At 64.8% G+C, this 56,811-nt stretch carries 47 protein-coding genes, 1 other RNA gene and 1 pseudogene (1 of these 49 only partly in view); 31 read left to right on the top strand and 18 right to left on the bottom strand.

Annotated elements, in window-relative coordinates; translation table 11 throughout:
* From ccoP to ccoN, 3 genes are all read right to left on the bottom strand, one after another.
* A protein-coding gene (ccoP, locus tag DN824_RS11840) for a cytochrome-c oxidase, cbb3-type subunit III (RefSeq protein ID WP_138408606.1) crosses the window boundary here: on the bottom strand, nt 1–645 show its 5' portion. 291 nt of this gene lie to the left of the window's left edge; 645 of the gene's 936 nt are visible here — the first part of the coding sequence; its start codon is at nt 643–645; its stop codon lies beyond the left edge, outside the window.
* A 90-nt stretch (nt 646–735) separates the two neighbouring features.
* Nucleotides 736–1,347 carry a cytochrome-c oxidase, cbb3-type subunit II gene (gene ccoO / locus DN824_RS11835; protein ID WP_138408605.1) on the bottom strand — a complete coding sequence of 204 codons (612 nt, stop codon included), beginning with the start codon at nt 1,345–1,347 and terminating at the stop codon, nt 736–738.
* Between the two features lie 10 nt (nt 1,348–1,357).
* Complete coding sequence (gene ccoN / locus DN824_RS11830) at nt 1,358–2,782, bottom strand: cytochrome-c oxidase, cbb3-type subunit I (RefSeq protein WP_138408604.1); 1,425 nt, start codon at nt 2,780–2,782, stop codon at nt 1,358–1,360.
* Between the two features lie 63 nt (nt 2,783–2,845).
* Here ccoN and DN824_RS11825 point away from each other — a divergent pair, with 63 nt between their 5' ends.
* Entirely contained in the window at nt 2,846–3,520 is a 675-nt protein-coding gene (locus DN824_RS11825; RefSeq protein WP_138408603.1) for an alpha/beta family hydrolase, read from the top strand.
* A 30-nt stretch (nt 3,521–3,550) separates the two neighbouring features.
* Here DN824_RS11825 and DN824_RS11820 read toward each other — a convergent pair whose 3' ends face one another.
* On the bottom strand, nt 3,551–5,119 hold the full coding sequence (locus tag DN824_RS11820; protein ID WP_138408602.1) for a methyl-accepting chemotaxis protein: 1,569 nt from the start codon (nt 5,117–5,119) through the stop codon (nt 3,551–3,553).
* A 107-nt stretch (nt 5,120–5,226) separates the two neighbouring features.
* Here DN824_RS11820 and DN824_RS11815 point away from each other — a divergent pair, with 107 nt between their 5' ends.
* From DN824_RS11815 to DN824_RS11805, 3 genes are all read left to right on the top strand, one after another.
* Nucleotides 5,227–5,427 carry a hypothetical protein gene (locus DN824_RS11815; protein ID WP_138408601.1) on the top strand — a complete coding sequence of 67 codons (201 nt, stop codon included), beginning with the start codon at nt 5,227–5,229 and terminating at the stop codon, nt 5,425–5,427.
* Between the two features lie 121 nt (nt 5,428–5,548).
* Nucleotides 5,549–6,046, top strand: coding sequence for a Rossmann-fold NAD(P)-binding domain-containing protein (locus DN824_RS11810; RefSeq protein ID WP_158295382.1), 498 nt, complete (start codon nt 5,549–5,551; stop codon nt 6,044–6,046).
* A 169-nt stretch (nt 6,047–6,215) separates the two neighbouring features.
* Entirely contained in the window at nt 6,216–7,667 is a 1,452-nt protein-coding gene (locus DN824_RS11805; RefSeq protein WP_138408599.1) for a mannose-1-phosphate guanylyltransferase/mannose-6-phosphate isomerase, read from the top strand.
* Nucleotides 7,668–7,779: 112 nt separating this feature from the next.
* Here the strand turns inward: DN824_RS11805 and acnA are convergent, their stop codons facing one another.
* Nucleotides 7,780–10,455: an aconitate hydratase AcnA gene (acnA, locus tag DN824_RS11800; RefSeq protein WP_138408598.1), complete on the bottom strand. Its 2,676-nt coding sequence runs from the start codon at nt 10,453–10,455 to the stop codon at nt 7,780–7,782.
* Between the two features lie 203 nt (nt 10,456–10,658).
* Here acnA and rlmM point away from each other — a divergent pair, with 203 nt between their 5' ends.
* Together rlmM and tusA are read left to right on the top strand one after the other, a co-directional pair.
* Nucleotides 10,659–11,708, top strand: coding sequence for a 23S rRNA (cytidine(2498)-2'-O)-methyltransferase RlmM (gene rlmM / locus DN824_RS11795; protein WP_138408597.1), 1,050 nt, complete (start codon nt 10,659–10,661; stop codon nt 11,706–11,708).
* Between the two features lie 59 nt (nt 11,709–11,767).
* Nucleotides 11,768–12,019, top strand: coding sequence for a sulfurtransferase TusA (gene tusA, locus DN824_RS11790; RefSeq protein WP_138408596.1), 252 nt, complete (start codon nt 11,768–11,770; stop codon nt 12,017–12,019).
* Nucleotides 12,020–12,152: 133 nt separating this feature from the next.
* On the opposite strand, the gene DN824_RS11785 is transcribed toward tusA, so the two are convergent.
* Complete coding sequence (locus DN824_RS11785; RefSeq protein ID WP_138408595.1) at nt 12,153–13,502, bottom strand: class II 3-deoxy-7-phosphoheptulonate synthase; 1,350 nt, start codon at nt 13,500–13,502, stop codon at nt 12,153–12,155.
* Nucleotides 13,503–13,623: 121 nt separating this feature from the next.
* Here DN824_RS11785 and DN824_RS11780 point away from each other — a divergent pair.
* The 8 genes and pseudogenes from DN824_RS11780 (at nt 13,624) to efp (ending at nt 22,477) form a co-directional block, all read left to right on the top strand.
* Nucleotides 13,624–14,373, top strand: a pseudogene (locus DN824_RS11780) (spermidine synthase).
* A gap of 317 nt (nt 14,374–14,690) precedes the next feature.
* On the top strand, nt 14,691–16,352 hold the full coding sequence (locus tag DN824_RS11775) for a DEAD/DEAH box helicase (RefSeq protein WP_138408594.1): 1,662 nt from the start codon (nt 14,691–14,693) through the stop codon (nt 16,350–16,352).
* Nucleotides 16,353–16,608: 256 nt separating this feature from the next.
* Nucleotides 16,609–16,893 (top strand): integration host factor subunit beta, encoded by a 285-nt coding sequence (gene ihfB, locus DN824_RS11770; protein ID WP_138408593.1) that lies wholly within the window; start codon nt 16,609–16,611, stop codon nt 16,891–16,893.
* A 305-nt stretch (nt 16,894–17,198) separates the two neighbouring features.
* Entirely contained in the window at nt 17,199–18,233 is a 1,035-nt protein-coding gene (locus DN824_RS11765; RefSeq protein ID WP_138408592.1) for an MraY family glycosyltransferase, read from the top strand.
* 84 nt (nt 18,234–18,317) lie between these two features.
* Nucleotides 18,318–20,330 carry a polysaccharide biosynthesis protein gene (locus DN824_RS11760; RefSeq protein WP_138408591.1) on the top strand — a complete coding sequence of 671 codons (2,013 nt, stop codon included), beginning with the start codon at nt 18,318–18,320 and terminating at the stop codon, nt 20,328–20,330.
* Nucleotides 20,331–20,465: 135 nt separating this feature from the next.
* Nucleotides 20,466–20,562: signal recognition particle sRNA small type (ffs, locus tag DN824_RS11755), an RNA gene on the top strand.
* A 166-nt stretch (nt 20,563–20,728) separates the two neighbouring features.
* A complete protein-coding gene (gene earP / locus DN824_RS11750) occupies nt 20,729–21,868 on the top strand; it encodes an elongation factor P maturation arginine rhamnosyltransferase EarP (protein WP_138408590.1) in 1,140 nt (379 codons plus the stop codon).
* A gap of 42 nt (nt 21,869–21,910) precedes the next feature.
* Nucleotides 21,911–22,477 carry an elongation factor P gene (efp, locus tag DN824_RS11745; RefSeq protein ID WP_138408589.1) on the top strand — a complete coding sequence of 189 codons (567 nt, stop codon included), beginning with the start codon at nt 21,911–21,913 and terminating at the stop codon, nt 22,475–22,477.
* A 144-nt stretch (nt 22,478–22,621) separates the two neighbouring features.
* Here the strand turns inward: efp and DN824_RS11740 are convergent, their stop codons facing one another.
* The 5 genes from DN824_RS11740 to coxB form a co-directional block, all read right to left on the bottom strand.
* A complete protein-coding gene (locus DN824_RS11740; RefSeq protein WP_138408588.1) occupies nt 22,622–24,070 on the bottom strand; it encodes an SLC13 family permease in 1,449 nt (482 codons plus the stop codon).
* Nucleotides 24,071–24,235: 165 nt separating this feature from the next.
* A complete protein-coding gene (locus tag DN824_RS11735; protein WP_138408587.1) occupies nt 24,236–25,057 on the bottom strand; it encodes a cytochrome c oxidase assembly protein in 822 nt (273 codons plus the stop codon).
* A complete protein-coding gene (locus DN824_RS11730; RefSeq protein WP_138408586.1) occupies nt 25,054–25,416 on the bottom strand; it encodes a hypothetical protein in 363 nt (120 codons plus the stop codon). Before DN824_RS11730 ends, DN824_RS11735 begins: the two co-directional genes overlap by 4 nt.
* Nucleotides 25,416–27,929, bottom strand: coding sequence for a cytochrome c oxidase subunit I (gene ctaD, locus DN824_RS11725; protein ID WP_138408585.1), 2,514 nt, complete (start codon nt 27,927–27,929; stop codon nt 25,416–25,418). The genes DN824_RS11730 and ctaD overlap by 1 nt, the downstream gene beginning before the upstream one ends.
* A complete protein-coding gene (gene coxB / locus DN824_RS11720) occupies nt 27,926–28,819 on the bottom strand; it encodes a cytochrome c oxidase subunit II (protein WP_138408649.1) in 894 nt (297 codons plus the stop codon). Before coxB ends, ctaD begins: the two co-directional genes overlap by 4 nt.
* Before the next feature lie 147 nt (nt 28,820–28,966).
* Between coxB and DN824_RS11715 the strand changes: the two genes are divergently transcribed.
* On the top strand, nt 28,967–29,431 hold the full coding sequence (locus DN824_RS11715) for a DUF2231 domain-containing protein (RefSeq protein ID WP_138408584.1): 465 nt from the start codon (nt 28,967–28,969) through the stop codon (nt 29,429–29,431).
* 51 nt (nt 29,432–29,482) lie between these two features.
* On the opposite strand, the gene DN824_RS11710 is transcribed toward DN824_RS11715, so the two are convergent.
* Together DN824_RS11710 and DN824_RS11705 are read right to left on the bottom strand one after the other, a co-directional pair.
* The gene (locus DN824_RS11710; protein ID WP_138408583.1) at nt 29,483–29,896 is read right to left on the bottom strand and encodes a CopD family protein; all 414 of its coding nucleotides are present in this window, start codon (nt 29,894–29,896) and stop codon (nt 29,483–29,485) included.
* Between the two features lie 149 nt (nt 29,897–30,045).
* Nucleotides 30,046–30,900, bottom strand: a complete 855-nt coding sequence (locus DN824_RS11705; protein ID WP_138408582.1) for an ion transporter — start codon at nt 30,898–30,900, stop codon at nt 30,046–30,048.
* A gap of 231 nt (nt 30,901–31,131) precedes the next feature.
* On the opposite strand from DN824_RS11705, the gene moaA reads away from it, so the two are divergent.
* The 8 genes from moaA to fliS all read left to right on the top strand — a co-directional run bounded on the left by moaA (nt 31,132) and on the right by fliS (nt 43,707).
* The gene (gene moaA / locus DN824_RS11700; RefSeq protein WP_138408581.1) at nt 31,132–32,127 is read left to right on the top strand and encodes a GTP 3',8-cyclase MoaA; all 996 of its coding nucleotides are present in this window, start codon (nt 31,132–31,134) and stop codon (nt 32,125–32,127) included.
* Between the two features lie 521 nt (nt 32,128–32,648).
* Entirely contained in the window at nt 32,649–36,137 is a 3,489-nt protein-coding gene (gene smc / locus DN824_RS11695; RefSeq protein ID WP_138408580.1) for a chromosome segregation protein SMC, read from the top strand.
* Nucleotides 36,138–36,343: 206 nt separating this feature from the next.
* Nucleotides 36,344–37,156: a cell division protein ZipA gene (gene zipA / locus DN824_RS11690; RefSeq protein WP_138408579.1), complete on the top strand. Its 813-nt coding sequence runs from the start codon at nt 36,344–36,346 to the stop codon at nt 37,154–37,156.
* 166 nt (nt 37,157–37,322) lie between these two features.
* On the top strand, nt 37,323–39,689 hold the full coding sequence (gene ligA, locus DN824_RS11685) for an NAD-dependent DNA ligase LigA (RefSeq protein WP_138408578.1): 2,367 nt from the start codon (nt 37,323–37,325) through the stop codon (nt 39,687–39,689).
* A 406-nt stretch (nt 39,690–40,095) separates the two neighbouring features.
* Nucleotides 40,096–41,289 carry a flagellin gene (locus DN824_RS11680; RefSeq protein WP_138408577.1) on the top strand — a complete coding sequence of 398 codons (1,194 nt, stop codon included), beginning with the start codon at nt 40,096–40,098 and terminating at the stop codon, nt 41,287–41,289.
* Nucleotides 41,290–41,351: 62 nt separating this feature from the next.
* Nucleotides 41,352–41,705 (top strand): flagellar protein FlaG, encoded by a 354-nt coding sequence (locus tag DN824_RS11675; RefSeq protein WP_138408648.1) that lies wholly within the window; start codon nt 41,352–41,354, stop codon nt 41,703–41,705.
* Nucleotides 41,706–41,770: 65 nt separating this feature from the next.
* Nucleotides 41,771–43,195, top strand: coding sequence for a flagellar filament capping protein FliD (fliD, locus tag DN824_RS11670; RefSeq protein WP_138408647.1), 1,425 nt, complete (start codon nt 41,771–41,773; stop codon nt 43,193–43,195).
* A gap of 122 nt (nt 43,196–43,317) precedes the next feature.
* A complete protein-coding gene (gene fliS, locus DN824_RS11665; RefSeq protein ID WP_138408576.1) occupies nt 43,318–43,707 on the top strand; it encodes a flagellar export chaperone FliS in 390 nt (129 codons plus the stop codon).
* A 44-nt stretch (nt 43,708–43,751) separates the two neighbouring features.
* Here fliS and ppnP read toward each other — a convergent pair whose 3' ends face one another.
* Nucleotides 43,752–44,033 (bottom strand): pyrimidine/purine nucleoside phosphorylase, encoded by a 282-nt coding sequence (gene ppnP, locus DN824_RS11660; RefSeq protein ID WP_138408575.1) that lies wholly within the window; start codon nt 44,031–44,033, stop codon nt 43,752–43,754.
* A 70-nt stretch (nt 44,034–44,103) separates the two neighbouring features.
* Nucleotides 44,104–44,712, bottom strand: a complete 609-nt coding sequence (locus DN824_RS11655; protein WP_138408574.1) for a 3'-5' exonuclease — start codon at nt 44,710–44,712, stop codon at nt 44,104–44,106.
* 309 nt (nt 44,713–45,021) lie between these two features.
* On the opposite strand from DN824_RS11655, the gene DN824_RS11650 reads away from it, so the two are divergent.
* Nucleotides 45,022–45,273: a YkgJ family cysteine cluster protein gene (locus DN824_RS11650; RefSeq protein WP_138408573.1), complete on the top strand. Its 252-nt coding sequence runs from the start codon at nt 45,022–45,024 to the stop codon at nt 45,271–45,273.
* A 294-nt stretch (nt 45,274–45,567) separates the two neighbouring features.
* Here the strand turns inward: DN824_RS11650 and DN824_RS11645 are convergent, their stop codons facing one another.
* Entirely contained in the window at nt 45,568–46,566 is a 999-nt protein-coding gene (locus DN824_RS11645) for an alpha/beta fold hydrolase (protein ID WP_138408572.1), read from the bottom strand.
* 268 nt (nt 46,567–46,834) lie between these two features.
* Here DN824_RS11645 and DN824_RS11640 point away from each other — a divergent pair, with 268 nt between their 5' ends.
* The 4 genes from DN824_RS11640 (at nt 46,835) to DN824_RS11625 (ending at nt 52,633) form a co-directional block, all read left to right on the top strand.
* Complete coding sequence (locus DN824_RS11640; RefSeq protein WP_138408571.1) at nt 46,835–49,093, top strand: ATP-binding protein; 2,259 nt, start codon at nt 46,835–46,837, stop codon at nt 49,091–49,093.
* A gap of 13 nt (nt 49,094–49,106) precedes the next feature.
* The gene (locus tag DN824_RS11635) at nt 49,107–49,580 is read left to right on the top strand and encodes a response regulator (RefSeq protein ID WP_138408570.1); all 474 of its coding nucleotides are present in this window, start codon (nt 49,107–49,109) and stop codon (nt 49,578–49,580) included.
* An 85-nt stretch (nt 49,581–49,665) separates the two neighbouring features.
* Nucleotides 49,666–52,086: a response regulator gene (locus DN824_RS11630; RefSeq protein WP_138408569.1), complete on the top strand. Its 2,421-nt coding sequence runs from the start codon at nt 49,666–49,668 to the stop codon at nt 52,084–52,086.
* On the top strand, nt 52,070–52,633 hold the full coding sequence (locus DN824_RS11625; protein ID WP_138408568.1) for a biliverdin-producing heme oxygenase: 564 nt from the start codon (nt 52,070–52,072) through the stop codon (nt 52,631–52,633). The genes DN824_RS11630 and DN824_RS11625 overlap by 17 nt, the downstream gene beginning before the upstream one ends.
* Here the strand turns inward: DN824_RS11625 and DN824_RS11620 are convergent.
* A complete protein-coding gene (locus DN824_RS11620; RefSeq protein ID WP_282096983.1) occupies nt 52,611–53,519 on the bottom strand; it encodes a DUF6685 family protein in 909 nt (302 codons plus the stop codon). The two genes, DN824_RS11625 and DN824_RS11620, sit on opposite strands and share 23 nt — an antisense overlap.
* A gap of 182 nt (nt 53,520–53,701) precedes the next feature.
* Here DN824_RS11620 and DN824_RS11615 point away from each other — a divergent pair, with 182 nt between their 5' ends.
* Together DN824_RS11615 and DN824_RS11610 are read left to right on the top strand one after the other, a co-directional pair.
* Nucleotides 53,702–53,923 carry a DUF2835 domain-containing protein gene (locus tag DN824_RS11615; protein WP_138408566.1) on the top strand — a complete coding sequence of 74 codons (222 nt, stop codon included), beginning with the start codon at nt 53,702–53,704 and terminating at the stop codon, nt 53,921–53,923.
* A 69-nt stretch (nt 53,924–53,992) separates the two neighbouring features.
* Nucleotides 53,993–55,024, top strand: a complete 1,032-nt coding sequence (locus DN824_RS11610) for a quinone-dependent dihydroorotate dehydrogenase (RefSeq protein ID WP_138408565.1) — start codon at nt 53,993–53,995, stop codon at nt 55,022–55,024.
* 85 nt (nt 55,025–55,109) lie between these two features.
* On the opposite strand, the gene rmf is transcribed toward DN824_RS11610, so the two are convergent.
* Nucleotides 55,110–55,325 (bottom strand): ribosome modulation factor, encoded by a 216-nt coding sequence (rmf, locus tag DN824_RS11605; RefSeq protein ID WP_138408564.1) that lies wholly within the window; start codon nt 55,323–55,325, stop codon nt 55,110–55,112.
* 365 nt (nt 55,326–55,690) lie between these two features.
* Here rmf and rlmKL point away from each other — a divergent pair.
* The coding region (gene rlmKL, locus DN824_RS11600; RefSeq protein WP_138408563.1) for a bifunctional 23S rRNA (guanine(2069)-N(7))-methyltransferase RlmK/23S rRNA (guanine(2445)-N(2))-methyltransferase RlmL at nt 55,691–56,811 on the top strand (1,121 nt) is incomplete at its 3' end.

Raw genomic sequence — 56,811 nt, 5'->3', positions numbered from 1 at the left:
GGGCAATGCCAGGCCGCCCAGGTCCTGCCGCACGTAGGCCGCTACGTTCTTCACGCCGTCTTCGCCGATCACCGACAACCACGCCGGCATGGCGGCGGTGCGTCCGTGAAGGATCGAGGCCTTGATCGTCTCGGCATCGCCACCCCAGCGCCAGTGGCCGTCGGTCAGGTCCGGGAAGCCGACCGCGCCGCGGGCGTCCGACCCATGGCAGACCGCGCAGTGGTTGGCGAACAGGCGGCCACCCATCTTCAGGGCCTGGTCGTCATGCGCGACCTCGGCGACCGACATGGCGGCGTAGCGGGCGAAGATCGGGCCGTACAGGCCGTCGGCCTTGGCCACTTCGCGCTGCCACTGGGCTTCCTGCGTCCAGCCGTTCTCGTAGCCGGGGAAGATCCCTTTCCAGTTGCCCAGCCCCGGATAAAGGATCAGGTAGCCCACGCCGAACACCAAGGTCCCGAGGAACAGCATGAACCACCACTTGGGCAGCGGGTTGTCGTATTCCTCGATGCCGTCGAAGGCGTGGCCCATGGTCTGATCGGTGGTGCCCTGGGACTCGCCCCGGCGCGTCGCGAAGATCAGCCAGAACAGGGCCACGAGTGTGCCCAGCGTCAGCAGGGTGACGTAAACACTCCAGAAAGCGCTCATGTAGTACTCCTGGCGGTCTGTCTCCAGCCCGCCCGCGATTGATTTTGCTGACGGCGCCATGGCGCCGGTCGGTGGAACGGTGCGAGCCGATCAGCGCTTGTTGGTCAGCGCGGTGCCGAGCACCTGCAGGTAAGCGACGAGGGCGTCCATTTCGGTCTTGCCCCTCACGGCGTCCCGTGCGCCTGCGATGTCGTCATCGCTGTAGGGCACGCCAAGGGTGCGCAGGGCCTGCATCTTCCTGGCGGTGTCTTTCCCGTCGAGGGTGTGCTCGACCAGCCAGGGATAGGACGGCATCTTCGACTCGGGCACCACGTTGCGCGGGTTGTAGAGGTGCGCGCGGTGCCAGTCGTCGGAGTAGCGTCCGCCGACGCGGGCCAGGTCCGGACCGGTGCGCTTGGAGCCCCACAGGAACGGATGGTCGTAGACGCTCTCGCCGGCGACCGAGTAGTGGCCGTAGCGCTCGGTCTCGGCGCGGAACGGGCGAATCATCTGCGAGTGGCAGCCGACGCAGCCTTCGCGGATATAGATGTCACGCCCTTCGAGCTGCATGGCGGTGTAGGGCAGCATGCCCTCGACCGGCTCGTTGACCGCGTCCTGGAAGAACAGCGGGACGATCTGGGTGAGACCGCCGATGCTGACCGCCAGGATCATGAACAGGGTCAGCAGGCCGACGTTCTTTTCGAGTTTCTCGTGCTGTTTCATCTCTGCGTCCTCAGGCGATCTGCGCCGCGGCGTCGTATTCGGCCGGCTTGGCAGCCCGCACGGTGCGCCAGGTGTTGTAGGCCATCACCAGCATCCCGCTGAAGAAGATCGCGCCGCCGACCATGCGCACCACGAAGCCCGCGTGGCTGGCTTCCAGCGCCTCGACGAAGGAGTAGGTCAGGGTGCCGTCGTCGTTGACCGCGCGCCACATCAGGCCCTGGGTGATGCCGTTGACCCACATCGAGGCGATGTAGAGCACGGTGCCCACGGTGGAAAGCCAGAAATGGGTGTTGATCAGGCCGATGCTGTACATCCGCTCGCAGCCGAACACCTTGGGAATCAGGTGGTAGAGCGAACCGATGGAAATCATCGCGACCCAGCCGAGGGCGCCGGCGTGTACGTGGCCGATGGTCCAGTCGGTGTAGTGGGACAGGGCGTTGACGGTCTTGATGGCCATCATCGGGCCTTCGAAGGTGGACATGCCGTAGAACGCCAGCGACACCACCAGAAAGCGCAGGATCGGGTCGGTCCGCAACTTATGCCAGGCGCCCGAGAGCGTCATCATGCCGTTGATCATGCCGCCCCAGCTCGGTGCCAGGAGGATGATCGACATCACCATGCCCAGGCTCTGCGCCCAGTCGGGCAGGGCGGTGTAGTGCAGGTGGTGCGGACCGGCCCAGATGTAGACGGCGATCAGCGCCCAGAAGTGGACGATCGACAGGCGATAGGAATAGACCGGACGCTCGGCCTGTTTCGGCACGAAGTAGTACATCATCCCGAGGAAGCCGGCGGTCAGGAAGAAGCCCACCGCGTTATGACCGTACCACCACTGCACCATGGCATCGGTCGCGCCCGAATAGAGCGAGTACGACTTGGTCAGCGTCACCGGGATTTCCAGGTTGTTGACCACGTGCAGCAGCGCGACCGTCAGGATGAAGGCACCGAAGAACCAGTTGCCGACATAGATGTGCTTGACCTTGCGGGTCGCCAGGGTGCCGAAGAAGACCACCGCGTAACTGACCCAGACGATGGTGATCAGGATGTCGATCGGCCATTCCAGCTCGGCGTATTCCTTGGAGCTGGTCCAGCCCAGCGGCAGGCTGATGGCGGCCAGCACGATCACCGCTTGCCAGCCCCAGAAGGTGAAGGCGGCCAGGCCCGGTGCAAAGAGCCGCGTCTGGGAGGTACGCTGGACGGCATAGTAGGACGTGGCGAACAGCGCGCAACCGCCGAAGGCGAAGATGACCGCGTTGGTGTGCAACGGGCGCAGGCGGCCGAAGCTGGTCCACGGCAGGTCGAGGTTGAGGTCTGGCCACACGAGCTGTGCGGCGATGAAAACGCCGAGCCCCATCCCGACGATTCCCCACACCACCGTCATGATGGCGAATTGGCGGACCACCCGATAGTCGTAGGCGGTACTGGTTGCAGTGTTCATGTATGGGCTTCCATCCACGGTAGTGAGCAGATTTTGTTTCTTGTTACATAACGCGAGCGAAGCATGGAGAAAGGGTCGGTGAGCGGTATTGATCAGCGTCAATACAGGCAGGTGGAGCAAGGGCTGTGGAACCGCCCGCAAGGCGAGGCGAGGGCGACGCTGATACTCGCGCACGGCGCGGGCGCGCCGATGGACAGCCCGTTCATGGATGCCATCGCCGAACGGCTGGCGGCGCGTGCCATCGCGGTATTTCGCTTCGAATTCGCCTACATGGCGGCCCGGCGCGAGGACGGCAAGCGGCGCCCTCCCAACCCGCAGGCGCAGCTGCTCGAGCAATGGCGCAGCCTCTACGAGGCGGTGCGACGACAAACCGCAGGGCCGCTGGCGATCGGCGGCAAGTCGATGGGCGGGCGGATGGCCAGCCTGCTGGCCGACGAGCTGGAGCCGGCAGCGCTCGTCTGCCTGGGCTATCCGTTTCACCCGGCAGGGAAACCGGACAAGCCGCGCGTGGCGCACCTGGAGACGCTGAAGACGCGCGCGCTGATCGTGCAGGGGGAACGCGATGCCCTGGGCAATCGCGAGCAGGTACAGGGCTACCGGCTGGCCGACAGCATTCGACTGCACTGGCTGACGGCCGCGGACCACGACCTCAAGCCGCTGAAAAGCTCGGGTCTGACCCACCAGCAGCACCTGGACGCCGCCGCCGAGGCGGTGGCGCGGTTCCTGACCGAAGGCTGAGCCGCACGCGCGGTACGGGCTCGGGCGGCGTCAGCGGTTGAAACGCTCGACGAGGGAGAACTGCAGGTCGGCGGTGTGCGACAGGTCCTTGCTCAGCTGCGCGGTGTTCTGCGCCTCTCCCGAGGTCTGGTCGGCGAGCTGGGCGATGGTCGCGACGTTCTGGCTGATCTCGTCGGCCACTGCGCTCTGCTCTTCGGCGGCCGCGGCGATCTGGCTGGCCATGTTGGCGATGTTGTCCATCGCCTGGCTGATGCCCGACAGTGCCTGGTCGGCCAGGCGCACCTGCTCGACGCCATGATCGGCGTGGGCGCGCCCTGATTCGGTGGTGCCGACCGCGGTCTTGGCCTGATGCTGAAGGGCGGCGATCAGCTCGTGGATCTGCCCGGTCGCATCGGCGGTCCGCTTGGCCAGCTGGCGCACCTCGTCGGCGACCACCGCGAACCCACGGCCGCTGTCGCCGGCGCGCGCCGCTTCGATGGCCGCGTTCAGCGCCAGCAGGTTGGTCTGCTCGGCGATGCCTCGAATCACGTCCACCACGCTCCCGATCTGGTCGCTGTCGCGGGCCAGCTTGGTCACCGCCTCACGGGTCTCGCCGACCGATTCGGACAGTCGCTCGATCGCCTTGCGGGTTTCGCCGGAAATGCTCTGGCCCTGGGCGGTCAGGCGGCTGGCCTGCTGGGTCGCCTCGGCCGTATTGGCCACGTTGCCGGCGACTTCCTGGGTGGTGGAAGCCATCTGGGTGATCGCCGCCGCCATCTGCTCGGTTTCCTGGCGCTGGCGCGACAGTCCGGACGAGCAGTTCTGCGCCAGCCCTTCGGCCTGCTGGGCCTGGTTCTGGAGCTGCTCCGCGCTGTCCTGCAGCCGTGTCAGGCAGGTCTTGAGATGGGCTTCCTGGCTGATGATGGCCATCTCCAGTCGTGCCTCGACGCCGCGGCTGGTGGTGAACATCTTGGCGATCAGCGGGTCGGTGTTCGCCGCCGCGGTCAGGCGCAGCAGGCGGTTGATGCCTGCCTGTTGCCAGTGCAGGCCGACGAGGCCGAGGGGAACGGACAGCAGGGCGGCCAGCAGGAAGCCCCAGTAGTGGTCCTGCCAGGCGCCGATCATGAAGCCGATCTGGCTGATCAGAATGAATGGCAGCCACTTGGCCACCACCGGCAACCAGCGATCGCAGGCCGGAACCGCACCCTTGCCGGCGTTGATGCGCGCATAGAGCGCCTGGGCCCGGCTGACCTGCGCCGCGCTGGGCTTGGTGCGTACCGACTCGTAGCCGACGACCTTGCGGTTGTTGTCCAGCACGGGCGTGACGTAGGCGCTGACCCAGTAGTGGTCGCCGTTCTTGCGGCGGTTCTTGACGATGCCCATCCAGGGCTTGCCGTCCTTCAGGCGGCTCCACATGTGCTGGAACACCGCTGGCGGAACGTCGGGATGGCGCACGAGATTGTGCGGCGCTCCGATCAGCTCTTCCCGGGCGAAGCCGCTCACCTCGACGAAGATGTCGTTGCAGTAGGTGATCTGGCCCTTGAGGTCGGTCGTGGAAATCAGCCGCTGCTGTTCAGGAAAGGCATATTCGCGCTGGGACACGGGCTGGTTATTTCGCATGGGTAGTCACGCCTGGCAGGAAGGATTGATGCGCATACGCAGGCGTCTTTGCCGACTGCTGTCATATTCTCGACTTGCCTACAGGTTTCTTTAGGTTTGATTTCCGGATGCCGACAAACGAGCCGGATGCAGAAGGGATAAGACCAATTCCTGTTATTTCAATTGCTTATGAAGCGGCCGAGGTTATTGCACCCTTTTTCATCGAAGTGAAACGCCGGCGCTTTAACTTGGTGCTTGTTGAACGGCGTCACAAAACGCCTGCTGCGTCAGGAAAACGTCGTAACCGCCTGAAAATGCTGGAGAGTTAGATGAAAGCCAAATAACTGGCATTTTCCTTGCTCCAGCCATCATGCGCATCGGGCGTTGTGCGGGCCCGGGAAGGCCGATCCGGCGGGGCCGGATTCGATGGATACGTGCCAGGAGGGCGTCATGCGTATCAGCATCATGGGACTGGATTACCGCGCCGCGGTTTACGCGGGCTGCCTGTCTGCCAGGGGGCACTGGGTCGTAGGAGTCGACCACAGGCAGAACCGAGCGGATCTGCTCAATCGGGGGCCGGAGCCAGGGATGGAGGCGGGCCTCGGGGCATTGTTCGAGCACGGCAGGGAGGCCGGCCTGCTCAGCGGCACGACGGACGTGCAGGCAGCGGTGCTGGCAACGGAGCTGACCTTGATCTGTGAGGTGGCGGTGGATGACCAGGACGGTCAGGGTGAGGGAGCGATGGAGGCGGTGTGCAGGGAGGTGGGCGAGGTACTGCGCGACAAGGCGGCAAGGCACCGGCTGCTGTTGCGCAGCAGTGATCAGCCACGACGGGTGCTGGCGCGGTTGCTGCCGATTCTGGAGGCCAGTTCGGGCAAGCAGGCCGGTACCGATTTCGATATAGACGTAAGCGCGGACTACCGCTGTGACAGCGGAAGCAGGGCGTGAATCATCAGGATAGCGGGTGGCCGGGCAGCGATGCCGGGTGCCATCAGACGGCCAGCCAGGACGGTGCGATCGCAAGCACTCGGCTCCGGACCACCGGAGCTGACGGAAGGCTACCGACCTGTCGTCAGGGGGCCTGAACCTATTCGATCAAGCTCGAGGAGAGACGAAGATGATTCCAGTGATCTTGTCCGGCGGAAGTGGCTCGCGTCTTTGGCCGCTCTCGCGCAAACAGCATCCGAAGCAATTCCTCAAGCTGGTGGGTAACCACAGTCTGTTCCAGCAGACCGTCATGCGCCTCACTGCGCAGGGGCTGCAGGCCCCCATCGTGGTCTGCAACCAGGAACACCGTTTCATGATCAACGAGCAACTGACCGCGGTCGGCGCCGAAGCCCAGGGGCTGGTGCTCGAGCCGTTCGGCCGCAACACCGCGCCGGCCGTTGCGATGGTCGCGCTCAAGCTGGTGGCCGAGGGCCGCGACGACCTGCTGCTGGTGTCGCCGGCCGACCATGTCGTCAACGACGAAGCCGGGCTGCTGCAGGCCGTGCAGAACGCCGCCGCGGCTGCCGAGGCTGGCGAAATGGTGCTGTTCGGCGTGCCGGCGCAGCAGCCGGAGACCGGCTTCGGTTATATCCAGTGCGCGCCCGATGCCCGGCTCGGCGCCGGTATGCAGCGGGTCGCCCGCTTCGTCGAGAAACCCTCGCTGGAGGTCGCCCAGGCGTTCGTCGACAGCGGCGACTACTACTGGAACAGCGGCATGTTCCTGTTCCGCGCCAGCCGCTATCTCGAGGAGCTGCGCCGCTTCGAGCCGGACATCTACGAAACCTGCGCCCTGGCGTTCGAGAGCAGCGAGCAGGCCGGTAACACGCTGACCATCGCGTCTGCGGCGTTCGCCTGCTGCCCGGACAACTCGATCGATTACGCGGTGATGGAGCGGACCTCCCAGGCCAGCCTGATGCCGCTGGAAGCCGGCTGGAACGACGTGGGCAGCTGGTCCGCGCTCTGGGAGGTGCAGCCCAAGAACGAGGAGGGCAACGTGCTGCAGGGCGATGTGGTCGTCGACGACGCCCAGAACTGCCTGGCGCACGCCAATTCCAAGCTGGTCACACTGCTGGGCGTCGAGGACCTGGTGGTGGTCGAGACCAAGGATGCGGTCATGGTCGCCCACAAGGACCGCATGCAGGACGTCAAGCACCTGGTGCAGCGGCTCGATCAGGACCAGCGCACCGAAACCCAGTCCCACAGCCAGGTCTACCGCCCCTGGGGCGCCTATGACTCGGTGGACAACGGCCTGCGCCACCAGGTCAAGCGCATCACCGTGAAACCGGGCGCGAGCCTCTCGCTGCAGATGCACCACCACCGGGCCGAACACTGGATCGTGGTCTCCGGTATTGCCCAGGTGACCTGCGACGAGAAGGTCTTCCTGCTGACCGAAAACCAGTCGACCTACATTCCGGTGGCGTCGGTACACCGGCTCAGCAACCCGGGCAAGATTCCCCTGGAGATCATCGAGGTGCAGTCGGGCAGCTATCTCGGCGAGGACGACATCGAGCGGCTCGAGGACGTCTACGGCCGCACTGCGGAAAAGGTCGAGCCACCCCGGCTGGCTGCCGTCGTCAAATAACCCGCAAAAACATGCCGGCGCAGATTCCTGTGCCGGCATCGTCGCGCCCAGGCAAGGGCACCGAAATCCTGTGTGGCACGACGCCGGCCGAACGACCGGCGTCGTGCGAGCCTCAGCTGCCGATCAGCTGGCGCAGCACGAAGTGCAGGATGCCCCCCGCCTTGAAGTACTGGACCTCGTTCAAGGTATCGATGCGGCACAGCACCTGGAAGGTGTCACGACTGCCGTCGGCACGCACCAGCTCCACCGTGTAGATCTGGCGTGGCTTGATGTCTTCCGACAGACCTCGGATCGAAAGCTTTTCGTTACCGACGAGCCCGAGGGTCTGGCGGTTCTGGTCGCCGATGAACTGCAGCGCCAGCACACCCATGCCGATCAGGTTGGAACGGTGAATCCGCTCGAAGCTTTCGGCGATCACCGCTTTGACCCCCAGCAGGGTGGTGCCCTTGGCCGCCCAGTCGCGGCTCGAGCCGGTGCCGTATTCCTTGCCGGCCACCACCACCAGCGGCACGCCCTCGGCCTGGTAACGCATGGCGGCATCGTAGATCGACAGCTTCTCGCCGCCGGGCTGGTACAGCGTATTGCCGCCTTCCTCGCCGCCGAGCATCTCGTTCTTGATGCGGATGTTGGCGAAGGTGCCGCGCATCATCACTTCGTGGTTGCCGCGCCGTGAGCCGTAGGAGTTGAAGTCTTCCGGCCGGACCCCGAGTTCCTGCAGGTACAGGCCTGCCGGGGAGCTCGCCTTGATGTTGCCGGCCGGCGAGATGTGGTCGGTGGTGATGGAGTCGCCGAACAGCGCGAGGATCCGGGCACCCTCGATGTCGGCTGGCGGCTTGGGCGGCTCGGCGATGCCCTCGAAGAACGGCGGGTTCTGCACGTAGCTCGATTGTTCGTTCCAGACGTAAGTCTTGCCGGCGGAGACCGGAATCTGCTGCCAGCTCGGCTCGCCGCTGAACACATCGGCATACCGGTCGCGGAACATCTCGCCGTCGATCTGGCTGACCGCCTGGTTGACTTCCTCGCTGCTGGGCCAGATGTCGCGCAGGAAGACCGGCTGGCCCTGGGCGTCATGGCCCAGCGGCTCGGTGTTCATGTTGATGCGGGTCGTGCCGGCCAGCGCGAAGGCGACCACCAGCGGCGGCGAGGCCAGCCAGTTGGCCTTGACCAGCGGGTGGACGCGGCCTTCGAAGTTGCGGTTGCCCGACAGTACCGAGGACACGATCAGGTCGTTCTCGGTGACCGCCTGCCCGATGGGGTCGGGCAGCGGGCCGGAGTTGCCGATGCAGGTCGCGCAGCCGTAGCCGATCAGGTTGAAGCCCAGGTGATCCAGATAACGGGTCAGGTCGGCCTTTTTCAGGTAATCCGTCACCACCTTGGAGCCCGGCGCCAGGGACGACTTGACCCACGGCTTGCGCATCAGTCCGCGTTCGACCGCCTTCTTGGCGAGCAGGCCGGCAGCCATCAGCACGTTCGGGTTGGAGGTGTTGGTGCAGGAGGTGATCGAGGCGATCACCACCGCGCCGTGCTTGAGCTCGTAGTCCTCGCCTGCGACCGGTACGCCGGTGTCGGCCTGCTGCATGCGGCCGCTGGTTTCCAGCAACAGGTCGAACGCCGAGCCGATGTCACCCAGCGAGACACGGTCCTGCGGGCGTTTCGGGCCGGCGAGCGAGGGCTGCACTTCGGAAAGGTCCAGCTCCAGCGTCGCGGTGAAGACCGGGTCGGGCGTGTTGCTGTCGCGCCACATGCCCTGGGCCTTGCAGTAGGCCTCGACCAGCTGGATGCGCTGCTCGTCGCGGCCGGTCAGGCGCAGGTAGTCGATGGTGATCTGGTCGACCGGGAAGAAGCCGCAGGTGGCGCCGTATTCGGGAGCCATGTTGCCGATGGTCGCGCGGTCGGCCAGGGGAAGGTTGTCCAGCCCCGGGCCGAAGAATTCGACGAACTTGCCGACCACTCCCTGCTTGCGCAGCATCTGGGTGACCGTCAGCACCAGGTCCGTGGCCGTCACGCCCTCGCGCAGCCTGCCGGTCAGGCGGAAGCCCACGACCTCGGGAATCAGCATCGACACCGGCTGGCCGAGCATGGCCGCCTCGGCCTCGATCCCGCCGACGCCCCAGCCGAGCACGCCCAGGCCGTTGATCATGGTGGTGTGGGAGTCGGTACCGACCAGGGTGTCGGGGTAGGCATAGGTGGTGCCGTCTTCTTCCTTGGTCCAGACCACCTGGCCAAGGTATTCGAGGTTGACCTGATGGCAGATGCCGGTACCCGGCGGCACGACGCGGAAGTTGTCGAACGCCTGCTGCCCCCAGCGCAGGAATTCGTAACGTTCGCCGTTGCGCTGCATCTCGATGGCGACGTTCTCCTGGAACGCCTGGTCGGTGCCGAAGCGGTCGACCATCACCGAGTGGTCGATCACCAGGTCGACCGGCGACAGCGGATTGATCTTCTGCGGATCGGCACCGGCGCGGGCCACGGCGTCACGCATCGCGGCCAGGTCGACCACGGCCGGCACGCCGGTGAAGTCCTGCATCAGCACGCGCGCCGGACGGTACTGGATCTCTCGCTCGGAGCTGCGGGTCTTTTGCCAGACGGCCAGGGAGGTGAAGTCGTCTGCGCGTACCGTCACGCCGTCTTCCCAGCGCAACAGGTTCTCCAGCAGGACCTTGAGCGACGCGGGCAGGCGGCTGATGTCGCCCAGCTGCTTGGCCGCGTCCGGCAGGCTGAAGTAGTGATAGGTCGTGCCGGCCACATCGAGGCTGCGCCGGCAGTTGAGACTGTCCAGGGAAGGCATTCCTGATCTCCTTTGGCCCGCACGGTCGGGCTGGGTTGGATCTGGCGGATCGTCTTGAAACTCGCCTGTCTTGAGCGGTTTCTCCATTGCACTGGACCGAGGCAGGCATCCGGGGGTTCCCCTCTGGGCTATCATGCGGGGCTTTGCCGCTGCGTCGGGCCTGGTTCCCGGTCGGGGCTCCGATTGACCTGTGGAAATCGAGCATGAACCTGTTGCTGTTGCATTGCCGTCCGGGATTCGAAGGCGAGGTCTGCGCTGAAATCAGCGAGCACGCCGCCAGGCTGGACGTCTCGGGCTATGCCAAGGCGCGCCCGGGCAGCGCCCTGGCCGAGTTCGTCTGTGCCGAGCCTGATGCGCCGGCGCGGCTGATGAAGGCCCTGCGCTTTTCCGAGCTGATCTTCCCGCGGCAGTGGGCGCGGGGGCAGTACCTGGCGCTGCCTGAGCGCGAGCGGGTCGAAGTCCTGCTCGAGGCACTGGCCGACTATCCGACCTGCGGCAGCCTCTGGCTGGAGGTGCTCGACACCAACGACGGCAAGGAACTGTCCACCTTCTGCCGCAAGTTCGAGGTGCCGTTGCGCAAGGCCCTGATCAAGGCGGGCAGGCTGGTCGAAGGCGGGCCGGGCCCGCGCCTGCTGCTGACCTTCATCAGCGGGCGGGAAGTCTTCCTGGGCCTCGCCGAGGCGAGCAACAGCGCACTCTGGCCCATGGGCATCCCGCGCCTGAAGTTTCCGCGCCAGGCGCCAAGTCGCTCGACCCTCAAGCTCGAGGAGGCCTGGCATCATTTCATCCCGCGCGAGCAGTGGGAGCAGCGGCTGGCGCCGGAGATGACGGCGGTGGACTTGGGCGCCGCGCCCGGCGGATGGACCTGGCAGCTGGTCAAGCGCGACATGCGGGTGATCGCCGTGGACAACGGGCCGATGGCCGAAAGCCTGATGGATACCGGCATGGTGGAGCACCTGCAGGCCGACGGATTCGTCTTCCGCCCGCGTCGCCCCGTGGACTGGATGGTCTGCGATATCGTCGAGAAACCCGCACGCAGTGCCGCCCTGCTGGAAACCTGGATAGGCGAGGGGCTGTGTCGCGAGGCGGTGGTCAACCTCAAGCTGCCGATGAAGCAGCGCTACGCCGAAGTCCGGCGCCTGCTGGAACGCATCGCCCAGGGGCTTGCCGAACGTGGCGTGAAGGCGAGCATCGGCTGCAAGCAGCTCTACCACGACCGCGAAGAAGTCACCTGCCACCTGCGCCGTCTGTAAGTCCGTCGCAAGATGCCCAATACTTGCGCCCGCGCGAAATGTCCTGACCGGAGCCCCTGATGTCCCAAACAACCGAACTGCACAGCGACGCCATCCTCGACGCCTCGGGCCTCAACTGCCCGGAGCCGGTGATGATGCTGCACAACAAGGTCCGTGATCTCGCGGGTGGCCAGCTGCTCAAAGTCATCGCCACCGACCCCTCGACCCAGCGTGACATTCCGAAGTTCTGCGTCTTCCTCGGCCACGAACTGGTCGACCAGCGGGAAGCGGATGGCAATTACCTCTACTGGATCCGCAAGAAGGCCGACTGAACGACCGCAAGCGCCTGACGAAGGCGTGTCGAGGGCCAGGTTCGAAAAGCTCGCGGTCAAGACAAGGCGTCCCCAATCTCTCCCACAAAAGCACTCCCATGATCCCCGCCACGAGGGCGGTGGCTGCCGCGCCTCAGCTAGGACGCACGCGCTTTAGGGTTTCGGCGATCAGGAATGCCATTTCCAGCGACTGATCCGCGTTCAGTCGGGGGTCGCAGTGGGTGTGGTAGCGATCGGAGAGCGCGTCTTCGGTGACGGGGCGCGAGCCGCCGATGCATTCGGTGACGTTCTGCCCGGTCATCTCGATGTGGATCCCGCCCGGATAGCTGCCCTCGGCGCGGTGTACCTCGAAGAACTGCCGTACTTCGGCCAGTACCCGTGCGAAATCGCGGGTCTTGTAGCCGCTGGAGGCCTTCATGGTATTGCCATGCATCGGGTCCGAACTCCAGAGCACCTGCCGGCCTTCGGCCTGCACGGCACGGATCAATCTCGGCAGGCCCGCTTCGACCTTGTCCGCGCCCATTCGCACGATCAGGTTCAGGCGGCCCGTATCGTTGTCCGGGTTGAGCACGTCGATCAGGCGGATCAGCTCCTCGCTGTCCATGCTCGGGCCGACCTTCACGCCGATGGGGTTGCCGACGCCGCGCAGGAACTCGACGTGCGCACCGTCGAGCTGGCGGGTGCGATCGCCGATCCAGAGCATGTGCGCCGAGCAGTCGTACCAGCCGCCGGTCAGGCTGTCCTGGCGCACGAAGGCCTGCTCGTAGTTCAGCAGCAGGGCTTCGTGGGCGGTGAAGAAGCTCGTCTCGCGAAGCTGAGGCGCATCGTCCAGCCCGCAGGCGCGCATGAACGCCAGCGTCTGGTCGATGCGGTCGGCGAGCTGGTGATACTTCTCGGCCAGGGACGAGTTGGCGATGAAATCGAGGTTCCACTGGTGGACCTGGTGCAGGTCGGCGAAACCGCCCTGGGCGAAGGCGCGCAGCAGGTTGAGGCTGGCGGTGGACTGGTGGTAGGCCTGCAGCAGCCGCTCGGGATCGGGGGCGCGGCTCTTCTCGTCGAAGCCGATGCCGTTGACGATATCGCCGCGGTAGGCGGGCAGGGTGACGCCGTCGATGGTCTCGTCGCCGGCCGAGCGCGGCTTGGCGAACTGCCCGGCCATGCGGCCGACCTTCACCACCGGGCAGCCGGCCGCAAAGGTCATGACGATGGCCATCTGCAGCAGGACCTTGAAGGTGTCGCGGATCTTAGGCGCGGAGAACTCCGCGAAGCTCTCCGCGCAATCGCCACCCTGCAGCAGAAACGCCCGACCCTGGGTGACCTCGGTGAACTGCTTGCGCAGCGCCCGCGCCTCGCCGGCGAATACCAGTGGCGGCAGACTGGCCAGGGTCGCCTCGACGCGCGCCAGGTGTTCGGCGTCGGGGTAGTGGGGTTGCTGCTGGATGGGCTTGGCCCTCCAGCTTTGCGGGCTCCAGGTCTGGCTCATCAGATGCGTTCCGTGTGGTGGTGCGAAAGGTGTCGATGTTACCCGATGCATGGCGCCGAAGCTGATAGCGGCTGCGTATCGCCCTGTTTAAGATGACGCACCCAATCGAGGCGGATGAGTCATGAGTCAGCAGGAGGTGTTGTTAGCCGAAGTCCAGGACGCGTTCGGGCTGATCCGCGTTTATGAAGTGGGCGACTACCGTTTTCTGGAGTTCGGCGCAGCGGTCGAGCAGAGCTGCGTGTTCACCCGCGACCCCAGCTGGCTGGAGTACGACTACACCCGGGCGATGCTGCTCGGCGCGCTGGCCCACGAGGCGCCGGAAACCGCGCTGTTCCTGGGCCTCGGCGCGGGCAACCTGACCCAGGCGTGCCTGCAGTTCCTGCCGCTCGAGGATGTCGAGGCGATCGAGCTGCGCCCGGACGTGCCGCGCCTGGCCATGGAGTACCTGGGGCTTGACGACGATCCGCGGCTGACCATCCGCATCGGCGATGCGCTGCACCTGCTCGAAACGGCGGAGACCGCCGACCTGATCTTCGTCGACCTCTATACCGACACCGGGCCTGCCGCGGCGCATCTGGGCTGGAACTTCCTGTAGGCCTGCCAGCAGAAACTCAACCCCGGCGGCTGGCTGGTGATCAACCAGTGGGCCAACGACGACGGCAAGCCCCTGGGCGCCGCCCTGTTGCGCGGTCTGTTCCATCGGCATTACTGGGAATGCCCGGTGAAGGAGGGCAACGTCATCCTGCTGGTGCCGGCCGATCTGGAGCAGACGCTGGACCTGCAGGGCATCGCGGAGCGCGCGGCCTCGCTGACGCCGCGACTGGGTTATTCGCTGGACTCGCTGATCGCGGTGCTGCGCCAGGCCAGTTGACTCGAGGCGCTCGTGGTGGCGCGCTCTGCGGCGCCGTTCAGCTTTATCCGGCACACCGTCCGCTGGTCCTTTTGCCCTGACACATTCGCCTTTTTTATGTATAGTGCGCGCCGGCCAATTGGCTCCGTTCAGGTACCGCAACACATCGAAGCGCTGCTTCGGCTGCTGTCCGCTCCACGCGGACTATCCTAGACGATTCATCATTCACCACGTTTTCGCAAACCCGCCGACCGGGCTGCCAGGGTGACCCACAAGGTCCTACATGGCATGCGCAGCTTTGGAACATGGGTCTTTGCGGATGCACCAGAGGCAGACCCATGACCCAGGAACTCGGCGGCTTCGCCGCGCTCGGCATTCACCCATCCGTACTCGCCGCCATCTCCGCCGTCGGCTACGAAGAACCGTCCCCCATCCAGGCCCAGGCGATCCCCGTGATCATCGGCGGCCACGACATGATCGGCCAGGCCCAGACCGGCACCGGCAAGACCGCGGCCTTCGCGCTGCCCATCCTGTCGAAGATCGATCCGGCCCGCAAAGAACCGCAGGCGCTGATTCTCGCGCCGACCCGTGAGCTTGCGCTGCAGGTCGCGACCGCGTTCGAAACCTACTCCAAGCAGATGCCAGGTCTGAGCGTCGTCGCGATCTATGGTGGCGCGCCCATGGGCCCGCAGCTCAAGGCCATTCGCCAGGGCGCGCAGGTCATCGTGGCTACCCCGGGCCGCCTGGTCGACCACCTGAGCCGCAACAGCGGCCTGCTGTCGACCATCCAGTTCCTGGTCCTCGACGAAGCCGACGAGATGCTCAAGCTCGGGTTCATGGACGACCTGGAAGTGATCTTCGAGGCCATGCCGGAAAGCCGCCAGAGCGTGCTGTTCTCCGCGACCCTGCCGCATTCGATCCGCGCCATCGCCGAGAAGCACCTGCGCGAGCCGCAGCACATCAAGATCGCGGCCAAGACCCAGACCGTCGCGCGCATCGAGCAGGCTCACCTGATGGTCCACGCCGACCAGAAGATCCCGGCCGTGCTGCGCCTGCTGGAAGTCGAGGATTTCGACGCGCTGATCGCCTTCGTCCGCACCAAGCAGGCCACCCTGGACCTCGCCAGCGCGCTGGAAGCCAAGGGCTACAAGGCCGCCGCGCTGAACGGCGATATCGCCCAGAACCAGCGTGAGCGCGTCATCGACTCGCTCAAGGACGGCCGCCTGGACATCGTGGTGGCCACCGACGTGGCGGCGCGCGGCCTGGACGTGGCGCGCATCACCCATGTGTTCAACGTCGACATGCCGTACGACCCGGAGTCCTACGTTCACCGTATCGGCCGTACCGGCCGTGCCGGCCGTGAGGGCCGCGCGCTGCTGCTGGTCACCCCGCGCGAGCGCCGTATGCTGCAGGTCATCGAGCGCGTCACCAATCAGAAGGTCGCCGAAGCGCGCCTGCCCAACGCGCAACAGGTGCTCGATGCACGCATCAAGAAGTTGACCAACAGCCTGTCGCCGCTGGTTGCCGAGGCCGAAGCCAGCCACGGCGAACTGCTCGACAAGCTGGTGGCCGACATCGGCTGCAGCCCGCGCGCACTGGCCGCGGCGCTGCTCGCCAAGGCCACCAATGGCCAGGCGCTGACCCTCGCCGCAGTCGAGAAGGAGCAGCCACTGGTGCCGAGCGGCGCGCCGCGCGAGCGTTCCGATCGTCCGGAGCGTAGCGGCGACCGCGAGCGTCGCGCGCCGATGCCGCTGGCCGAAGGCCGCGCCCGTTGCCGCTCGCCGCTGGGCGCGCGCGACGGCATCGCCGCCCGCAACCTGCTGGGCGCGATCCTCAACGAAGGCGGCCTGGCCCGCGAAGCCATCGGCCGCATCCAGGTGCGCGACAGCTTCAGCCTGGTCGAACTGCCCGAAGAAGGGCTCGACCGCCTGCTGGCCAAGCTGAAGGACACCCGCGTAGGCGGCAAGCAGCTCAAGCTGCGTCGCTATCGCGAGGACTGAGCCAAGCACTTCGCCTCAGTAGCATGATCGAAACAAGGGTGGGCCCGTCGGGCTCACCCTTTTTTTTTGCCTTGCCGGTGATGCGGACGGTGACGTCGCTCCGCCAGCGCAGCCGAGGGATTCGGGCGTCGGTGCTTCTGCCAGACACTGCGCTGCGGGGTGGAAGGGCGAATCTCAGGCTGTTCAAAGCGGGCCCGGCATGCTAAAACCGCTCGCAGGTCAGATGATCTAGCCGCTTGAAAAAGAAGGGAAAACCATGACCAAGTCGGAGTTGATCGAACGCATCGTCACCCAGCAAGGGCTGCTTTCATCCAAGGATGTGGAGCTGGCCATCAAGACCATGCTCGAACAAATGTCCCAGGCCTTGGCGACAGGCGACCGCATCGAAATCCGCGGCTTCGGCAGCTTCTCCCTCCACTACCGCGCCCCCCGCGTCGGCCGAAACCCCAAAACCGGCCAATCCGTCCGCCTCGACGGCAAATTCGTCCCTCACTTCAAGCCTGGCAAGGAGCTGCGTGATCGGGTGAATGAGGAGGAGTGAGGCGCAAGCCTGTACCGGTTCCGCTGACTGTCGATAGGCTACTTAAAAAGCATGTAACCTCGTTTTCCATCACTCTGTATTTGTCCTTTTAGCGAGTTAAGTATGCGTGTTTCTTTTGTGGAAGCTGGTGACTTCCTAGGAAGCACTTGTTCGACGCTCCTGCACGTTATGAGGCCCGTCTTGCCAGCCGTCTTTCTACGCTTGTCTAGCAGGACACTGAATTTAGATATAGCTAAATTGAATCTCAGCGGTGCTGGCTCCTATTTGCTCGCCAGGGTACTGGCTGACTACTTGGAACAACGCACTTGAGTCTCTGGTGGCTGCCTGCGCTCGTTCTGCTTGCGTCCGCTGGGCTGACCGGTTTGGTACTCCGTTACGCCCTAGCCAGGCGTCTGTTCGACATACCCAATGCGCGCAGCTCGCACGTTATCCCTACACCACGTGGCGGCGGTGTTGCGATTGTCTTCACGTTCCTGCTGGCGCTGCCAGTCCTGGCCTTTGAAGGGCTCGCCAGCTGGCCGCTGGTGTGGGCGTTATTGGGCGCTGGCGGCGCGGTGGCCTTGTTGGGGTTTCTGGATGATCATGGCCATATTCCTGCGCGCTGGCGTCTTTCGGGACATTTTATCTGTGCTGCCTGGGCATCCTTCTGGCTGGGCGGATTGCCTGCGCTGACGTTGTTCGGCGTCGATATCCAGTTGGGTTGGCTTGGCCACGCGCTGGCCCTCATAGGACTGGTGTGGCTGCTCAACCTCTACAACTTCATGGACGGTATAGACGGTATCGCTAGCATAGAGGCGATCAGCGTGTGCCTCGGCGGTGCATTGCTTTATCTCTGCGTGGGGCACCCTGAGCTGATCGCAATGCCGGCGACACTGGCCGCTGCAGTGCTCGGGTTCCTGTTGTGGAATTTCCCGCCCGCCAGGATCTTCATGGGCGATGCGGGCAGTGGCTTTCTGGGCATGGTGCTCGGCGTGCTCTCGCTGCATGCCGCCTGGGTCTCGCCTTCGTTGCTCTGGGGGTGGCTGATTCTGCTCGGGGTATTCATCGTGGACGCAACCTTCACCCTGTTCAGCAGATTGTTGCGTGGTGAGCGCATCCATGAGGCGCACCGCAGCCATGCTTATCAGCACGCTTCGCGGCAGTACAAGGCCCACCTTCCGGTGATGCTCGCCGTCGGGCTGATGAACCTGTTCTGGTTGCTACCCATCGCCATGGCCGTGGTCCTCGGGCATTTCGACCCGGTGGTTGGCATCGCCTTGGCGTACATCCCGCTGCTGCTACTGGCCAAGGGATTCAGGGCTGGAGCAAAGGAATGGGCGGATGTTGATATGAAGAAATAATTTTGTCTCTCGTGTTGCGGATTTTGTCATCTGGCACAGGTCTGATGGCGCATCAACCGCAACTCTGAGAAACAAAGGTGACCGGTGCTAGGAATTGCCGAAAAACTGCGCTGCCGGCTGGTTAGCCTTCCGCGTCGATATAAACGCGCCATTCAGGTCGGCACGGATGTGCTGTTGGTCTGGGTAGCGCTTTGGCTGGCGTTCGCCGTGCGGCTGGGTGAAGTCAAGGATATCGAACCGCTAAGCGGTCATCTCTGGCTGTTCCTGCTGGCGCCCATGATTTCCGTTCCCTTGTTCATTCGCCTCGGTATGTATCGAGCGGTGATGCGTTATCTGGGCAACGACGCGTTGATCGCAATCGCCAAGGCGGTGACGCTTTCGGCGTTGACGCTGTCGCTGGCGGTCTACTGGTACCAAGGCGCGCCCAAGCTGATCCCTCGCTCGATGGTATTCAACTACTGGTGGCTGAGCCTGGTGCTGATTGGCGGTTTGCGTCTGGTGCTGCGCCAGTACTTCATGGGGGATTGGTTCTCGTCCAATCACACTCTCAATTTTCAGGGGCGCGATGCCGGTCTCATAAAGGTGGCGGTATACGGAGCAGGGGTCGCCGGTAACCAGCTGGTCGCCGCGTTGCGCCTTGGACGCGCGATGCGGCCCGTCGCGTTCATCGATGATGATCCGAACATTGACAACAGGATCATCGCGGGGCTGCGCGTATACAGTGCGGCCCATATTCATCAGATGATCGACGATACGGGCGCCGAGGAGATCCTTCTGGCCGTGCCTTCCGCTTCACGGGGGCGCAGGCGGGAAATACTCGAGGCGCTGGAGCAATACCCGCTCCATGTGCGCAGCGTGCCGGCTTTCCATGATCTGGCCAGCGGCACCGTCAGGGTCGAGGACATCCAGGAAGTGGACATTGCTGACTTGCTTGGACGTGATGCGGTCCCGCCGGACCGGGCGCTGTTTGAAAAATGCATCCAGGGCCGAGTGGTCATGGTCACAGGGGCGGGAGGGTCCATTGGCTCGGAGCTCTGCCGCCAGATACTCGCTACGCGGCCAAGCACTCTGCTTCTGTACGACCACTGCGAATTCAATCTCTACAGTATCCACACCGAACTGGAGGAGGTCGTGGAGCGGGTATCTCAACCCATTCGACTGGTGCCGATCCTGGGGTCGGTGCGTAACCCTCAACGCCTGGAGGATGTGCTGCGCACCTGGGCAGTCGAAACCATCTACCACGCCGCCGCTTACAAGCACGTGCCGATGGTCGAGCACAACGTTGCGGAGGGGGTGCTCAACAATGTGTTCGGTACGCTCCACACCGTGCAGGCCGCCATCCGTTCGGGGGTCAACCACTTCGTGCTGGTCTCGACCGATAAGGCGGTGCGGCCGACCAACGTGATGGGAAGTACCAAGCGGGTCGCCGAAATGGTGCTGCAAGCCCTGGCGCGCGAAACCGCTCCGGTGCTCTTCGACTCGGGCCCGGTTCATCATGTGAACAAGACGCGGTTTTCGATGGTGCGCTTCGGTAACGTGCTGGGGTCCTCCGGTTCGGTCATCCCTCGTTTTTACGAGCAGATTCGAGCTGGCGGTCCGGTGACCGTGACTCATCCCAACATCACCCGTTACTTCATGACCATTCCGGAAGCAGCACAGCTGGTCATCCAGGCGGGCTCAATGGGCGAAGGCGGGGACGTTTTCGTGCTGGACATGGGGCAGCCGGTCCGTATCGCCAAACTGGCCGAGAAACTCATCCATCTGTCGGGATTGAGCGTTCGTTCCGAGAAGAACCCGCAGGGGGATATCCCCATCGTTTACACGGGGCTGCGGCCCGGGGAAAAGCTCTACGAAGAATTGCTGATTGGCGAGAATGTCAGTCCGACCGAGCACCCGATGATCATGCGAGCGGCAGAGGAATGCATGAGCTGGGAGGACCTGAAGCAGTTGCTCGGCAGGCTGCACAAGGCGGTCATGGACGACGACTACCCCGCGGTCCGCCTGCTGCTGCGCGAGGCGGTGAGTGGCTATATGCCGGAAGGGGAAATCGTCGATCTGATCTACCAGAAGCGTCGAGCCGGCCCCAGCGACGTATGAAGCGCTCTCGGGCGTCGGCCAGTCGTGGCAGTCGCACTTTACCGGTGCAATTGATGGTCAGGGCAGGTTGTAACTTGCTCGCAAGCCGGTACAATGGCGCGGCTCGCCGCCTGGCGGGTTTCGTTATGGTGGCCCTGCCGGTCCCCTCGCAACGATCAGCCGTGAACCCGGTCAGGTCCGGAAGGAAGCAGCCGCAGCGGTGACATTGTGTGCCGGGGTGTGGCTGGTAGGGTCGCCTCCATAACGTTAGGTCTGTCGGCGACAGGCCTGTATGGCTGCTCAGCCACTTCGTTCTATCGATTCCCTTATCATCAGAATTGCCTGCGCTCATGCGCGGCGTTGTCGTGCCCGTCTCGGACAGGGCGACACTCGACGTTTTCGCCTGATTGGAGTTTCTCGTGCCTGGCAGACCGCTCTGGGACATCTTCTGCGCCGTGGTGGATAACTACGGCGACATCGGCGTGACCTGGCGCCTGGCGCGGCAGCTGGTTGCCGAGCACGGGCAGGCGGTGAGGCTGTGGGTCGACGATCTGGAAACCTTCGTCGCGTTGTGCCCTGGCGCGCGGGCGGACGTGCAGTGCCAGGTACATGCCGGGGTCGAGGTCAGGCACTGGCCGCGCGAGTGGCACGATGCCGAGCCGGGCGATGTGGTCATCGAGGCGTTTGCCTGCAACCTGCCGCCGGCTTATATCCAGGCGATGTCCGAGAGCGGACGGCGGATCCTCTGGCTCAACCTCGAGTATCTCAGTGCCGAGGGCTGGATCAAGGGTTGCCATGGGTTGCCGTCGCTGCAGCCGAGCGGGCTGCAGAAGTACTTTTTCTTTCCCGGCTTCGAGGCCGAAACCGGCGGATTGATACGTGAGACCGGCCTGCTCGACGAGCGCCGGGCGTTTCAGCGACAGGCCGTTTCGCGCGAGGCCTTTCTCGGAGAGAGGGGCGTCACCGTTCCGGACGGCACGCAGGTCGTTTCGTTGTTCGCCTACGAGAACGCCGCGGTGGCCGGTTGGCTCGATGCGCTGGCCGAGGGGCCGCAGCCGACACTGCTCCTGGTGCCGGTTGGCCGGGTGCTGGCCGACGTCGAGCGTTGGCTGGGCGAGAGCCAGCTGACGGCCGGCAGGCAGCGACAACGCGGGGCGTTGCAGATCGCGGTGCTGCCGTTCCTGACCCAGGAGGAGTACGACCGCCTGCTCTGGTGCTGCGATTTCAATGCGGTGCGTGGCGAGGAGTCATTCATCCGCGCCCAATGGGCTGGCCGGCCGCTGGTCTGGCATATCTATCCGCAGGAGGAGGACGCTCACTGGGACAAGCTGCGGGCGTTCTTCGAGCTGTATGCCGATGGCCTCTCCACTGCAGCCCGCGATGCGCTCTGGGCGTTCTGGCAGGCCTGGAACGCAGGGCAGGGCGCGCATCAGGCCTGGCGCCGGATGGGCGAGCACCAGGCGGAGCTGGTGAACCATGCCGAGCGCTGGACCCGGATTCAGACCAGCAACGGTGATCTGGCCGCAAAGCTGGTGTTTTTTTACACAGATTGGCTATGATACGCGGCCTGTTTTTTGTCTCTAAACCCATCGGATATTCGTATGAAAACCGCACAAGAGTTTCGTGCCGGCCAGGTGGCCATCATCAATGGCGCGCCCTGGGTTATCCAGAAAGCCGAATTCAACAAGTCCGGCCGCAACAGTGCCGTGGTCAAGATGAAGCTGAAGAACCTGCTCAACGGTTCTGCCACCGAGACCGTGTACAAGGCCGACGACAAGCTCGAGCCGGTCATCCTCGAGCGCAAGGAAGTGACCTACTCCTACTTCGCCGACCCGCTCTATGTATTCATGGACGCGGAGTTCAACCAGTACGAGATCGAGAAGGATGACCTCGAAGGCGTCATGACCTTCATCGAAGACGGCATGACCGACGTCTGCGAAGCGGTCTTCTACAACGACAAGGTGATCTCCGTCGAACTGCCGACCACCATCGTTCGTGAAATCGTCTACACCGAGCCGTCCGTGCGCGGCGATACTTCCGGCAAGGTCATGAAGACCGCCCGCCTGAAGAACGGTGCAGAGCTGCAGGTTTCCGCCTTCTGCGAAATCGGCGACTCGATCGAAATCGACACCCGTACCGGCGAGTACAAGTCGCGCGTCAAGGCCTGAGGCCTCGCGACTCGAGAAGCCCGGCCAAGCGCCGGGCTTTTTTGTGGGCGGTTGTTTTCTACGGGGAAGCCCGAGGCATGGCGCTCTGGATTGGCTGCGCCGTACCCGTGGGAACGGCGCAGCCCCATGGCTCTGTCCAAGGCGTCAGGCGCCCCAGATCACCCCGATCAGCAGGTAGCACAGGCAGGTGACCAGGACCACGCCGAACAGGTTGATGGCGAAGCCGGCCTTGATCATCGACTGGATCTTCATCTGCCCGGTGCCGAACACGATGGCGTTCGGCGGCGTCGCCACCGGCATCATGAAGGCGCAGCTCGCCGCGATGGCGGCCGGAATCGCGAGCATTTCCGGTGGCAGGCCCTGGGCTACGGCCAGTGCGCCGAGCAGGGGCAGGAAGGCCGCGGCGGTGGCGGTGTTCGAGGTGATCTCGGTGAGGAAGGTGATCACCAGGGCCACCAGGCCGATCATCAGGATCAGCGGAAGGGCATCGATGCCCTGCAGGCTCTGCGCGATCCACTGGGCCAGGCCCGAGGCGCCGATCACGCCGGCCAGCGACAGGCCGCCGCCGAACAGCAGCAGCACGCCCCACGGCACCTTGTTCGCGGTATTCCAGTCCATCAGGAATACCCGCTCGCGGCGATTGACCGGGATCAGGAACAGCGACAGCGCGGCCGCCATGGCGATGCTGGTGTCGTCGATGCCGCTGATGTAGCCGGCCAGCATCGGCTGGAAGATCCAGGCCAGGGCCGCCAGCACGAACACCACGGCGACCAGCTTTTCCGCGCGGGACATGGGGCCCAGCTCGGCCATTTCCTTTTCCAGCAGGCCGCGGCTGTCGCCACCGTGCAGCTTGAAGCCGCCACGTGTCAGCCACCACCAGATGAAGGCCAGCATGGCGATCGTTACCGGGACGCCGAGCAGCATCCATTGGCCGAAACCGATATGCACGTCATGGTTCTCGCGCAGGAAGGCGGCCAACAGCGCGTTGGGCGGCGTGCCGATGAGGGTGGCGACCCCGCCGACGCTGGCGGCGTAGGCGATACCCAGGAGCAGCGCGACGGTGAAGCGTTCGCTCTCCTTCGGTTCGCTGTTGGCGACCAGCAGGCCGATCACCGACAGGCCGATCGGCAGCATCATGATGCTGGTCGCGGTGTTGCTCACCCACATGCTGATGAAGGCGGTGGCGACCATGAATCCGGCGATCTGCTTGCTCGGCTGGCTGCCGACGGCGAGCAGGGTCGCCAGTGCGATGCGCTTGTGCAGGTTCCAGCGCTGCATGGCCAGGCCCAGCAGGAAGCCGCCAAGGAACAGGAAAATGGTGGGATTGGCGTAAGGCGCGGTCGCCTTGGCCATGGTGTCGATGCCCAGCAGCGGGATCAGCAGGATCGGCAGCAGCGACGTCGCGGGAATCGGTAGCGCCTCGGTGGCCCACCAGATCGCCATCAGCGCCGCCAGGCCGACCGTAAGCCAGGCCGTGTCCGACAGACCGGCCGGTGGCTCGGTCAAAAGGCACAGCAGCAGGCACAGGGGCCCCAGGAACAGGCCGATCCAGGCGGCGGTATCCGCCGTTCGGCGTGGAATGGATTCCGTCATGAGTGTCGCTTCCTCTTGCAGGGGCCTGCGGTGGCGCAGGCCGGTTAACGCGTACGGCTTGGCTTTAAATCGCTACCTTCCGGGGTATCCGGCGTGCTGGCGAGGGCGCATTAGAACTCAACCGGGCGGTCGTGCGGCCAGTCATGCGTAACAAGGTCTGACCGTCTAGAAATGATGGTCGCTCGCAGGCCGTTCCTGCTGGCGCCGCCACATGCGCGTGAGCCAGCGCCAGGCGATCCAGGCGCCGGCCGCCAGGTACACCAGTCCGCCGGGAACCCACATGATCAGGCCGGCCAGCTGCTGGTCCTGCACGTCACGGTGCTCGCCATAGAAGGACGTGGTGCCGAAGGTCAGCAGGGCGCCGAGCAGGCCGGTGTGCATCAGCGTCAGCAACAAGGCCATCAGCGCCTGGGGGACCTGCTTGGGATTGGCCCGCAGCACCGACCACCAGAACAGCCAGCCGCTGAACAGGAAGCAGGCGTGTTCGAAGGCGTGCCACCACAGGTTGTCCAGCGCCAGCAGGTAAAGCCTGGGGGTGTGCCAGATCCAGATGATCGCCCCGTGCAGCATGGCCAACGCCGTGGGATAGCGTCCGGCGCGCAGTATCGCCGTCCACAGCGGCTGGCCCAGGCGACCGGTGATACCGCGCCACTGCGGCAGTGGTCTGGCGAGCGCCCACAGAGGGGCGATGACCACGATGAACAGCATGTGCTGGGTCATGTGCAGGCTGGTGCTGGTTTCGGCCCAATCGTCGATCGGGCCGAACACCGCGTAGGCGCAGATCAGCATCGCGCCGTGGAACCAGGCCGCTTCGCTGCGCCGGGGCGGCACGCGACGGGAGCCGAGCAGATACAGCAGCCAGGCTCCGCCCAGGAGCAGTGCGGTGAGCAGCAGCGGCAGCCGCTCGCTGAGGTGGGCATCGAACAGGCCGTGGGCGGCGGCGGGGCGGGCCAGGGCGAGCAGGAGCAGGGCTGATACCGATTTCATATGCAGGGCGGCAATTGCAGCAGGGGGATGCCGACATAGAGTGTCGCCAGCGCGGCGATCAGATGAAGCCCGGAGGTGATCTTGGTGACGAATATCTGCCGCTCGTTGAGCTCGTCGGTCATGCGCGACAGCTTCCAGAAGCGCCGCGCCTGCAGCACCAGGATCGCCAGGGTGACCAGCGTGAGCAGGCCCAGCGTCCCGTTGAGCCAGTTCCAGGGCCCCAGCGTCGGGTCGGGTGGGTTGATTTCGCAGGCCACGGCATGGCCGCCATACATGGCGACGAACCAGAAGCTCCAGAGGACGAAGCCCAGGGGAATCTGGATCGGGTGATAGGGCGATGTGCGGGCGTATTTCGACATCAGGCGCCTCCCCAGGTGCCGGGGAACAGGACCAGCGAGAGGAAGCTGATCCACAGCACCGCCAGGTTGTAGTACCACAGCTGCAGGACCACGACCGGCTCGTAGGGCGCCTTCTCGCCCACGTAGCCGTAGCCGACGCGCAAGGCCTGGAGCGCAGTGAGCACGGCGGCCAGCGCGCAATGCATGATGCTGTAGAAGAGCATGACGAAAACCACCGCATCGTGCGCGGTTTCGGTGATCTGCAACCCGGCGTTGACCAACACCCAGATCAGGGCGCCGGTCTGGACGAAGGCAAGCACGGCGAGCAGCGCCAGATTGACGAGCAGGTTGCGCAGATCGCCCTGGCGCATCCGATGCACGATCCGCCCCATCCAGAGCGCGCCCACGCTCAGCAGCACCGCACTGGCGCCCATCAGCCAGCCGTTCAGCGTGGTGTCCGGCACCTGCCAGTCCGGCGAGACGGTCCACAGGTAGAACCAGCCGAATATCAGCGAGAGGTAGAGCGCGCCGTCGGACAGCAGCGTTACACCCATACCCCAGAGCCCCGGCCCGTCGAAGGTCCGCGAATGGAGCGGGGGTTCTCCCGGCTGGGTGCGGGCGTCCGGTGCCGCGGCCGGATGCGCACCGTTTTCCCACGACCAGCGCAGCAGCGTCACGATGGCCGCCGCGCAGGCCACGAGCGAGAGCATGTAGGTCTTGGTCAGCAGGCTCAGGCAGAGCACCGCGAGGAACACCGACGCGATGAAGGGCAGCCAGCTGTTGCCCGGCAGGTGGATGATTTCCCTGACCTTGCCGCTCAGCGGGTCCGAGCCCCAGGTTTCCCGGCGGCCATGGTCGATCACCGTGAGCGCATGGTCGCCCCGGGCGATGCTGTCGGGCAGCTCCGGGTCCTTCCACAGCGGATGACGATCCGTGATGTCCGGCAGGCTGACGAAGTTGTAGGCGCTGGGCGGCAGGCTGGTGCCCCATTCCAGCGTGTCCGCGTTCCAGGGATTCTTCGGCGCCGGCTGGCCGAAGCGAAAGTGCAGGATGATGTCCAGCAGGATGGTGGCGACGCCGATGGCCATGATGAAACTGCCGACCGACGACACCAGGTTCGGCATGTCCCACCCCAGGCCCGTGTCGTAGGTGTAGACCCGGCGCGGCATGCCGATCAGCCCGGTCCAGTGCATGACCAGGAAGGTCACGTTGAAACCGATGAACACCAGCCAGAAGCCCCAGCGCCCGAGCCGGGCCGACGGCATCCGGCCGGAGAAGTGCGGCAGCCAGTAGTACAGCCCCGCCATCAGCGGGAAGAACATGCCTCCGACCAGCACGTAGTGCATGTGCGCGACCACGAAATGGGTGTCGTGCACCTGCCAGTCGAACGGCACCAGCGCCAGCATCACGCCGGTCAGCCCGCCGCAGACGAAGACGATCAGAAAGCCCACCAGCCATAGCATCGGCACCTTGTAGACCGGCCGGCCGAGCCACAGGGTGGCGATCCAGGCGAAGATCTGCACGCCGGTGGGAATCGCCACCAGCATGCTGGCCGCGGAAAAGAACCCCAGCGCCAGCTGCGGAATGCCGACCGTGAACATGTGGTGCACCCAGAGCCCGAAGCTGAGAAAGCCGGTGGTCACCACGCCCATCACCACCCAGCGGTAGCCCACCAGCGGGCGCTGGCAGAACACCGGCAGCAGGGTCGAGACGATGCCGGCGCCCGGCAGGAAGATGATGTACACCTCGGGATGGCCGAACAGCCAGAACAGGTGCTGCCAGAGAATCGGATCACCGCCGCGGGCGACATCGAAGAACGGCATGCCGGCGGCGCGTTCGAGTTCGAGCAGGATGCTGCCCAGGATCAGCGGCGGGAAGCCGACCACGATCATCAGCGCCATCACCAGGATGTACCAGACGTACAGCGGCATCTTGTGCAGCGCCATGCCGTTGGTGCGGGTGCGCAGGATCGAAACCACCAGCTCGACCCCGGCCGAGACGGCGGAAATCTCCACGAAAGTGATGCCCAGCAGCCAGAAGTCGGAGTTCACGCCGGGGGTGTGGGCCGAGCTCGACAGCGGCGTATACATGAACCAGCCGGCCTTCGGCGCGAGGTCCAGGAAGATGCTCGAGAGCAGGATCAGGCCGCCGAACAGGTAGCAGTAGTAGCCCAGCGCCGAGAGCCGCGGGAAGACCAGGTCCCGCGCACCGATCATCTTCGGGATCAGGTAGACCGCCAGCCCCTCCATCATGGGCACGGCGAAGAGAAACATCATCACCGTGCCATGCATGGTGAAGACCTGGTTGTAGACGTCCGGCTCCATGAGCTCGTAGCCGGGCAGCGCCAGCTGGGTGCGGATCAGCATGGCCAGCAGCCCGCCGACCAGGAAGAAGAACGCGCCGGTGACCAGGAAGCGCAGGCCGATGGAGGTGTGGTTGACGATGGTCAGCGCGCGCCAGCCGCGCGGGTTGCCCCAGACCTCGTTGAACTGGTCGTGGAGCTGGTCTGGATCGGTTGCCGGAGCGTTTTTCATGGTGCGAGCGTCTCCAGCCAGTCGGCGATACCATCCAGGGTCTCGCCGGGAATATCGTCATGCAGAGGCATTGCGTTACCCGATTTCAGGGATTTGTGGTCCTGCAGCCAGCGGCGAAGGCCCTCGTGGTCATTGGCGATCACGCCGGCACCCAGGTAGGGGCGCGAGGCGAGGTCGGTCAGGTCTGGCGCGCGGTTCCCGTCGCTGACACCCGCGACGCTGTGGCATACCGCGCAGCGAGCCTCGAAGGCCGCGCCGGCTTCACCGCTAGGGGCGGTCGGGCTGAATTCCCGGCGCGCCGCGAGCCAGCGTTCGAAGTCCTCCTCCTCCAGCGCTTCGACGTGCAGCACCATGTTGGCGTGCTGGGTGCCGCAGAATTCGGAGCATTGGCCGCGGAACACGCCGGGGCGGGTGGCCTGATAGCGCATGACGTGGACGCGCCCGGGGACCATGTCGATCTTTCCGCCCAGGCGCGGCACCCAGAAGGAATGGATGACGTCCGCGCTGGTGACGTGCACGTCGATCAGCCGCCCCGCGGGAATGATCAACTGGTTCGCGGTGACCACGCCGCCATCGTCGGGGTAACGCACTTCCCACCACCACTGGTGGCCCGTCACTTCCACGCGCAGGGGCTGCTCGCCCTCCACCGGCAGGGGCAACATGCCGCGCCCGGTGGGAATCCCGAACAGCAGCAACAGCACGATGCTGACGGTAGGCAGCACGATGCCGCCGCCGATCACCCAGCGCCGGTTGATGCGGATCGCTTCCTCGTCGCTGACCCGGCGTGGCGTGCGCCACATGGCGTAGATCCAGATGGCGCTGACCACCACCAGCACCAGCGTGGAGAAGCCGAACATCGCCCACCAGACGTTGGCGACCCCCTGGGCCATCGGCCCGGCTGGGGAGATCGCCGATTGCGGACCTTCGCATGCGGCGAGCAAAGGAACTGCCAGCGCCAGCGCGGTCCATTTGAAGAGACCGCCGCTTCGTCGTGGCGACGCGGCGGCCGGATCCGATTGATTGCCTGGGAGGGCCCGATGGGCATTGAGCGCGAAAATATCGAAAGCAACGCGGCGATCGGCGGACATCCGCTGCATCCGATGATGATTCATTTCCCGGTCGCGGCCCTGATCGGGTTGTTGCCGGCCGACCTGGCGCACCTGTGGACGCTCGACGAATTCTGGTGGCGTATGGGGCTCTGGCTGTCCGGCGTCGGTGCCATCGGCGGCTGGATCGCCAGCGTGGCCGGTCTGATCGATCTGCTCACCGTGCGGCAGATCCGCCAGAAGGTCACCGCCTGGTGCCATGCCATTCTCGCGGTGATGATGCTGTCGATGGCATCGCTCAACTGGCTGTTGCGCTTCTACAGCAGCCCGAACGACGAAACCGCCCTGTGGGGGCTGTACCTGTCGGTCGTCACCGCCGTGCTGATTTCCCTGGCGGCCTACCTCGGCGGGCGCCTGGTCTACGATCATGCGGTGGCCGTCGATGTTCAGCGCTGAGGGCCTGGCGGAGGAGTGAAGGGTCATGGGGCTCGGTCGAATCCTTTTGGCTCAGAAGGGTTTGGCCAGCACCAGCCACAGCGTGGCCGAGATCAGCAGTGGGATCAGCGCGCCGACCAGGATGCAGGGCAAGGTCACGCCGCGTTCCGGCTGGCTCTCCATGCGCACCAGCAACGCACCGCAGAAGGCGTGACAGAGCGCCATGCCCGCCACGGCGGTGAGCTTCATCACCAGCCAGCCTTCGATGATGCCGTCGCGCAGAAACAGCGCCGTGCCCGAACCGATGGCGAGCAGCGCGGCGGGGGTCGCGATGAGGGTGAACACCATGCGCGTGAGCTGGGCATGGTTGCGCTCGAAGATATCGCCGCTGCGCTTTGCCCCGCCGGCAATCAGCGCAGGCAGATAGAGCAAGGCGCCGCTCCAGCAGAGCAGGGCGGCAAAGTGCAGCAGTTTGAGCAGGGGCATCTCGGTCTCCATCCGGCCCACGGTTTACGTCCGTTGAAACGGTCGCAACGTCGATCTCTGGATGTGACAGTCACCTGCCTTCACGGTTCGGCGCGTCTGGCGCGGGCGCCTCGATGAGGGTGCGGGTCGCCGGTCAGTGCACTGCCGGCTCAGTCAGTGGCTTCGCGCTGGGCCTGCTGCTGTTCGCTGCGTTGCTCGAACAGCTGGCTGCCGCAACGGCTGCAGAACGCCGCGTTCGGTTCGTGGCTGAGTTTGGCGCACCCCGGGCATTTATGTTGCAGGCTGTCGGCGCGCATGGCGTTGGCCAGCTCGGCGGTGAAGATGCCGGTCGGCACCGCGATGATCGAATAACCGGTGATCATCACCGCGGTCGCGACGCTCTTGCCCAGCGCCGTGTGCGGAACGATGTCGCCAAAGCCCACCGTCGTCAGGGTGACCACGGCCCAGTAGATGCTCATCGGGATGCTGGTGAAGCCGTTCTCCGGCCCTTCGATCACGTACATCAGGGTGCCGTAGATCAGCACCAGGGTCGTCAGGCTGAGCAGGAACACGATGATCTTCTGCTTGCTGCCGCGCAGCGCGACCAGCAGGTAGTTGGCCTGGCTCAGGTAAGGCGTGAGCTTGAGCACGCGGAAGATGCGCAGCATGCGGATGCTGCGCACCACCAGCAGGTACTGGGCGTCGGGCAGCAGCAGGGCGAGGAAGGCGGGCAGGATCGACAGCAGATCGATCAGCCCATAGAAGCTGAAGATGTAGCGGCTCGGCTGGGGATGGCTGTAGATCCGCACCGCGTATTCGATCGCGAAGATCGCGGTGAAACCCCATTCGAGCCCGGTGAGCAGCGCGCCATGACGTTCGCGGTAAACGGCGACGCTGTCGAACATCACCACCACCAGGCTGGCCATGATGACGATCAGCAACCAGGTATCGAAGCGTTTGCCGGCGGGCGTATTGGTGAAGAAGATGATCGTGTAGAGGCGTTCGCGCCAGCTCTGGGATTGCATGTTCAGGTCCGTTGATCCGCCTGGTTAAACCGCAGGAGACTATCACGGCCTTTGGTTCGCATCGCGGCGCCAGGTTCCCCTCGGTGTGGTGCGAGCGCCTCGTCGAAGAGCCGTATCGCGGCCTTCGTTCATCCGTCGGCTTTGCCTCCCGCCGGCCGGCGGCGTAGTCTTGCCCAATTGCTTGTCTACTGCTGCACCTCGCCAAGAATGTCTCTGCGACTGGAGAGCCTGATGTCCGATTCGCAGCTGGTCGACCCTTTCGGCCGGCGCATCACCTATCTGCGGTTGTCGGTAACCGACCGCTGCGATTTCCGCTGCACCTACTGCATGAGCGAGGACATGGTGTTCGCGCCGCGCGCGCAGATCCTGACCCTCGAGGAACTCTATGCGGTGGCCGATGCGTTCATTGGCCTGGGCGTCAAGCGCATCCGCGTCACCGGCGGCGAACCGCTGGTGCGCAAGGGCCTGACCGGCCTGCTGGCGAGGCTCGGCGCGCGACCGGAACTCGAAGACCTGGCGATCACCACCAACGGTTCGCAGCTCGGCGTGCTGGCGCCGCAATTGCGCCAGGCGGGGGTGACCCGGCTGAACGTCAGCCTCGATTCGCTCAAGCGCGAGCGCTTCGCCGAGCTGACCCGCCGCGACAAGCTCGATCAGGTGCTCGCCGGCATCGCCGCGGCGCAGGCCGCCGGCTTCGACCGCATCAAGCTCAACAGCGTGGTGCAGAAGGGCCGCAACGACGATGAAGTCCTCGATCTGGTCGACTTTGCCGTCGACCGCGGTCTCGACATCAGCTTCATCGAGGAAATGCCCCTCGGCGCGGTCTCCAGCCACCAGCGCGAGGTGACCTTCTGCTCCAGTGACGAAGTGCGCGAACGCATCGAGGCGCGTCATACGCTGGTGCGCAGCAGCCATGCTACCGGCGGCCCATCGCGTTACTGGCAGGTGGCGGGCAGCACCACCCATGTCGGTTTCATTTCGCCGCACAGCAACAATTTCTGCGGCAGCTGCAACCGGGTTCGGGTCACCGCCGAGGGCAAGCTCGTGCTGTGCCTGGGCGACGAAGGCGCGCTGGACCTCAAGGGGCTGATGCGGCGCTACCCCGGTGACGCGGACCGTCTGCGCGAGGCGCTCGTATCGGCCTTGCAGCTCAAGCCCGAACGCCACCACTTCCGCACCGACGAGCAGGTCCAGGTGATCCGCTTCATGAGCATGACCGGGGGCTGAGGCGGTCCTGATTCGGAGGGCTTTAGCCTTCCGATACCGCAATCGATCGGTGCGTTGAGAGCAGCGCCCTGCATCTCGATTGCCATATCGCCACGCTGCAGGCCAACGGCAGAGTACCGCCCTCCGGTCCTGCGGATGAGGCTCTGTTCGCCGGTCAAGACCGCTCCCATGCAGCGGCGGCGAACCGTGGGAGGTCGGGGACGCCCAGTCTCGACCGCGAGCTTTTCGATCCTGATGGCACGTTGCGATGAGCATCCTCGCAGGGGGCGCGCGGCGGGATAAAGCTATGCGCGGTCGAGATCGTTCTGCGTTGATATGGCAGTCCGTTCGCGCCGATTAACGACCGGCCTGCGGCGCCTTCGCTTCCAACCAGTGCGCAGCGGTTCCGCTAAACGACGTGGGCCGCGTGCTAGACTCCGCGCCCGCGCGCCGCCGAACTCCACGATGCCCCGGGATACCCATGACGCTCACGGCAACCCCCGCCCTCAAGACCGAACGCTGACTGCCACGGAACGGCCACCATGCGACTGAAAAGCATCAAGCTCGCGGGATTCAAATCCTTCGTCGATCCCACCACGGTCAGCTTCCCCAGCAACATGGCCGCGGTCGTGGGGCCCAACGGCTGCGGCAAGTCCAACATCATCGACGCGGTGCGCTGGGTGATGGGCGAAAGCTCGGCGAAGAACCTGCGTGGCGAGTCGATGACCGACGTCATCTTCAACGGCTCCAACACCCGCAAGCCGGTGACCCAGGCCAGCATCGAGCTGATTTTCGACAACTCCGACGGCACCCTCACCGGTGAGTACGCCGCCTTCGCGGAGATTTCGATTCGCCGGCGCGTGACCCGCGACGCGCAGAACACCTACTTCCTCAATGGCGTGAAATGCCGTCGGCGCGACATCACCGACATCTTCCTCGGCACCGGCCTCGGCCCGCGCAGCTACTCGATCATCGAGCAGGGCATGATCTCCAAGCTGATCGAGGCCAAGCCCGAGGACCTGCGCAATTTCATCGAGGAAGCGGCCGGCATCTCCAAGTACAAGGAGCGCCGACGGGAGACCGAAAGCCGTATCCGCCGTACCCACGAGAACCTGGCGCGCCTGACCGACCTGCGCGAAGAGCTTGAGCGTCAGCTCGAGCGGCTGCACCGCCAGGCCCAGGCGGCGGAGAAATACCAGGAATACAAGGCCGAGGAGCGCCAGCTCAGGGCGCAGCTGTCGGCGCTGCGCTGGCAGGCGCTGAACGACCAGGTCGGGCAGCGCGAATCGGTGATCGGCAACCAGGAGGTGAGCTTCGAGGCGCTGGTCGCCGAGCAGCGCAGTGCCGATGCGAGCATCGAGCGGCTGCGCGATGGCCACCATGAGCTGTCCGAGCGCTTCAACCAGGTCCAGGGCCGTTTCTATTCGGTCGGCGGCGATATCGCCCGGGTCGAGCAGAGCATCCAGCACGGGCAGCAGCGTCTGCGCCAGCTGCAGGACGATCTGCGCGAGGCCGAGCAGGCGCGCCTGGAAACCGAGTCGCACCTGGGCCATGACCGCACGCTGCTGGCGACCCTGGGCGAAGAGTTGGCCATGCTCGAGCCCGAGCAGGAGCTGGCTGCCGCCGCGGCGGAGGAATCGGCCGTCGGGCTCGAGGACGCCGAGGCCGCGATGCAGGCCTGGCAGGAGCGTTGGGACCGCTTCAACCTGCAGAGCGGCGAACCGCGCCGGGCGGCCGAAGTGCAGCAGGCGCGCATCGGCCAGCTCGAGCAGAGCCTGGAGCGCCTGGCCGAGCGCGGTCGGCGGCTGGACGACGAGCGTCAGCAACTGGCCGCGGACCCGGAAGATGCCGCGATCTTCGAACTCGGCGAGCAGCTTGCCGCCGGTGAGCAGCAACTCGAGGACCTGAGCCTGGCCGAGCAGGCCGAAGTCGAGCACCTCGAACGGCTGCGCGGCGAACTGCAGCAGATGACCCGCGCGCAGCAGCAGGCCCAGGGCGACCTGCAGCGCCTCAGTGGCCGCATCGCGTCGCTCGAAGCCTTGCAGCAGGCTGCGCTCGACCCCGGCAAGGGCGCCGCGCAGTGGTTGCACGAGCAGTCCCTCGAGAACCGGCCGCGACTGGCCGAGGGGCTGCGCGTCGAACCCGGCTGGGAGCTCGCGGTGGAAACGGTGCTCGGCGCCGATCTTCAGGCGGTGCTGCTCGATGATTTCGGCGGCCTGGATCTGGCCGGTTTCGAGCAGGGCGAGCTGCGCCTGGCCCAGGCGGGCATCCAGCCCACCCGGGTGCCGGGCAGTCTGCTGGACAAGGTCGAGACGGCGGTAGACCTCGCACCCTGGCTGGGGCAAATCAAGCCGGTCGAAACGCTGGATGATGCGCTCGCGGGCCGTTCGGCGCTGACCGAGGGGCAGAGCCTGATCAGCCGTGACGGCTACTGGGTGGGCCGTCATTTCCTGCGCGTGCGCCGCGCCGCCGAGGCGGAATCCGGCGTGTTGGCGCGCGGCCAGGAACTGGAGCGTCTGGAGGCCGAGCGCGTCGAGGGCGAGGCGGCGCTGGCTGCCCTCGAAGAGCAACTGGTGACGCTGCGCGAGAGCCAGCGCGGGCACGAGCAGCAGCGCGAGGAGCTGCGCCGCCGTCTGCAGGAGCTGGCGCGGCAACAGGCCGAGCTGAATGCGCAACGTTCGGCGCAGCAGGCCAAGGTCGAGCAGCTCGCGCTGCGCCGTCGCCGCCTGGATGAAGAGGTCGACGAGCTGGCCGAGCAGCGCGCGCTGGAGACCGAGGCGCTGGGCGAAGCGAGGCTGCAGCTGCAGGATGCGCTGGACGCCATGGCGCTCGACACCGAGCAGCGCGAGGAACTGCTTGCCAGCCGCGACCTGATCCGCGAGCGTCTGGATCGTATCCGCCAGGATGCGCGCCAGCACAAGGACCATGCCCACCAGCTGGCGGTGCGGGTCGGCTCGCTCAGGGCCCAGCACGATTCCACCCGCCAGGCGCTCGAGCGCCTCGAACAGCAGTTCGAGCGGGCAGTGGAGCGCCGCGAGCAGCTCAGCCTCAACCTGGAGGAGGGCCAGGCGCCGCTCGAGGAGTTGCGCATGAAGCTCGAGGAACTGCTCGAACGGCGCATGGGCGTGGAAGAGGAACTCAAGCATGCGCGCCTGGCGCTGGAAGATGCGGACCGTGAGCTTCGCGACGCCGAGAAGCGCCGCACCCAGGCCGAGCAGCAGTCGCAGCTGTTACGTGGCCAACTGGAGCAGCAGCGCCTGGAGTGGCAGGCCCTGACCGTGCGCCGCAAGGCATTGCAGGATCAGCTGCAGGCGGATGGCTACGACCTGCACGGTGTACTGGCGACCCTGCCTGCCGAAGCCGGCGAGGCGGAGTGGGAGGCGGAGCTCGAACGCCTGGCGGCGCGCATCCAGCGCCTGGGGCCGATCAACCTCGCGGCCATCGACGAGTACCAGCAGCAGTCGGAACGCAAGCGTTACCTCGATGCGCAGAACGACGACCTGGTCGAAGCGCTCGAAACGCTGGAAAACGTGATCCGCAAGATCGACCGGGAAACCCGCAACCGCTTCAAGGAAACCTTCGATCAGATCAATGGCGGCCTGCAGGCGCTGTTCCCGAAAGTATTCGGTGGCGGCAACGCCTATCTGGAACTTACCGGGGAAGATCTACTCGATACCGGGGTGGCGATCATGGCGCGCCCACCGGGGAAGAAGAACAGCACGATCCATCTGCTCTCGGGCGGTGAAAAGGCCCTGACGGCGCTGGCCCTGGTGTTTGCCATCTTTCAGCTCAACCCGGCACCGTTCTGCATGCTCGACGAGGTCGACGCGCCGCTGGACGATGCCAACGTCGGCCGTTACGCCCGGCTGGTCAAGGAAATGTCGGAAAAGGTGCAGTTCATCTATATCACTCATAACAAGATCGCCATGGAAATGGCCGACCAGCTGATGGGCGTCACCATGCACGAGCCCGGTTGCTCGCGCCTCGTCGCCGTCGACGTCGAGCAGGCCGTGGCGATGGTGGAGGCCTGAATACTGCCGGCGTGAGCCAAGCGGCGCCGTACCCGGCGCATCGGCCGTCCGGCCTGACATACGGAGACCCATAAAACGACGCGGTCCGGCGGTGCACAGCCACCGTTCGTCGTGCTAGTTTAGGGCACAATTTTTTATGACGTGAGAAGCCTTGCGATCAGTGAAGCTTCCCGTTTTTTTCATCGAATTCAGAGGTCTACGCATTAATGAATATCGGTCTGCGCGAGTGGCTGATCGTCATCGGCATCATCGTTATCGCCGGCATCCTGTTCGATGGCTGGCGGCGGATGCGCGGCGGCAAGGGCAAGTTGAAGTTCAAGCTGGACCGTAGCTTCTCCAACCTGCCCGAAGAGGACGAGACACCTGCCGAGCTGCTCGGCCCACCGCGGGTGGTGAACCGCAACGCCGAACCTCGGGTCGAGGACGACGACCTGCCTTCGATGACCGCCCGCGACCCTGGCAAGCGCCGCGTCAGCGAACCGCGCCAGGGCGACCTGAACCTGACCACCGACGAGCCCGTACCGACCCTGCTCGATCCGGTCGCCGATGACATCGAGGCCGAAGAGGAAGAAAAGGACCAGTCGCCCGTCGAGGAAGTGCTGGTGATCAACGTGATCTCCCGCGACGCCTCGGGCTTCCGCGGCCCGGCGCTGCTGCAGAACATCCTGGAGAGTGGCCTGCGGTTCGGCGAGATGGACATCTTCCACCGTCACGAAAGCATGGCGGGCAATGGCGAGGTGCTGTTCTCCATGGCCAACGCGGTCAAGCCCGGCACGTTCGACCTGGACGACATCGACCATTTCACCACCCCGGCGGTGAGCTTCTTCCTGGGCCTGCCGGGCCCGCGCCATCCCAAGCAGGCGTTCGATGTGATGGTCGCCGCGGCGCGCAAGCTGTCGCAGGAACTCAACGGCGAGCTCAAGGACGACCAGCGCAGCGTGCTGACGGCACAGACCATCGAGCATTACCGTCAGCGTATCGTCGAATACGAGCGCCGGCAGATGACCATCAAACGCTGAATCGAAACCGCTCCGCCTGGAGCGGTTTTTGTTTGTGCCGGATGCCGCCCTCGCGGGCTCCGCGCCTGCCCTCGACGCCTGGATCGGATAGAATCGCGCGCCTGTTATCAACCAAGGCGTGCTGTGACTGTCTCAACCAGCATTGCCATAGCCACGGCTCCGTTATATGCCTTCCGCCCAATCCGCCGCCGAACGCATCGCCGCGTTGCGCAGTGAAATAGACGCCCACAACTACCGCTACTACGTGCTCGACGAACCGAGCGTGCCGGATGCCGAATACGATCGGCTGTTCAAGGAACTCCAGGCGCTTGAGGCCGAGCACCCCGAGCTGGTGACCCCGGAGTCGCCGACCCAGCGCGTCGGTGGCGCGGCGCTGGCCGCCTTCGGCCAGGTCCGCCACGAAGTGCCGATGCTCAGCCTGGGCAATGCGTTCGAAGAGCGAGACCTCGTCGACTTCGACCGGCGTGTGCGCGAGGGGCTCGACCTGCCGGCCGGTGACCTGCTCGACGACGGGGTGCAGGTCGAATACAGCTGCGAGCCGAAACTGGACGGTCTGGCGGTCAGCCTATTGTACGAGGACGGCTACCTGGTGCGCGGTGCGACACGGGGCGATGGCACTACCGGCGAGGACATCAGCGCCAACGTGAGAACCGTGCGCAACATTCCGCTCAGGCTGCAGGGCTCGGGCTGGCCTCGGGTGCTCGAGGTGCGCGGCGAAATCTACATGCCCAAGGCCGGCTTCGAGGCGCTCAACGCACGGCAGCTCGAAGCCGGCGGGAAGACCTTCGCCAACCCCCGCAACGCGGCGGCGGGGAGCCTGCGCCAGCTCGATTCGCGGATCACCGCGAGCCGGCCGCTGGAGCTCTGTGCCTATGGCGTCGGCCGCAGCGACGGCGCGCTGCCCTCGACCCATTACGACATGCTCCACGCCCTCAAGGAATGGGGCCTTCCGATCAGCCGCGAACTCAAGCGTGCAAAGGGCGTCGAGGCCTGTCGTGCGTACTTCAACGATATCGGCGAGCGCCGCGACACGCTGCCCTACGAAATCGACGGCGTGGTGTTCAAGGTCAACGACATAGGCCAGCAGCGCGAACTCGGTTTTCGCGCCCGCGAACCGCGCTGGGCGATCGCCCACAAGTTCCCGGCACGCGAGGAAGTCACCGAACTGCTGGGCGTCGAGTTCCAGGTCGGCCGCACCGGGGCGATCACGCCGGTCGCGCGCCTCAAACCTGTTCAGGTCGCCGGCGTGACGGTTTCCAACGCAACCTTGCACAACATGGACGAGGTCGCCCGGCTCGGCGTGATGATCGGCGACAGCGTCATCGTGCGGCGCGCCGGTGACGTGATCCCGCAGATTCTCGGCGTCATCGGCGAGCGCCGGCCAGCGGATGCCCGGGCGGTGGCCGTGCCGCAGCAGTGCCCGGTCTGCGGATCGGCGGTCGAGCGCACGCAGCTCATCAAGCGGGGCAAGGGACGCGAGACCATCAGCGAGGGGGCGATCTACCGCTGCGTCGGCCGTCTGGCCTGCCAGGCGCAACTCAAGCAGGCGATCATCCACTTCGTGTCGCGCCGCGCCATGGACATTGACGGTCTAGGTGACAAGATCGTCGAGCAACTGGTGGACAAGGGCCTGGTCGGCTCGCCGGCGGACCTGTACCAGCTCACCTACGAGCAGGTCTTCGCGCTCGAAGGGTTCGCCGAGATCTCCAGCCGCAACCTGCTCAAGTCCATCGATGCGAGCCGCAACCCGACGCTGGCGCGCTTCATCTTCGCGCTGGGGATTCCCGATGTCGGCGAGGAGACCGCCAAGCTGCTGGCGCGCGCCCTCGGTTCGCTCGAGCGCATCCAGCGCGCGCTGCCCGACGTGCTGGTCTACCTGCCGGACGTGGGGCTCGAGGTCGCCCATGAAATCCACAGCTTCTTCGAGGACCCGCACAACCTGACGGTCATCGCCCAGCTGCTCGAGCGCGGCGTGACCTTGCAGGAGGAGGGCGACGTGCATCCGGAGTTCGCCGCCTGTGCCAGCCTCGCCGGCCTGCTCGATCGGCTGGATATCCCCTATATCGCCGCGACCGGCGCCCAGCGCCTGGCCGAGCGCTTCGGCTCGCTGGAGGCCATCATCACTGCCGACTGGCTCGACCTGCGCCAGGTCGAACGCCTCAACGAGCGCGCTGCGCGCGCGCTGCGCGATCATTTCGACAACCCCGCCAACGTCGCCCGGGCGCGCGCCATCGAGGCGCAACTGCGTGAGTTCGGCATGCACTGGGAAAGCGAGCGCAAGAGCAGTGAAGGGCTGCCGCTGGCGGGGCAGACCTGGGTGCTGACCGGCACGCTGGAAGCGATGAGCCGGGACGCCGCGAAAGCGCGCCTCGAAGCGCTGGGTGCCAAGGTGGCCGGATCGGTGTCGGCCAAGACCAGTTGTGTGGTGGCAGGGCCGGGCGCGGGCTCGAAACTCGCCAAGGCCAGCGAGCTGGGCCTCAAGGTGCTCGACGAAGACGCGTTTCTCCGCCAGCTGCAACAGCTGGAGGGATAGGCGGCGGCCGGGAGCCCCGAGGGTTCCCGGTCACCAACGGCCGCGCCCACCGTAGCGGGGCGTGCCCTGGGCTTTTCGTGGGAACGCTCTTGACTGCGAAAGGCCACCACCGAAAGGGCCTGGGCCAGCCTTTGGCCCAGGCCTCCAACCCAAGCGCACCCGCTCATTAAAGAATTTCCAACCCTCGCCGAAACACTTGGCATGTGGACTTGCTCGTCAAGCCGGTCCGCAGGCGCTGCGGCGGTCGATTTCGAAAATCAATAAAAATTTTCGAAAATCCCTAAAGCAAACCGAACAGGCGCCGATAAACGGTAGGAATGCGAACTCAATGGGTGCCTGGGCAGAAGCCGGCCCGGAGTCGCAAGCTCAGGCAACCATGTAAACAGCGCCCTTGGAGGCAAACACCATGGCTCTTACAGTCAATACCAACATTGCGTCGCTCAACACTCAGCGCAATATCAACAACACGTCCAACGCCCTGAACACCTCCATGCAGCGCCTGTCCACCGGTAGCCGCATCAACAGCGCCAAGGACGACGCCGCCGGTCTGCAGATCGCCAACCGCCTGACCAGCCAGGTCAACGGCCTGAGCGTCGCGGTTCGCAACGCCAACGACGGCATCTCCCTGGCCCAGACCGCTGAAGGTGCTTTGCAGCAGTCCACCAACATCCTGCAGCGTATGCGTGACCTGTCCCTGCAGTCGGCCAACGGCTCGAACAGCGACTCCGAGCGTACCGCTCTGAACTCCGAAGTGACCCAGCTCAAGAAAGAACTGGACCGTATCAGCAACACCACTACTTTCGGTGGCCGTCAGCTGCTTGATGGCAGCTTCGGCACAGCAAGTTTTCAAGTCGGCTCCGCTGCAAATGAAATTATCAGCGTAAGCATTGATAAAATGAGTTCAGACTCGCTGAGCGGTACGTTTTATGAGGCTTCTTCTACTGCGGTAGCCGCAGCGGCAACAACGGCAGCTGGCGACATTACTGTTAGCCTAGGACTTGAGAGTTCTACTGATCCAGTTGAGCTGACTGTTACGATGAAGGGTACCGAAACGGCAAAAGAAGCGGCTGCGAAAATTGCAGCTGCGGTGAATGATGCCAACTTGGGTGTCGGTGCTTTCGCGCAAGACGACGGCACGATTGATTATGTTTCGAAGGCGGTTACTCAGGCTGACGGCACTGTTGTGCAGCAACTGAAAACCGTTACGGTTACTGATACAGATACCACTGGTTATACTGGCGGCGCGGTTGTGGCTGCTGATGTCACGGCCGCTGCCGCTGCAGACTCAACGGTAAAGGCTATCGATATCAGTACATCAGCTGGTGCCCAATCCGCCGTTCTGGTAATCGATGATGCGATCAAAGCAATCGACGCTCAACGTGCCGACCTCGGTGCCGTGCAGAACCGCTTCGACAACACCATCGCCAACCTGCAGAACATCAGCGAAAACGTGTCGGCCGCCCGTGGTCGTATCGAAGACACCGACTTCGCCGCCGAAACCGCGAATCTGAGCAAGAACCAGATTCTGCAGCAGGCCGGTACCGCAATCCTGGCCCAGGCCAAGCAGCTGCCGCAGGCTGTCCTCAGCCTCCTGCAGTAACAGGTCAGCGCGTAAAAGTGGGGGATGGCCTCAGCCATCCCCCACGATCATGAGGGATGATCATGGACGTGGGGAAAATTTCAGCCACATCGGCAGTACCTGCCCAGGTACCCAGCCTCCGCAAGGAGCCTGGGGTTTCGTCGTTTCTTCCAAAACCGGATGATGCTGCAGCCAGGTCGGTCGAAGAAGACGTACGTGACGAATTGGACAGCGCGGTGACCGATCTGCAGTCTCGCATGCAGAACGTGCAGCGCGACCTTAACTTCAGCGTGGACGATTCCACGGGCGAGGTGGTGGTCAAGGTCATCGATGGGGAGTCGGGCAAGGTGGTTCGCCAGATTCCATCCGAGGAGGTGCTCAAGCTGGCCGAGCAACTCGATGGTGTACGCAGCCTGATGTTCGAGGCCAAAGCCTGACGGCACGGTTCTTGGATGGGCTCAGGGGCGCAACATTTTTTTGACAGGTGATGGTTATGGCTTCAATCACAGGTGGCGTTGGACTGGGTACGGGCATGGACATCGACGGCATCGTGAAGTCGATGGTCGCCGCCGAGCAGGCTCCCAAGCAAACTCAGCTAGCCAACCTGGAGAAGACCACGACCGCGCGAATCACCGCGGTTGGCGCATTGAAGAGCGCCATCTCCGAATTCCAGACCGCGTTGGAGGCCCTGAACAAGCCGGAACAGTTTCAGGGCCGCTCGGCTACTTCATCGAAGACCGATCTGCTGACCGTTACGGCCGGAACCACGGCCGGCTCTGGAAGCTACAAGATCAACGTCACCCAGTTGGCTGCCAGCAGCAAGGTGGCGCTTGCCGCCGTCAAGGCGCCGGAGGGCGAAACCGCCAACTTCGGCAAGGGCTCGCTGACCATCAAGGTGGGCTCTGGTGATCCGCTGAACATCACGGTCGATGAGAGCAACAACACGCTCGAAGGGCTGCGCGACTCGATCAACAAGGCGGGCGCGGAGTCGGGTGTTTCGGCAACCATCGTCACGGATTCCAATGGCCCTCGTCTGGTGCTGAGCAGCAGCAAGACGGGTGCGGGGGAGGACATTTCGGTCGTGGGTGTCAGCAGCGAGGAGGGCAACGTCAGCCTGTCCGCTCTGAGCTTCGACCCCTCCGCCCCCGCCTCGACCGATCCGGCAGGCGCCAAGCAGATCACGCAGGCCGCGAACGCCAAGCTCACCATCGATGGACTGGAGGTCGAGAGCACGACCAATACGGTCGACTCGGCGATCGAGGGGGTCACCTTGAACCTCAAAGGGGTGACACCAGCGGATGCGCCGATCACGGTTGGCGTCGAGCTGGACAAGGCTGGCGTCAAGGGCAATGTGCAGAAGTTCGTCGACGCCTATAACAAGCTGATCGGCGTCGTGAACGCGCAAACCAAGGTTACCTCTGTGGGCGATGACAAGGCGCCAGTGACGGGAGCCCTGGTAGGCGACGCGACCGCACGAACCTTGCTCAATACCATCCGTAATGAATTGGTGAACGTCCAGGGCAACGGGGCGATTCGAGCCTTGACCGATATCGGTATCACCACCCAGAAGGATGGCACTCTGGCGGTGAACAGCGACAAGCTGGACAAGGCTCTTGCGGAAAATTTCTCCGAAGTGGCCGGGCTGTTCACAGGGGAAAAGGGCCTTGCGACCCGCCTGAATGAAAGGCTGACGCCTTACACCCAGACCGGAGGAGTTCTGGAGCAGCGCAACAAGGCGATGAGCGAGACCATCAGCAGCATCGACAAGCAGAAGGAAGCCCTCGCGGTACGCATGACGGCCCTCGAGGCGCGGCTTTCGAAGCAGTGGTACGCCATGGACAGCCTGGTCGCGCAGTTGTCCAGCACGTCCAGCTCGTTGACCGCGATGTTCGAGAATATGCCGGGTGTGGTCACTAAAAAGAGCTGACCGAAAACAGCCACAACAAAACCGCCGCTGGCGGTTTTGTTTTTTGTGGTGCAAGCGTCAAGTTTTGCCAGTAAGCGCCGATACGCTGTACATGCAAACTGATGTCGCAAGGGGCATTTAGAATGAACGCAATGGCAGCACTGAGGCAGTATCAGCAGGTTGGCGTAAAAGCTCAGGTGACCGAGGCCGATCCGCATCGCCTTATCCAGATGCTGATGCAAGGCGGGCTCGACCGCATGTCGCAGGCGCGTGGTGCAATGGAGCGTGGCGACTTCGCCGAGAAGGGCGTGTTGCTGGGCAAGGCGATCGCCATCATTGGTGGTCTGCGCGATGTGCTGGACAAGAAAGCCGGTGGCGAACTGGCCGAAAACCTGGACAGCCTTTACGAGTACATGTCCATGCGCCTGTTCGAGGCCAACCGTAACAACGATCCGCAGGTGCTCGACGAGGTGTCGGCTCTGCTGGGTGAGATCAAGGAAGGCTGGGACGGTATCGCACCTGTCGCAGCCTGATTTCGAAGGCTAGCGGCTGGCTGCCCCGCCAGCCGCCGGGTCTGTCAGCGGTACTCGCACAGATAGGCCGTATCGGCCGCGACCTTCAGCTGGAACTTGCTGTTCGCCGGGACGGTGAACTGGCTGCCGCTGGCGAAGGTTTCCCAGGTGTCGCTGCCCGGTAGCTTCACGTCCAGGCTGCCCGCGACGACATGCATCACTTCCAGTTGACTGGTACCGAACTCGTAGTCGCCTGGGGCCATGACTCCGATGGTGGCAGGGCCTGCCGCCATGTCGAAGGCGATGGATTTGACGGTGCCGTTGAAGTATTCGTTGACCTTGAACATCCGGGTTTCCTTGTGAAGAGCTGAACGCGCTTCAGTATGCCGAAGCGCTCACAGGTCGTCATCCGTCTATCTAGTGCGGGTTGTTGATGCCACCAGGCGGCTCGATCGGTGGAAGGCCCTCGGCCGGGGTGTGTGCGGCCATCGGAAGCACGAGCGGCAACAGTCGCGCGGTATTGCGAGCGTCTTCGAGCGCGCGATGCTGCTGTCCGCTGAACTGGTAGCCCGCCAGTTGCAGCGCAGCTTGCAGGCCTACGGGGCGATGCAGCTGCCTTACCCGGGCGAAGCACTGCTTCAGGTTCAGATGCATCGTCCCGTTCAGGGCGCTGTGCAGTCCGTGCTGGGTCCATTCCTGCTGCAGTTGCAGGCGATCGTAGTCTCCCCAGCTCGTCCATCCGCACAGGTGGGTGAAATTGGCCTTGAGCCAGCGTTCGAACGCTGACCAGACGACCGGAAAGCTCTGGGCGGAGTCGACCTGCGCCTGGGTGATGTGCGTCAGTTCCTGGCAGAAAGCGGTTAGGAGAGGCCGCCGTACGGGCTTTACGAACCGTTGGAAGTGATCGGTTTCTCGCCCGTTTTCATCGACCAAGCTGGCGCCGATCTCGATGACCTCCATCTCCTTGAGCGGCCAGCCTCCTTCCTCGGTCGTGGCCTCCAGATCTATTACCAGCCAAAGCTTCATGATCGTGTCCTTTGTACGGTCCTTGGCCCGTTTGGCTCAGGTGTGACCGCCGTCTGCGCGGGCCGGGGCGCGTCGGGCTCATTTCGAGTCGGCGGGGCCTGCGGATCGAGCCAGGCGCAAAACCGCTTCTACTACGACTCCCAGCCACCACGCCGGTTCGTCGCGGTACACACCCGTGCGGCGCGTGGCGCTGACCGCGGCGAGCGAGCGGGCCGAGCGCTGTCCAATGGGCTGCAGGCGGCGCCATCTGGCTCTTTCACGCAGCGGCAATTATCATCGCGACCCTCCAGATAGTCCGGATTTGTCAGCATGATCTGCCGCCCTGGTTGCGGTGCCTGTTGCATCGCGGCTTCGATCTCCTCGCCGATCCCCGGGCTGCCGCACGGAAAGCCGGCGGGCGTGCGTTGTCCGCATCTTTCCAGTCAGAACCTCTGCGGGCTGTTCGGCCAGCCGGAGCGCCCCGCGGTGTGCGCTGCGTTTCAGGCCGACCCCGTGGTCTGTGGCTCGAGCAGCGACGAGGCGATTCGTCTGCTCGGCTGGCTCGAGCAGGCTACCGCCTGATGTCTCGCTCAGGCAGGCCGGTCATGGCGGTTGCACAGGAGGGCATGCTGGGCGCGTGCCTGCTGGCCCTGATCGTTGGCGCGGCTCGCGCGATGTCTGGACGCTGGCCACGGACGACGACGGCATCGAGATCTTTCCGAGGACGGAGCAGGGCTCTGCCTGCACCTGCCGTGGCGTCGCTACGCTCAAGACACACGCCGATACGCCGCACGCACTTGAGGCCCGCTGAGGAGCGAAGCGCCCGCGCGGTGCCCACGCAGGCGTCTCGACGCTCGGGCCGGACGACCACCGAGCCTAGCGCAGGGCCTTGAGCAACTGCTCGTGGAAACGCTCGGGGGCCTGGATCTGCGGCGAGTGGCCGAGATCTTCGAAGGTCACCAGCCTGGCGTTCGGAATGCGCTTGGCTGTCTTGGGCCCCAGCGTGCTGTAGTCGCCCAGCGTCGCTTTGACCGATTCGGCCGCGGCGTCCTTGCCGATCGCGGTGTTGTCCTTGTTGCCGATCATCAGCAGCGTCGGGGCCTGGATGCGGTCGAGCTCGTAGACGACCGGCTGGGTGAAGATCATGTCGTAGGTCAGGGCCGAGTTCCAGGCGACCCGTTTCTTGCCTTCGCCTTGAAAAAGGCCTTCCTGCATGATGACCCAGCGATCGTATTCCGGGCGCCATTCATCGGCGTAATAGGTGCTCTGCTGATAGCGCCGAATGCCTTCGGCATTGGTTTTCAGCTCCTGCGCATACCATGCGTCCACCGGCCGGTACGGCACGCCCTTGGCTTTCCAGTCTTCCAGGCCAATGGGGTTGACCAGCACCAGCTGCTCGACACGGCTCGGGTAGGTCAGCGCGTGCCGCATGGCGAGCATGCCACCCATCGAGTGACCCATCAGCGCGTAGCGGTCGATCCCCAGATGCGCCATCAGTCCCTGGGTGTTGTAGGCCAGCTGGTGAAAGCTGTAGTGATAGTGCTCCGGTTTGCTGGACCTGCAGAAGCCCACCTGGTCCGGCACGACGACGCGGTACCCGGCATGGGTGAGTGCCTCGATGGTGCCTTCCCAGGTGGCGCCGCAGAAATTCTTGCCGTGCATCAGCACGAAGGTCTTGCCGTTGGCTTCGCCCACCGGCGCGATGTCCATGTAGCTCATTTCAAGACGCTGGCCCTGGGACTCGAAGGCGAAGATCTGGCTGGGGTGTGGATATTCGAAGCCCTCCAGTCGCTCGCCGAAGCGAGCCGGTTCGGCCTGGGCGGAGATGGCCATGGTCAGGACGCAGAGGGCGGTGGAACTCAGCAGGACGCGCATCGTGGGGGCCTCGAGAGAAGGGTGGATGATCCGTTTCAGAGCGGCTCACCGGGCGATCGGTTCGCAAGTATCTGTAAACGGATGTGCCTGCCGCACCGACCGCTCGCGGTGGCGGGAGTCCGAGTGTCGCTGTAAAGTAACCGGCGGTTTGAAGGTGTCCCGATCGACATCGACGTTTCATCCAGCACTCCGCTGGCCCTGCCTGTAGACACAAGAGTCGCGCCCTCTCGATGGTCATCGGGCTGGTTCGCCTTCAAAGGAGAGGCCCTTGGCCGCCACCGCAGATCAGTCCTTCCTTGCAGAGGCCGTTGCCAACTGCGCCAACGAGCCGATTCACATTCCCGGGAGCGTTCAGCCCCATGGCTTTCTCTTCGTACTGAGCGAGCCGGAATTGCGTGTCGTCCAGGCGAGCGCGAATGTGGAGCAGTGGCTGGGCATGGACGTACAGGCTCTGCTCGGTAGCCGCCTGGACGATCTGATCCCCGGTCGCGATATCGGTGAGCGCCTGGGCATGCTGGTGGAGGGCGACAACAATCCTTTCCACCTGAGCGACGTGACCTTGCTGCTCGACGGCAGGCAGAGCGAGGCGCTGGCCCTGATGGCGCACCGCTACAAGGGCCGGCTGATCGTCGAATTCGAGCCCGTCGGCAATGCGGGGCAGGCGTACGACGACCTGTATCCCCTGATGCGTACCTTCGTCGTGCAACTGCACGATGCCCAGGGCATCGCTGCGCTATGCGACCTTGCCGTGCGGGAGGTCAAGCGGATCACCGGTTTCGGCCGGGTCAAGGCGTACCGCTTCGACGCCCAGGGCAACGGGCTGGTGCTCGCCGAAGAGGCCGATGACGGCTACCCCAGGTATCAGGGGCTGTGTTTTCCCGCCTCCGACATTCCCGCCCAGGCGCGCCAGCTGTACTGCAGCAACCTGGTCCGGGTGATCCAGAGCGCGCATTACGAGCCATCACCCATCGTGCCGGCCGTCAATCCCGACAGCGGCGAGCCGCTGGACCTCAGTTTCGCCTCGTTGCGCAGCGTGTCGCCGGTGCACCTGCAATACATGAAGAACATGGGAACGCTGGCCTCGATGTCGATCTCGATCGTCATCGAGGGCCGGCTCTGGGGCCTGATCTCCTGCCACGACGCCCAGCCACGGCGGGTCGGCTTCCATACCCGCACGGCCTGCGAACTGCTGGGGCGTGTCCTGGCTCTGCAGATCGAGGCCAAGGAAGTGCACTACCTGGCCGAGCGCAAGCTGGAACTGCGTCGGCAGATCGTCCACCTGCTGGCCGGCATGGCCGACCGCGACAGCGTGGTCGAAGGCTTCACCAGCATGGCGGACGTGGTGCTCGGCTTCGCCCAGGCGAGCGGCGCCGCGGTTCTCTCCGGCGAGGTCTGCGAAGTAGTTGGCCAGACGCCGCCCGCGGACGACATTCACGCGCTTTCCCGGTGGCTGAGTCAGAAACGCGACCAGCTCGTCTTCCACAGCGACAGCCTGCTGCGCGATGTGCCGGAACTGCCAGACCTGGCCCAACATGCCGCCGGCATACTGGCGGTCTCCATCTCGCGCCTGCATCCGCATTACCTGATCTGGTTCCGACCCGAGCAGGTCAAGACGGTCGAGTGGGCCGGACAGCCGGAAAAACAGATCGACCAGCAGAGCGGGGCGTTGAGCCCACGGCACAGTTTCGAGCGCTGGCAGGAAGTGGTGCGTGGCTTTTCCTCGGCCTGGGACCAGGCCGAGATCGACGCCGCGCTGGAGCTGCGTAACGCGGTGCTCGGTATCGTGCTGCGCAAGGCCGAGGAAATGGCCCAGCTGGCCGGCGAGCTCAAGAAGAGCAACAAGGAACTCGAGGCCTTCTCCTACAGCGTCTCCCACGATCTGCGCGCGCCGTTGCGCCATATCGCCGGCTACGCCGAGCTGCTTGGCGAAATGGAAGGCTCCAAGCTTTCCGAGCGCGGCATTCGCTTCCTCGACAACATCGGCGATGCGGCGCGCTTCGCCGGTACGCTGGTGGACAATCTGCTCAGCTTCTCGCAGATGGGCAGGGCCGCGCTTCGGCTGTCGGACGTGAACCTCGGCGCGTTGGTGGAATCGATTCGCCAGGAAATGACGCCCGATTACGAAGGGCGCCACATCGAATGGCACCTGCAGCCGATGCCGGTGGTGGTGGCCGACGCCGCCTTCATCCATCTGGCCCTGCGCAACCTGATTTCCAATGCCATCAAATACAGCCGTACGCGTGAGCGGGCGGTGATCGAAATCGGCGCCGAGGAACGTATCGACGAGGTCATCGTCTATGTGCGCGACAACGGCGTGGGCTTCAACATGCAATACGCCAACAAACTGTTCGGCGTATTCCAGCGCTTGCACCGGATGGAAGAGTTCGAAGGCACCGGCATCGGTCTTGCCAGCGTCCGGCGCATCGTCGAACGACACGATGGGCGCGTCTGGGCCGACGGACAACTGGATGAGGGGGCGACCTTTTTCTTTGCGCTCCCCAAGCTCACTTATACCTCCCTCATTTAGGACCCAGGCATCAATGCTCAAACCCATTCTTCTGGTGGAAGACAACCCGCACGACCTCGAGCTGACGCTCGTCGCGCTCGAGCGGAGCCAGTTGGCCAACGAGGTGGTCGTATTGCGCGACGGCGCCGAAGCGCTGGACTATCTTCAGCGCAAGGGAGACTACGGTAATCGCCAGGGCGGGAACCCCGCCGTGCTGCTGCTGGACCTGAAGCTGCCCAAGGTCGACGGACTGGAAGTGCTCAAGATCGTGCGCGAGACGCCGGATCTTCGCAGTGTTCCGGTGGTCATGCTGACCTCCTCGCGCGAGGAGCCGGACCTGGTCAAGGCGTATTCGCTCGGTGTTAACGCTTATGTCGTCAAGCCGGTCGAGTTCCGGGACTTCGTTTCGGCGATCTCCGATCTCGGTATCTTCTGGGCCGTCCTGAACGAGCCACCGCCAGGTTCGCTGCGTGCCCAGCGCCGCCGCGGCGATCGCGAATCGGAGTGATCGAGGGGGAGACCCTCGCGCGCTCGCTCAATGCCCGGCCGCTTGTGCGGCGGAACTCGAATGGCCCTCTGTCGGCGGGATTGCCATGCCAGCGTCAAAAAACATAAGCCTGCTGTTCGTAGAAGACAGCCCGCACGACGCCGAGCTGGCGCTTCTGACCCTGGAGCGCAGCGGTTATCGCGTCGATCCCACGGTGGTCTTCGATCGCGCCGGCGTCGTCGATGCGCTGGAGCGCCGCAGCTTCGACCTGATCCTGTCCGACTTCATCCTGCCCGGCTTCTCGGGCGCCCTGGCGCTGCAGGAAGCACAGCGCCTGGCGCCCAAGACGCCGTTCATCTTTCTGTCCGGCGTGTTCGGCGAAGAGCACGCGGTGGACATGATGCGCTCGGGCGCCATCGACTACGTGCTCAAGCAGAATCTCGGTTTTCTGCCCAAGGCCGTGCAGCGGGCCCTGTCGGAAGTAAGCGAGCGCCGCGGGCGGCTGCGGGCCGAAGAGGCGCTGCAGGAGGTCGAGGTGCGGGCGCGTCTGGCGATCGACGCGGCTCGCTTAGGCATGTGGGACTACGAGCCGCAGGCGCGCCGGCTGATCTGGGATAATCGCTGCAAGGCCATGTTCGGATTGCCGCCGGAGGCCGAGGTCGATCTTGGTATTTTCGAACGGCGGCTGCATCCGGACGACCTGCAGCGCCTGGGCGAGGACGTGCGTCGGGCCACCAGCCCGCAGAACGACAACGAATACAGCGCCGAATACCGCGTGCTGCTCGAAGACGGGCAATGGCGCTGGATCGAGACGCGAGGCCAGTCCTTCTTCGAGGACGGCGTCTGCAAGCGCTTCATCGGCGTGATGATGGACATCACGCCCCAGAAGCTGGCGACCGAATCCCTCGAACGGCTCAACGAGACCCTCGGTGAGAGGGTCGAAGAGCGTACGCGCGAGCGTGACCGGACCTGGGAGCTGTCCAGGGACTTGCTGGCCGTCACCCGCCTGGACAGCGAGCCGGTGGCGCTCAACCCGGCCTGGGAAGACACTCTCGGCTGGCCGCGCGAGCGTCTGATGAAGGCGTCGCTGTGGACACTGGTGCACCCCGACGACTACAGCACGACGCTCGAAGAAACCGAAAGCCTCAAGCACGGGCAGGCGACCAATCGTTTCGTCAACCGCATGCGCCATGCCGATGGCAGCTACCACTGGCTGTCCTGGACCGCGGTCCCCGAGGCCGGGATGATGTACGCCGCGGCGCGGGACATCACCGGTGAAATCGCGGCGGTGGACAAGCTCGCCGCTGCCAACCGGCAGCTGCTCGAGCAGATCAAGGAGCGTGAGCGGGTCGAGGCGACGCTGCAGCAGATGCAGCGTCTCGAAGCGGTTGGCCAGCTCACTGCCGGGCTCGCCCATGACTTCAACAACCTGCTCACGGTGATCCTGACCAGCGCCAGCTTCCTGTCCCGCGACCTGGAGCAGGGCGCGGTCCTGACCAAATCGCTGCAGCGCCTGCAGAACATCCGTGAAGCCGGGGAGCGGGGCGCCAAGCTGACCGGCCAGCTGCTGGCCTTTTCCCGGCGCCAGCAGCTGGCGCCCAAGTCGGTGGACCTCAACGATACCGTGGTCGGCATGCTCGACCTGCTGCACAGCACGCTCGGCGGCAGCGTGACCATCGAGACCGATACCTGCGCCGGCCTCTGGCACGCGCTGGTCGACCCGACGCAGATCGAACTCATCATCCTCAACCTGGCGATCAATGCGCGTGACGCCATGGGCGGCGGCGGGCTGCTGGTGCTCGGCACCGACAACGTGGTGGTGGACACGCCGCCCTTGCGGGCCGAGGATCCGGAGCCCGGCGAATACGTCGTGCTGTCGGTGAAGGATTCGGGCAGCGGCATGAGTGACGAGGTGCTCGCCAAGGCGTTCGAGCCGTTCTTCACCACCAAGGAAGTGGGCAAGGGCTCGGGGCTGGGCCTGGCCCAGGTGTTCGGCTTCGCCAAGCAGTCCGGCGGTGGCGCGAGGATCGAAACCCGGGTCGATGTCGGCACCACGGTCAAGGTATTCCTGCCGCGGGTCAGCGCTCCGAAACCGCCATCGCGCCCGGCCCATCCGGCCAGCGCCACGGCGACCCTCGACGGCGTGCAGCGCACCATCCTGCTGGTCGATGACGATGCCGGCGTGCGCGAAGTGACGTCCCTGATGTTGAGCGACCTGGGGTTCCGGGTCATCGAGGTCGACGGGGGACGCAAGGCGCTGGGGCTGCTCGAGGAGGACAGCGCGGTCGATTTGCTGGTGGCGGATTTCGCCATGCCGGGCATGAACGGCGGGGAGCTCGCACGGGCGGTTCGGGCGCGCTATCCGGGGCTACCGGTGGTATTCATCACCGGCTATGCCGAATTGGGCGAGTTCGGCATGGGCGACGCCCTGGTCATCCAGAAGCCGTTCCGGGAGCAGGACCTGGCGGAGAAGGTCATCAGCGCCATCAACCAGGCCGATAGGTGTCGCCATGGCGATCTTGCGTAACCGCCTCAAGGTGGCCACCTCGAGCCTGCATGAGCAGGTCGATCGGGGGTTCGGCGATTTCCGTCTGGAGACCTCGGCCGGCTACCGCGACTTTCTGCTTGCCCATGCCCGCGCCGTGATCCCCGCCGAAGCGGCGCTCGAACAGGCCGGTATCGTCAGGCTGCTGCCGGACTGGCCCGAGCGGCGTCGGCGGGAAGCGCTGCGTCATGACCTGGCGCAGCTGGGCGAAGCGATTCCCGAACCCCTGGCGGTGCCGCAGTCGGCGTCGGCCGCCTGGTGCTGGGGCTTCGCCTACGTGCTGGAAGGTTCGCGGCTGGGCGCCCGGGTGCTCAGTCGTATCGTCGAGTCGCAGCAGGCCGGTTTGCCGTTGCGCTATCTCGGGCAGGGCGCCGACCAGCCGCTGTGGCCGCGTTTTCTCGACAGGCTCGAAACCGCCGCACAGGACCAGCCCTTCGAGGAAATGGTCGAAGGCGCGCGTGCGGCGTTCGCGTTGTTCGTGGAGGCGGCGAGGCTGCAGCGCGAGGCTACAGCGGGCTGCCTCGCCTGAAGCGGGTGATCTGCGGCAGGCTCTTGAGGTAGGTGATGGCGTCCGGAGAACCCGCCAGCTTCAATCCTTCACCCAGCGCGTTGGCCGTGACGTGGCCTTTTTCCAGCAGCAGCAGCTCCGAGTTGCTGGTGTTGCGCAGCAGCGTCAGCCGCGCGTAGGGCACCTGACCGTCGAGCAACAGGCCGACGAATACGGGATCGTCCCAGGCGCTCGCCGGCATCGCCAGCACATGGTAGGCCGCCTGAAGCGCCTGCACCCCTGCCAGGTCGAGTCGGTAGTCGGTCAGTTCGGCCGGCAGGGCGGTGTCCAGCCCTCTGCGCCTGGCATAGGCGATGGCGGCGGCGAAGGTGGCCGCATGCTGTTCTCCGGCCCAGTAGATGCGCTCGCCCAGCCAGCTCGCCTGGCGCAACTGGATGGTTTCCTTCTGCTCGAAGCGAGGCAGCGCGTGGCTCAGGGCGCGGGTGAAATCGCGATAACTGATGATGCGGACCTTGCGGCAGACGGGCGTTGCCGCGAAGGCTTCGAATGTGGGGTAGGTCCGGCCGTCGAGCGGCTGTCCGCTCAGTCCGTCGATCTGGCGCAGGTCGAACTGGGGATGGAATTCGCTGACCTTGGTGACCAGCTTGGTGAGCGCCAGGTGAGCGCGGGCCTTGTCTTCCTGTACGGGGCCGGACAGCGCGCCGCGAGGCAGGTCGACCAGATGCTGCAGAGGAGGGCCCTCATGCCAGAAGATGTTCGGCTGCGGCTCGGGCAAGGGTTCGAATGCGAACTGCAAACGGCTCGCACGCTCGAGCACCAGACGCGGCGTCTTGCCGGTCAGCTTGAGGCGCTGCGCCAGATTGGCGATGCGGGATGTCAATGAGGGCACTTGCTCGGAAAGGCTCATCGTCATGACAGAGCTCCTGGAACACCGGCCGCAGTGTGGCAGACATCACGTTGTTGCGCACTGGCTTTGCGCGCCGAGGAGGCGCAACGGTGAATTTCCGGATGGCCGGCAGCTCGATTCGGGGCGTCGGTGGCGTCGGGAAGCTGTGGCACAATCGCGGGCATTGTCATACGGGAGCCTCCATGCCGAACCTGGTGCTGGACATCGCGCTGTCTGCGGATCGACTGCTTGCGGTCTACCAAGGGCGCGCCAACCGAATCCTGGCTACCAGCCGCGACGGCCGGCGTGTAAGCCTGCCGGCCCATCATTTGCGCCCGTATCTGACAAGGGAAGGGATCTATGGTTCCTTTCGTCTCGAAGTCTCCCCGGCCGGAGAGTTGATCAACCTCACGCGTCTCGCTTGACTCGCCTCGCTAGGCGGTGGCTGTGGCGGCTATACTGCGCGCCTCACTTTTCACCCGCTTAGGTTGCGCATGTATAACCTGGCTCGCGAGCTACTGTTCAAGCTTTCCCCGGAAACCTCCCATGAACTGGCCCTGGATCTGATCGGTGCAGGCGGGCGTCTGGGGCTGAACGGACTGATGGTCCGCAACCCTTCGAGTCTTCCCGTGCAGGTCATGGGGCTCGATTTTCCGAACCCGGTGGGGCTGGCGGCGGGCCTGGACAAGAATGGCGAAGCGATCAACGGACTGTCCCAGCTGGGGTTCGGCTTCATCGAGATCGGTACGGTCACCCCGCGCGCGCAGCCGGGCAATCCGAAGCCCAGGATCTTCCGCCTGCCCGAGGCCGATGCGCTGATCAATCGCATGGGTTTCAACAATCAGGGCGTCGATGCCTTGCTCGCCCGCGTCGACGCGGCGCAGTTCAACGGCGTGCTGGGCATCAACATCGGCAAGAACTTCGACACGCCTGTCGAGCGCGCCGTCGACGACTATCTGCTGTGTCTGGAAAAGGTCTACTCGCGCGCCAGCTACGTCACGGTGAACGTCAGTTCGCCGAACACCCCCGGCTTGCGCAGCCTGCAGTTCGGCGATTCGCTCAGGGCCCTGCTCGACTCGCTGCGCCTTCGCCGCGAGAACCTGCAGGCGCTTTACGGCAAGCGCGTGCCGCTGGCCATCAAGATCGCGCCGGACATGAGCGACGAGGAAATCGCGCTGGTGGCCCAGGCGCTGGTCGAAACGGGCATGGACGCCGTCATCGCGACCAACACGACGCTCGGTCGTGACGGCGTCGCCGGTCTGGCGCATGCCGACGAAGCGGGCGGCCTGTCTGGCGCGCCGGTTCGCGAGAAGAGCACCCACACCGTCAAGGTACTGGCCGAGGCGCTGGGCGGGCGACTTCCGATCATCGCGGCGGGCGGCATTCTCGAAGGGCGTCATGCTGCGCAGAAGATCGAAGCCGGGGCCAGCCTGGTGCAGATCTATACCGGTTTCATCTACCGTGGGCCGGCGTTGATACGAGAGGCGGTGGATGCGATAGCGGGCTCGACCATCGGTCGGCGCTGAGGGAGGGGCTCCCGTTTCGGGAGCCCCGGGCTCTAGGCCCTTAGCCCGGATGGGGCTGTCTGAATGAATTCAGGGTGAGTCTGTCTTAACTGACCGCGTGAAGCTGGTTGAGCCGATGCAAGCCGGCCGTGCCGGTCAAGCCATCCCAGTTGTCGCCGCGCCCTTCGCGCCAGCCGTTGATCCAGGCTTGGCGTACCGTTGGATGTGAAAAGGGGCAGAGGTCGCGGGATTTGCCATGTATGCCGTGCTGATAACCGCGTAGAAACGCTCGTTCCATCGGATCACGCTTGAGTCTTCTCATAAGGTGTAGCCCTCAGTGGTTGACTTGGTTCCCAATGGCCTCACGGCGAGGCCGGGCAGCTAGACTGCCAGCGAGGTCCGTTGCCGGCGTGACGGACCTCTGTGCCCATCATTGCGATGCGACTGGATCGAGTTCTACCCCATGGCCCGGCCGTGTGGAAACGATCGTTTTGTCATAAGCACGTAACGCAACAGTGACTGAGCCCATAAGCCAGGCGCAGTCACAGCTACAAATGCCCACCGAACAGGACGTCCGGCGCGACCGGTCTTCGTCGTGATGAACGGGCAGGCCGATTCGTTCGGCAAACCATCAATGCGGAATCCGACGGAAGTCACCCCGGGGCCGCCGACCATTTTGGAATGAGCATGACCGATCGCCACGAACTGATTTTGACTTGCCCCAAGGGCCTGGAGTCGCTGCTGCTCGAGGAAGCGACAGCGCTCGGCCTGGAGGAGGCGCGCGAGCAGACGGCCGCCGTGCGGGGCTTCGGCCCGATAGAGGTCGCCTACCGGCTGTGTCTCTGGTCGCGGCTCGCCAACCGCGTGCTGCTGCTGCTCCAGCGATTCGCGGTAACCGATGCGCAGACGTTGTACGACGGCGTCCATGCGCTGGACTGGGCCGAGCATCTGGCCAGCGATGGCAGCCTGGCCGTGGAATTCAGCGGCCACGGATCTGGCATCGACAACACGCATTTCGGTGCGCTGAAGGTCAAGGATGCGATCGTCGACCGCCTGCGCACGGCCTCCGGCCAGCGCCCGAGCATCGACAAGCTCAATCCCGACCTGAGGGTGCATCTGCGGCTCGATCGTGGCCAGGCCGTGTTGTCGCTTGACCTGTCCGGGCACAGCCTGCATCAGCGGGGCTATCGTTTGCAGCAGGGTGCGGCCCCGCTGAAGGAAAACCTCGCCGCAGCGGTACTGATCCGGGCCGGCTGGCCGAGAATCGCGGCGGCCGGTGGCGCGCTGGCCGACCCGATGTGCGGCGTCGGCACCTTCCTCATCGAGGGCGCGATGATGGCAGCCGACGTGGCCCCCAACCTCAGGCGCGAGCGCTGGGGCTTCAGCGGATGGCTGGGGCATGTGCCCGCGGTGTGGACGCGCCTGCTCGATGAGGCCCGGCAGCGCGCGCAGGACGGCCTGGCGCGTGCGCCGCTGTGGATTCGTGGCTACGAGGCCGATCCCCGCCTGATCCAGCCCGCCAGGAACAACGTCGAGCGCGCCGGGCTGTCAGACTGGATCCGTATCTACCAGGGCGAAGTCGCGACCTTCGAGCCGCGTACCGACCAGAACCAGAAGGGCCTGGTGATCTGTAACCCGCCTTACGGCGAACGCCTGGGTGACGAGGCGAGCCTGCTCTATCTCTACCAGAACCTCGGCGAGCGTCTGCGTCAGGCCTGCCTGGGCTGGGAGGCTGGCGTGTTCACCGCCGCACCGGATCTGGGCAAGCGCATGGGCATTCGCAGCCACAAGCAGTACGCCTTCTGGAA

Source organism: Stutzerimonas nosocomialis (assembly GCF_005876855.1).
Classification (GTDB): Bacteria; Pseudomonadota; Gammaproteobacteria; order Pseudomonadales; family Pseudomonadaceae; genus Stutzerimonas; species Stutzerimonas nosocomialis.
The sequence above is the reverse complement of the archived record's forward strand: the minus strand, read 5'-3'. Positions and strand labels throughout refer to the sequence as shown.

What these genes read in the sequence shown, in the direction of transcription:
- zipA (WP_138408579.1), top strand. Translation starts at nt 36,344, where the DNA reads ATGAATATCGGTCTGCGCGAGTGGCTGATCGTCATCGGCATCATCGTT.
- DN824_RS11615 (WP_138408566.1), top strand. Translation starts at nt 53,702, where the DNA reads ATGCCGAACCTGGTGCTGGACATCGCGCTGTCTGCGGATCGACTGCTT.
- DN824_RS11825 (WP_138408603.1), top strand. Translation starts at nt 2,846, where the DNA reads ATGGAGAAAGGGTCGGTGAGCGGTATTGATCAGCGTCAATACAGGCAG.
- smc (WP_138408580.1), top strand. Translation starts at nt 32,649, where the DNA reads ATGCGACTGAAAAGCATCAAGCTCGCGGGATTCAAATCCTTCGTCGAT.
- DN824_RS11705 (WP_138408582.1), bottom strand. Translation starts at nt 30,900, where the DNA reads ATGCAATCCCAGAGCTGGCGCGAACGCCTCTACACGATCATCTTCTTC.
- ccoN (WP_138408604.1), bottom strand. Translation starts at nt 2,782, where the DNA reads ATGAACACTGCAACCAGTACCGCCTACGACTATCGGGTGGTCCGCCAA.
- ppnP (WP_138408575.1), bottom strand. Translation starts at nt 44,033, where the DNA reads ATGTTCAAGGTCAACGAATACTTCAACGGCACCGTCAAATCCATCGCC.
- ligA (WP_138408578.1), top strand. Translation starts at nt 37,323, where the DNA reads ATGCCTTCCGCCCAATCCGCCGCCGAACGCATCGCCGCGTTGCGCAGT.
- rmf (WP_138408564.1), bottom strand. Translation starts at nt 55,325, where the DNA reads ATGAGAAGACTCAAGCGTGATCCGATGGAACGAGCGTTTCTACGCGGT.
- rlmM (WP_138408597.1), top strand. Translation starts at nt 10,659, where the DNA reads ATGAACCTGTTGCTGTTGCATTGCCGTCCGGGATTCGAAGGCGAGGTC.
- DN824_RS11620 (WP_282096983.1), bottom strand. Translation starts at nt 53,519, where the DNA reads ATGAGCCTTTCCGAGCAAGTGCCCTCATTGACATCCCGCATCGCCAAT.
- DN824_RS11680 (WP_138408577.1), top strand. Translation starts at nt 40,096, where the DNA reads ATGGCTCTTACAGTCAATACCAACATTGCGTCGCTCAACACTCAGCGC.
- ctaD (WP_138408585.1), bottom strand. Translation starts at nt 27,929, where the DNA reads ATGAAAAACGCTCCGGCAACCGATCCAGACCAGCTCCACGACCAGTTC.
- DN824_RS11675 (WP_138408648.1), top strand. Translation starts at nt 41,352, where the DNA reads ATGGACGTGGGGAAAATTTCAGCCACATCGGCAGTACCTGCCCAGGTA.
- ccoO (WP_138408605.1), bottom strand. Translation starts at nt 1,347, where the DNA reads ATGAAACAGCACGAGAAACTCGAAAAGAACGTCGGCCTGCTGACCCTG.
- DN824_RS11650 (WP_138408573.1), top strand. Translation starts at nt 45,022, where the DNA reads ATGATCTGCCGCCCTGGTTGCGGTGCCTGTTGCATCGCGGCTTCGATC.
- DN824_RS11815 (WP_138408601.1), top strand. Translation starts at nt 5,227, where the DNA reads ATGCCGACAAACGAGCCGGATGCAGAAGGGATAAGACCAATTCCTGTT.
- DN824_RS11625 (WP_138408568.1), top strand. Translation starts at nt 52,070, where the DNA reads ATGGCGATCTTGCGTAACCGCCTCAAGGTGGCCACCTCGAGCCTGCAT.
- efp (WP_138408589.1), top strand. Translation starts at nt 21,911, where the DNA reads ATGAAAACCGCACAAGAGTTTCGTGCCGGCCAGGTGGCCATCATCAAT.
- acnA (WP_138408598.1), bottom strand. Translation starts at nt 10,455, where the DNA reads ATGCCTTCCCTGGACAGTCTCAACTGCCGGCGCAGCCTCGATGTGGCC.
- DN824_RS11715 (WP_138408584.1), top strand. Translation starts at nt 28,967, where the DNA reads ATGGGCATTGAGCGCGAAAATATCGAAAGCAACGCGGCGATCGGCGGA.
- DN824_RS11710 (WP_138408583.1), bottom strand. Translation starts at nt 29,896, where the DNA reads ATGCCCCTGCTCAAACTGCTGCACTTTGCCGCCCTGCTCTGCTGGAGC.
- fliS (WP_138408576.1), top strand. Translation starts at nt 43,318, where the DNA reads ATGAACGCAATGGCAGCACTGAGGCAGTATCAGCAGGTTGGCGTAAAA.
- moaA (WP_138408581.1), top strand. Translation starts at nt 31,132, where the DNA reads ATGTCCGATTCGCAGCTGGTCGACCCTTTCGGCCGGCGCATCACCTAT.
- DN824_RS11730 (WP_138408586.1), bottom strand. Translation starts at nt 25,416, where the DNA reads ATGTCGAAATACGCCCGCACATCGCCCTATCACCCGATCCAGATTCCC.
- DN824_RS11735 (WP_138408587.1), bottom strand. Translation starts at nt 25,057, where the DNA reads ATGAAATCGGTATCAGCCCTGCTCCTGCTCGCCCTGGCCCGCCCCGCC.
- DN824_RS11630 (WP_138408569.1), top strand. Translation starts at nt 49,666, where the DNA reads ATGCCAGCGTCAAAAAACATAAGCCTGCTGTTCGTAGAAGACAGCCCG.
- DN824_RS11645 (WP_138408572.1), bottom strand. Translation starts at nt 46,566, where the DNA reads ATGCGCGTCCTGCTGAGTTCCACCGCCCTCTGCGTCCTGACCATGGCC.
- DN824_RS11655 (WP_138408574.1), bottom strand. Translation starts at nt 44,712, where the DNA reads ATGAAGCTTTGGCTGGTAATAGATCTGGAGGCCACGACCGAGGAAGGA.
- DN824_RS11805 (WP_138408599.1), top strand. Translation starts at nt 6,216, where the DNA reads ATGATTCCAGTGATCTTGTCCGGCGGAAGTGGCTCGCGTCTTTGGCCG.
- ihfB (WP_138408593.1), top strand. Translation starts at nt 16,609, where the DNA reads ATGACCAAGTCGGAGTTGATCGAACGCATCGTCACCCAGCAAGGGCTG.
- DN824_RS11635 (WP_138408570.1), top strand. Translation starts at nt 49,107, where the DNA reads ATGCTCAAACCCATTCTTCTGGTGGAAGACAACCCGCACGACCTCGAG.
- DN824_RS11610 (WP_138408565.1), top strand. Translation starts at nt 53,993, where the DNA reads ATGTATAACCTGGCTCGCGAGCTACTGTTCAAGCTTTCCCCGGAAACC.
- DN824_RS11810 (WP_158295382.1), top strand. Translation starts at nt 5,549, where the DNA reads ATGCGTATCAGCATCATGGGACTGGATTACCGCGCCGCGGTTTACGCG.
- tusA (WP_138408596.1), top strand. Translation starts at nt 11,768, where the DNA reads ATGTCCCAAACAACCGAACTGCACAGCGACGCCATCCTCGACGCCTCG.
- DN824_RS11785 (WP_138408595.1), bottom strand. Translation starts at nt 13,502, where the DNA reads ATGAGCCAGACCTGGAGCCCGCAAAGCTGGAGGGCCAAGCCCATCCAG.
- DN824_RS11775 (WP_138408594.1), top strand. Translation starts at nt 14,691, where the DNA reads ATGACCCAGGAACTCGGCGGCTTCGCCGCGCTCGGCATTCACCCATCC.
- DN824_RS11740 (WP_138408588.1), bottom strand. Translation starts at nt 24,070, where the DNA reads ATGACGGAATCCATTCCACGCCGAACGGCGGATACCGCCGCCTGGATC.
- coxB (WP_138408649.1), bottom strand. Translation starts at nt 28,819, where the DNA reads ATGGCCCAGGGGGTCGCCAACGTCTGGTGGGCGATGTTCGGCTTCTCC.
- DN824_RS11820 (WP_138408602.1), bottom strand. Translation starts at nt 5,119, where the DNA reads ATGCGAAATAACCAGCCCGTGTCCCAGCGCGAATATGCCTTTCCTGAA.